The organism is Providencia sp. wls1943, from assembly GCF_009706275.1.
Classification (GTDB): Bacteria; Pseudomonadota; Gammaproteobacteria; order Enterobacterales; family Enterobacteriaceae; genus Providencia; species Providencia zhijiangensis.
Genome location: NZ_WLTU01000017.1, coordinates 345337 through 403007, shown reverse-complemented (window position 1 = coordinate 403007; position 57671 = coordinate 345337). Strand labels below are relative to the sequence as shown.

Here is a 57671-nt window from a genome sequence, read left to right as displayed (position 1 = left end):
ATGACGGGCGAACGAATGATAATGAACTGGCAGAGCGGTTTCGTCGCCATGTGTATCTGCTAGGGAAAGGAAAGGCGGGGCTGTTTACCTGTGAAGCCCCAATCGCGTTACCTGAAGATCGCATTGAACTGAAAAAGGCTCTAGCGGCTTGCGAGCAACTAGGCGTGACTCCCGATGGTAAAATTATTTACCTCTACCAGCGCCAGCAAGAAGAGCGAACGCCGATTCTACGTGAGCTAGGACGATTGCGGGAAATCGCATTTCGTGCGGTAGGAGAAGGTTCCGGTCGACGCCGTGATCTCGATAGTTTCGATGACGATTATTACCATCTTATTTTATGGGATGAAGATGATTTAGAAGTGGTGGGCGCATATCGATTTGTGCCGACGGAGCAGCAGCTAGAGAAAAAAGGGCTAGAAGGGATCTACAGTAATAGCCTGTTTCACTATAACCAAGACATGATGCCGATTTTGGCTCAAGGGATTGAATTAGGACGCAGTTTTATTCAGCCTGCCTATTGGGGAAAACGCGGCTTAGATTATCTTTGGTTAGGTATTGGTGCATATTTAGCGAAGTATCCGCAATATCGTTATCTGTTTGGTCCAGTGTCTATCTCTGGAAGCATGCCTGTTGCCGCGCGTGACTTGCTGATTGCTTTTTATCGCCTCTATTTCTCCTCGGAGCTGGCAATGGCGCAATCCCGTAAGCCTTACCCTGCGTCACTACCACAGGTTTTAGCCCAGTTTGATGGCAATAACTACCAAGAAGATTTAGTGAAGCTAAAAAGCTTACTCAGCAATATTGGCTGCTCTATTCCGACTTTGTATAAACAGTACACTGAACTGTGTGAACCCGGCGGTGTGCAGTTTATTGATTTTGGTACTGACCCTGCGTTTAACGACTGCATCGACGGTTTGGTTTTGGTGGATTTAAGCCGTTTGAAACCACAACGTTATCAGCGCTATATCGCAGTCCATCAAGCTCAATCGACGACTGAATAAAATGATGGGAAGGGTGAGGAAACTCATCCTTTCCTATCTTATTTACTATATTAATAATCCCATCGATGCCATTCACCTTGTCATTATTCCATCATAAATTTGTCATCTCACTGACCCATTCCTTTCGTAGCATCCTCGATAACGATTAAGTCCCAAAGAGGATAACAATGTATGTTAAACGCACTCTCTTCATTGAATGGGAGTCAGGATGCCTTTCAAAAAGCTAACGCAGCGAATACGCAATTAGCCTCGCAGCATCCGATGATTTCTATTCACAAACTCTCTCAAGTTTTTGCTCATCAAACGGTGCTGGATGGGATTGATCTGACTGTCGCAAAAGGCTCTATCTTAGCGCTATTAGGCCCCTCCGGTTGCGGTAAAAGTACCTTATTGAAGCTGTTAGCTGGGTTATTACAACCAAGCTCAGGCGAGATTTTCTTGAATGAAAAGCGGGTAGCAAGTGCCCAGCGACTTGTCCCGCCAGAACAGCGCAATTTAGGTATGGTGTTTCAAGATTATGCACTTTGGCCCCACATGACCGTATTTCAGAACGTGGCTTTTCCTTTACGTATGCGCAAAGTGGCGCGTCAAGAAATAGAGGGCAGAGTAAACCAAGCCTTAGAGCGGGTTGGATTAGCCGGTTTTGCCAAGCGTAAACCTGCCGACCTTTCTGGCGGTCAGCAGCAGCGGGTGGCATTAGCCCGCGCCATTATCGCAGAACCTGAAATTTTATTGTTTGATGAACCCCTTTCTAACCTTGATGTTGCCTTACGTCGTTCTCTGTGTGATGAGATGGCGCAGCTACTTCGCACATTAGAAATTACCGCCGTTTATGTCACTCACGATCCTGCAGAAGCCCACGCATTGGCGCATCAAATCGCTCATATGCAAAACGGCAAAATCGACAGTTTGACCACCTTATGAAGAGAGACTCTGTTATGCAAAAGCTGATGTTATCAAACCATTTTTCCATGAAAGGTATCGCAATGAGTTTAGGATTATCCTGCGCACTATTTTCCGTTTCTTCTCATGCCTTGACCGTCTACACCGCGGGGCCAGGGGCGATGGCAAAACAGCTAGCCGCAGGGTATGAAAAGCAAACAGGTGTGAAAGTGGATGTTTTTCAGGCAACGACCGGTAAAGTGATGGCGCGCTTAGAAGCGGAACAGGCCAACCCGCGTGCGGATGTCTTGATTTCTGCCTCATGGGATACCGCGGTAGACCTTCAGCAAAAAGGCTGGTTACTGGCGTATGAAAGCCCAAATGCTGAAAAAGTGCCTGCGCAATTCAAAACACCATACTATGTGGCGCAAGGGATCTCCGCCTTGGGGATCGTTTGGAACAGCAAAAGCGGCACGCCGAAGCCAACGGATTGGGCCGATCTAGCGCAGCCAGTTTTTAAAGACAAAGTCACCATGCCAGATCCTGCATTGTCAGGGGCATCGTTAGACTTATTGTTGGGATTACAGAATGCGAAACCAGAAGCTGCGTGGACGCTATTCTCTGAATTAAAAGCGAATGGAATGGTGATTTCTGGCCCGAATGCGCAAGCGTTAACGCCTGTGTTGCAAGGGGCAAAAGCGGCTGTATTTGGTGCAGTCGACTATGTGGCTTACGGTAGTATCGCGGAAGGTGAATCTATCGAGGTGATTTTCCCAAGTAGCGGAACAGCCATCGCGCCACGTCCCATGATGATTTTAAATAGCAGTAAACAGCAAAATGAAGCTAAAGCTTTTGTTGATTACGTGCTCTCCCCTGAAGGTCAGAAAATCGTTGCGGATGCCTGGTTGATGCCAGCAAGAACGGACGTTGCAGGTAAGCGCCCTGATTTTTCGACGTTAAGACTGTTGCCAGAGCCGACCACTGACAGTACAGAGCGCAGCAGCGTGTTATCTCGCTTTAGCGGCATTTTCCGCTAACCGGTTTTCTCTTCTTCGCCGCTGGGTGGTATTAGCGACCCAGCAGGAGCTGATTTTCTGATGATGACACGTCGTTTATTGCCATTCTCTATCTTAATCGCCTTGGCGATTTTAGTGATTATTCCTTTGAGTTTTATTGTGTTACAAGCGCTATTTCCGCATTTTGGACAAGGGGATTTCAGCCAGATTTTCCAGCCGATTATCCATCTATTTAATGAGCCGGAACTGGCAAACTTGCTACAAAATACCTTTTTATTGGGTTTAGGCGTGGCGTTGGTGAGTGCCGTGATAGCTATTCCGTTAGGGGCTTTACGTGGTTTATTTAACCTGCCTTTTGCCCGTGTTTGGGACTTACTGTTTTTGATCCCATTTTTAATTCCGCCTTATATCGCAGGGCTTTCATGGATGTTAACCTTGCAACCGAATGGTTATTCTCAGCAACTGTTTGGCATTAGCCCCGGCAGCGCCCTATTTTCCCTTGGGGGAATGGTGGTGATTATGTCATTGAATTTATTTCCCGTTCTTTACTTCGCCGTCTCTCGCAGTATGGCGGCGACTGGCAGCCGGCTAGCGGATGTGGCACAAGTTCATGGGGCATCCGCATGGCAGGCATTTATGCGAGTGACATTGCCTCTCTCTTTGCCTTCGATTGCAGCAGGCTTATTGCTGGTTTTCACTTTGGCGATTGAAGAATTCGGCATTCCTTCGTCGATTGGCTCTCCGAATGGGATTCGGGTTCTGACAACGGATATCGAGCAGCGACTTGCCGATTGGCCGATTGATTTACCGGGAGCGGCATCACTGTCGTTGGTGTTAGCCAGTTTGGCGCTATTGGCTTATACCTTACAGCGTTCGTTAGTGTCTGGGCGCAATGTGGCGACCAATACGGGTAAAGCCGCTGCATTAGTGACTCGCTCATTAGGTATTTGGCGCATTCCTGCAGTGTGTTTGTTTTCTTTCGTGGCGCTTTGTGCGGTTGGCATGCCATTACTGGCTATGTTTGGCACAGCATTTTCCAATACGGTTTCTGGCGGATTGACGCTGGATAACCTAACACTCCGGCATTTTTCTGGGTTGTTAAATAGCCATACGGAAGCCCTCGATGCATTATTGACGAGTGTCTCTCTCGCCACGGCAACCGCGATATTAACGGGGATATTGGGCTTTTTATGTGCATGGCTGGTCGTCGCGCAGCGGATCCGTGGTGCTGCCTTGCTGGATGGGCTCTCGTTACTGCCAATCGCCATTCCGGGCATTGTGGTCGCAGTAGGGCTAATTTTGGCGTGGAATCAACCGTTTTGGCCCATCACGCCTTACCATACTTGGGGTATTTTATTGCTCGCTTATAGTTGCTTATTACTGCCTTATCCCGTGCGTTATTGCAGTGCGGCATTTACGCAAATTGGCGGCAGTTTATCCGATGCGGCACGGGTTCATGGTGCTGGGTTAATGACGTCACTGAGACTGATTTTATTTCCGTTAGTTTTACCGAGTTTAGTGGCGGCGATGATGTTGGTGTTTGCGGTGGCATCGCGAGAGTTGGTTTCTTCGCTGTTACTGGCTCCTGCGGGTATGCAAACCGTGTCGATTTTTGTTTGGCGCCAGTTTGAGCAAGGTTCCATTGGCAGCGGTATGGCGATGGCCTGTCTGGCGGTATTGATAAGTTTAACCTTGATGCTGTGCGCGCAATTTATTCAGCAGCGGTATAGCCGTTAATCAACCATCCCAAGGGTGGTATTCACCTTGGGATGCATGATGTTACAAACTCGATTTAGGAATTGGTGGCGAAAATTGCAGAGCACCCGCGATGCGGTTCCAAGCGTTAATCGCCCCAATCGCTGAGGTTAGAAACGCAATTTCGGATTCAGTAAATTCATTCTGTAGTGCTTGATAAACATCATCAGAAACATGCTGAGCAGCCATTAGCGTTAGTGATTCTGCCCAAGCGAGCGCAGCTTGTTCGCGAGGCGTATAAATACCGGCATCACGCCAAGTTGGCAAGAGATCCAATTTAGCGGCTTCAATCCCCAATTTACGGGCTAAGTTTAAGTGATATTGCAGGCAAAACGCGCAACCGTTGATTTGGGAAACGCGTATTTTCAGTAACTCAGTAAGTGGTTTTTCAAGCCCTGAATTGCTAACGGCTTTTCCCAGTTCTCCCATCGCGGCAACGACGTCAGGGGCGATTTTTTCAAACTGGTTCCAATCACTTCTTCCTATAATTTCAGGTTTCATTATGTGCTCCAAACGGATAATATAAGAACTCTGATAATAATATTCGAATTCTTACATTATGCGCAAGTCAAAAGTTAATACATCGATGATCCCTGAAATAGGGGAAGGCAAACGTGGGGAATCAGGTCATATTGGCTATTTACTGCGACAGGCTCATGCGGCTCATCGTATTCGCATGGAGCAAGTTTTGCAGGATGTGGGAGTAACGCTTCCTCAATTTTCTGTGTTGTTAATGGTTGCAGAATATCCTAAAGCCTCAGGGGCTGATTTAGCGAGGCTATCATTATTAACGCCACAGACCATGAGTGTGATTGTTAAAAATCTCGAAAAGGCGGGAATGATCTCTAAGTTGCCGCACCCTGAGCATGGACGGATCCAAATTATTGAAATAACCCAATTAGGGGAAGCATTATTACGTCAATGCAAAGGGGCTGTTAAGTCCACTGAAAATAGGTTATTAAGTGGAGTGAGTGAATCTGATGAAAAAGTGATCCGAAAATGGCTGGTGGATGTCGCCAAGCAATTTGATATCGACAAAGCTTAATACTCCCTATCTAATACTTCCTATGACGTGAGAGAAAATAATGAAATTCAAATACGCTATTTTGTATGTCGAGAATGTTGAGAAAACCCTCGATTTTTACCAACGAGCTTTTGGTTTTAAAAAATCGTTTCTCCATGAAAGTGGTGATTATGGTGAGCTGGATACTGGCAGTACAACGATTTCATTTTCTTCATTGGCGTTAATGAATCAACTAGGTAAAGGCGCGGTTGCTCCCAATCCACACGCCCCTGTTTTTGAACTTGCTTTTGAGACTGATAATGTACAAAACGCGTTGGCTCAGGCGGTTAAAGCCGGAGCTGAGTTGGTACAAGACGCGCAGGAGATGCCTTGGGGACAAACCATCGGTTATGTTCATGACCTAAATGGCTTTTTGATCGAAATTTGCACGTCAGTACAGGGTTAACTCACTATAAATATCGGAATTAGTCGATATACCGAATCACCTATTTTAGTGAAAATACAGCCAATTACGCTAAAAATAAGGAATAACGATGCAGGGCATGAACCCAGAAGCGCTCGACCATTTCAATGACATTATGCAGGTGGTTAACAAGCTGGCGAAGCTGTTAAATCCAGATTCAATCGAGAATATGGAAACGGATATCTCTTCATTTGAGGAAGAGTTAAAAGAGTCGATCAGTGAAGACGAAGAGGGGTTCGTCGAGCGTATCGAAGAGGGTGAAATTGGCTATTTAATGGCAGATCTTATTGTCAGGTCGAATATGGGAAACAGCTTTTGGATAGACTGGAAAGACAGTGAATCTGCGGTGAGTTTCTTGGAAGACGCTGTTGACGTTGAAGGGTTGGATATTCAGCTAAATTTTGCCGTTAAAGACCCTAAAAACGATTTAAGACCAGACCAAATTTTTGTTCGCGCTAATCAGCAACTACAAGCCCTTGGTTACTATTTATTGGGTCTGACTTCCGGCAATGATGCCTACCATGAGATCTTAATTCCTTCCGGTATTTTCGAACCGTTTATGGACATCATGGAACATTTCGACGTCATGGTTGAGCTGAATGACGAAGAAGTGGATTACAGCGAGTATTAATAGCAAAAAGGGGAATACAATAGGTATTCCCCTTCATATATCAACTCAAACTACCATTCAAAGTTAACTGACGCGTTATACATAGTGGAAGAACCTGTACCCGTTGATGCGGCGACGCCCCCTTTGATAGCGACATTTTCATTAATGCGATACCCCATACCGACAGCGACTGCGGATTCATCTTTATAACCCCCGACACCTGCCGTTAAGTTCATTTTCCCTACGCCATAAGGTTGGAACAAACCGGATAGTGCGGCATTTGCAGCAAAACCTTTGTCGACTTTTTTGTCTAAATCATCAATTTTGGTATTCAGGCGATTTAAACCATTTTCTGTAAATTCGCCCAACTGATTGACTCGTTCATCGGTGTAGGTATTCGCAGATTTTAAGGTTTCGGCATTACCGCGTTTCATTTGCGCTAAATTGACGGCATCGCTGTCATTTTTCGCATCGGCAATACCGGAAAGTTGTTTATCACCAAAATTGATGGATTTGACGCTTTTTGCCTTATCACTGAGATTGATGCTTTCACCATCACGGCTCATTTTCAGCGTTCCGGCATCTCCCATTTCTGAGGATAAACGCGCAATTTCGCTACCTTGTTTATCTAACGTAGCCGTATTTTTCTGAATATCGTTAGTGTTTTTACTGATGGCGCTATCATGCTCAGCCAGTTTTTCCGTATTCGCCTTAATATCCTGTTTACTCTGAGCAATTTCCTTATCGTGCTCGTTTAGACGGTTGGTGTTTTCCTTAATATCTTGGCTATTCTGGTTAAGCATTTTGTCATGCTGCGTCAGTTTATCGGTATTGGCTTGGATATCTTTGGTATTTTGTGTAATCGCCGTATCGTATTGCGCTATTTTGTCGCTATTTTCTTGAATTTTTTGCGTGTTTTGAGCCACATTTTGGTTGGTGGAATGCAATTGGCTACCATTGACCGCTTCTGTAGAGTCCGCTGCTACTCGGCCTGCCGATACGCCGCTTAATGTCCGGTTGTTAAATTCAAATACACGGGCGCTATCAGCTTTGTTGTTCAACACTATTTTCTGGTTGTCTGCACTTAATTGCACCAATCCTAACGAGCCAGAATCAATGTTTTTGGTGATGGTGGTAATCGCGTTTTTATTTTCTGCGATATCCTGAGTATTTTGGCTGATAGCGTTTGTATTCTTGGTAATATTGTCAGTGTTGGTTTTCACTGTTTGATTGGTGGCATGGAGCTGGCTACCATTCACCGCTTCGGTGGAGTCTGCACTTAATTTACCCGCTTTCACACCGTTCAGGGTTTTATTTCCGATATTAAACGCTTTGGCATCTTTGGCTTTGTCACTGAGGATCACTTCTTCACCGTTAGCCGACAACTGAACGAGGCCTAAGGTGCCGGATTCTAAATTGGTGGAAATATCTTTCAGCGCATCACCTTGTTTGGAGATGTCTTGGGTATTTTTATCGATAGCGGTTTTGTTATCGGCAATGTCGGTGGTGTTCTTATCAATCGCGGTTTTGTTATCGGCGATATCGGTCGTGTTCTTGGCGACTAATGCATTAGTTTCATTTAATTGGCTGACATTAACGGCATCGTTATTTTCTGTACCTTTATCAATGCCCGTTAATTTACGATCGCCATTTAAGCCGGTGAAGCTAACTATTTTTCCAAGTTTATCACTGGCCACAGTAATAAGGTTATTGGCACTGTTAATTTTAACAAGACCTATTTCCCATTATTAATCTGGGTTATTTTATTATTTACGGTAGTTATTTGATTGTTAGCATCGGTTTTATTATCACTGATTTGCTTAGTTAAATCTGTTTTTGCTGTATTTAATACATTATTCGTATCAATTAAGTCTTGAGTATTTTTAGCAACATTCGCATTGGTGGTGGATAGTTGTTTAAAGTTAACTGCGTCATTATCTGCACTACCCGCATCAATATTGGTGATCTTACGTTTTATTGTATCGTTACCAAAGGAGACTTCATTAACATTTGAAGGCCACGGAAGAACGACCAATCGCGACACCATTATTTTCAGCAACCGCACTGCGCCCAACGCTGGTACTTAAGTTATTTGCGATGGTTGCAACTCCCACCGCAGTACCGCCTTAGCTGACATAAGTTCCGGCGCCAAATGCCGTGTTACCAAAACCATAAGCGACTGAGTTTGGGCCGAAAACCACGGTTCCGCCTGTGGAGGTCGTTTTTGAATCTGTTGATGAGTTCGCTATAGATGAATCTTTTCCTACAACAATGGTTTCAGATAAATAAAGGTTAGATAAGTTATTCGGATTCCATTTAGCATTAGGGAAATATTTTTTATCAATATCGATGTTATAAACGGCAACCATATTTACGTCGTCATCGACTCTTACTGTTAGTTTATCACTAACCACTGCATTAGCAATTAATGGAAATAGAGCGGATAAAGTAATGACAATATTTTTTATACTGAATATTCTTAAAATATTTTCTTTTTTACTATTGCCTTTATTTTTTGGATTAATCTTATTGTCTGTTGAGTTTTTTAATTTAGAACCGGATTGCGTTATTTCAGGTACGGCAACCCACGACTTTATCGCGTCGTTCCAAATAGTTTTATAAACTTTATTCATAATGACTTCCTATGAAATATAGCATTGCTGCGTGTAGGGTTATTAACCTACGTAAAGTTTACGTAGATATTGAATTTTTATTATTAGGTTTTAATTATACTAATCGCAAAGGTAATTGAATGTCATTAATAAAATAATGAATAGGGATTTTGATTTGGTTTTTTTTATATAATTAAGCTTTAATTAGTTAAGTTTTTTTAAATTTAAATAAGTTGAAAATAATATTAAGTATATTTTCAATATAAAAAAATATAAAAATAAAATTAACGAATGATAAAACTGCAAAAATACGCATATACAGCGTATTGATGCATTTTTTTGATCTTCAAAGTTTTAAACCTGACGCGAGTATTTACGTTAAATCTCTGGGCAGTTTAATCATGTTTTTTTATTTCACTGAGTGGGTTTCATTCGCCATATTTTTTCAACATATTCATTAATGGTTCTATCGGAAGAGAAATAACCTATATTGGCGATATTATTGAGTGTTTTTTGCGTCCATAACGTTGGGTTTTGATATAGCTTATCGACGGCATCTTGGGCTTGAACGTAAGAGTGGTAATCGGCAAGCAATTGGTAATGATCGCCAAAATTAATCAGAGAATCATAAAGCGGGTAATAGCGGTTAGGGTCATCGGGGCTGAAAATGCCCGAAACGAGGGAATTGAGGACATTGTGCAGATCTTCATGATTTTGGTAAATCTTTCGTGGGTCATAGCCTTGTGTGCGAATCGCGTTAACTTGCTCGGCGGTATGCCCAAAGATAAACATATTGTCTTCGCCAACATGTTCGCGAATTTCAATATTAGCACCGTCTAATGTGCCGATGGTCAATGCGCCATTGAGGGCAAATTTCATATTACCTGTTCCAGAAGCTTCAGTTCCTGCAAGGGATATCTGCTCGGATAAGTCGGTGGCGGGAATAATTAACTCCGCTAAGCTCACGCTGTAATTTGGAATAAAAATCACTTTTAAGCGGTTTTTGATTCGGGCGTCATGGTTAATCACGTTAGCGACATCATTGATGAGTCGGATAATCATTTTGGCGTTAACGTAGGATGAGGCGGCTTTTCCTGAAAAAATCACCACGCGCGGAACCCAATTTTTTTCGGGAAGTTGCAAGATACGCTGGTAGCGTCCAATGACTTGCAAGATATTGAGTAATTGGCGTTTATATTCATGAATACGTTTAATTTGTACATCGAACATAGCGTGAGGGTCGACGATGATATTGACGTTTTTAGCGATATAGTCGGCGAGAGCAACTTTGTTTTCTAACTTGCAGGTTTTTAACCGCTCAATAAATAGCGGAAAATCGGTGCGTTGCTGTAGGCGCGAAAGCTCTGTGAGATCTTCCCGCCAACTTTCACCGATGGTTTCATCAATCAAGCTTGCTAGGGGTTTATTGCACAACGCCAGCCAGCGGCGTGGGGTAATACCATTGGTGATATTGCTAAAACGCTCAGGAAATACTTTGGCAAAATCAGCAAAAATTTCTTGCGTCATGAGCTCAGAGTGCAGCTTTGACACGCCATTGATTTGGTAGCTACCCACGACGGCAAGCCATGCCATGCGAACATAGCGTCCATGGGATTCATCAATCAGAGATAGGCGGGTTAAAAGTTCTGGGTTATTGGGGTAACACTGTTTGATCTTAGTGAGAAAGTGGTCGTTTATTTCAAAGATAATTTGTAGATGGCGAGGGAGCAATCGCCCGAGAAGGTCCACAGACCATCGTTCTAATGCTTCACCCATCAGAGTGTGATTGGTGTAGGAAAAGATTCTTTCACTCATTTGCCATGCGGCTTCCCACTCATATTCGTGCTCATCGATAAGCAAGCGCATCAGTTCAGGAATGGCTAAAACAGGATGGGTATCATTCAGATGGATTGCCACTTTATCGGCAAGGTTACTCAACGTGCCATGGACTCGGTAATGGACATCGAGGATATTCTGCAAGGTTGCTGATACAAGAAAATACTCTTGCCCAAGGCGCAAAATTTTCCCCGATTCCGTAGAATCATTGGGGTAGAGCACACGGGAGACATTCTCAGAGAAATTTTTATCTTCAACGGCGGCCGAGTATTCCCCTTGGTTAAATTTGTTGATGTTCATTTCATTCGTGGCATGGGCAGACCATAGGCGTAGGGTGTTGGTGGCGTCGCAGCCATAGCCCATCACGATTTGGTCATAGGCGCGAGCAAGCACTTCTTCAGTTTCCACCCAACGAACGACTTTACCTTCTTGCTGAAGGCGGCCGGCAAAGCGGACTTTGTAGCTAAGGTTATAGCGTGGAAACTCCCATGCATTGCCATATTGTAGCCAGCGATCGGTGGACTCAACTTGTTGACCATCAATAATATTTTGCTGAAACATGCCATATTCGTAGCGAATTCCAAACCCAACGGAAGGAATTTTTAAGGTAGCGAGAGAATCTAGAAAGCAGGCGGCAAGACGCCCTAAACCGCCATTGCCTAAACCGGGATCATCCTCTTCCTCTAAAATAGCACCCAGTTCAAAGCCCATTTTTTTCAAAGCATCAGCCACATCCTCATACATACCTAAATTTAATAAAGTATTGGAGAGGGTGCGCCCAATCAGGAATTCCATAGATAGGTAAGCGACAGCGCGATTGGATTGGGATAAAGATCGGCGAATAGCGCGTAACCAACGGTCAACGGTTAAGTCGCGAATAGCATAAGAGATGGCATTGAGCCAATCATGCTGGGTGGCAATAATGGGGTCTTTACCAATCATAAATTTCAATTTGGTTTGAATGGAGTCGATCAGTGTTTTGATCCGCTGCTCGCGATTTTGGATGGTAAATGGATCATTCATGGTTAGCACCTTCCATCGTTGGGGAATGAAGCGTTGGCTCAATTAAGTTCTGGTAAAGCGCAAGGTATTTTTGGGCGGAAGATTGCCAGCTAAAATTCATCTGCATACCTTGGCGGCGTACGCGTTTCCAGCGAGTCGGTTCATTCCACAGAGCGAAAACGCGACGTACAGCATCATTGAGTTCGGTAGCTTTTCCATGGTGGGAGCGATAACCGTGATAGTCATGAAAGACAAAACCAGTTGCTGTGCGATCTGCTAAATTTTCGAGGGAGCAATCGGTGACGGTATCGGCTAGCCCGCCTGTGTGGCGAACCAGTGGGAGAGCGCCATATTTCAGACCATAAAGTTGGGTTAGCCCACAAGGTTCGTAGCGGCTAGGCACCACAATCACATCAGCGGCAGCAATCAATTTATGGGCATGGGGTTCGTCATAGCCAATAAGGACAGAAACCTGTTTTGGGAATTGGTCGGCAAGTTGCTCAAAGGCCTGCTGTAAATCAGCATCGCCACTGCCTAAGACCGACAATTGTCCGCCTTGGTGCAACAAATCGGGGATCACTTCCAGCAAGAGGTCTAATCCCTTTTGTGTACTGAGGCGGCTGACAACACCGAATAATGGCACTTTATCGGTGACATTAAGTTTGTTTTCTCGCTGGTGGGTCATTTTACTGATGGCTTTGCCGAGCATATTTTGCCGCCCGTAATTATGGGGGATCAACGGGTCAAGCTGCGGATCCCAAACTTGGTAATCCACGCCGTTTAAGATCCCCAAAATATCTTCTTGAGATTGGCGCTGTTTCAATAAACTGGCGAGCCCATACCCGTATTCGGGAGTAGTCACTTCTTTGGCATAAGTGGGGCTAACAAAGGTGATTTTATTGGCGTAGAACAGCCCCGCTTTGAGGTAGGAAATTTGCCCATAAAATTCTAAGCCTTCGGGGGAATAAAATCCGTTAGGCAGCTGCAACTCAGGAAAATGGATTGCCGAAAATAGCCCTTGGTAAGCCAGATTATGGACGGTAAATACGCAAGGAACAGGGTAGTCTTTGGCGGCGAGATAGGCGGCGCATAGTCCCGCATGCCAGTCGTGGGCGTGAATAATGTCGGGTCGCCAAGCGGCATCAAAACCGCAGGCAAGTTCGCAGCTTATCCAGCCTAATAAGGCAAAGCGCAGATAGTTGTCCCTGTATTCTTGTTGATTATTGTCGTGGTAGGGGCTGCCTGTACGCTGATAGAGATGCGGGGCGTCAATTAAATAGAGGCCGACGCCATCATAATGGCCAAAACGCAGAGTGAGGGGGCCTGCAAATGTATTGATATGGTTGCCAACCAAGGTGTGATGAACGGCATCCAGTAGCGCAGGAAAACCGGGTAATACGATACGGACATCCGCCCCTTCAGCGATTTGAGCTTGAGGTAATGCACCGAGCACATCCGCTAATCCGCCTGTTTTTAGCAGTGGAAATAATTCTGAGCCAGCATGAAGTATGCGCATCTGAGTCTCCTTTAAGCGGCAAGGTTATCGAGCATTGTTTGAGTGACAAGGACGACGCCACCTTCCGAGCGGTAGAAATGTTGGGCATCCCATTGTGGATCTTCACCAATCACCAGTTTGTTGGGTAACACACAGCCGCTATCGATAATGCAGCGTTGTAAGCGGCAGGCATATCCAATAGAGACATCGGGGAGGATCACGCAGGCGTTGAGTTGGCTGTGAGCATTCACGCGGACATTTTGGAAAATGACGGAGTTAGTAATTTTGGCATCTTCGACGATGGAGCCTGCATTAATCAATGTGTTGGTAATCTGAGGGGGCTGCTGTGACTCACCTTGAATAAACCGAGCTGGTGCCAATGGGGAGTGACCCGTCCGAATCGACCAATGGGGATCATACATATCCAGTGCGGGCTTCGCTGAAACTAAATCAATATTGGCGTTCCAGTAGGCATCAATGGTGCCTACGTCGCGCCAGTAGGGAGATGCATCCATATTAAAATCAGAATAGACACAGGAGCGGCTAAACGGGTGCGCCCAAGCCTTGCCTTGCTGTACCGCTTTAGGGATTAAGTTTTTACCAAAATCATGCTGTGTATTCTGCTGTTGCTGCTCTTCAGAAAGTAATTGGTAGAGGTATTGGGCATCAAAAACATAAACGCCCATACTGGCTAATGCGACATAAGGCTTCCCCGGCATCGATGGGGGAAATTGAGGCTTTTCAATAAAATTAATGATTTGTTCGTCATCGTTAATGTCCATGATGCCAAATTCAGACGCTTGGCTACAGGGCACTTCAATACAGGCCACCGTGCATTGGCTTCCTTTTTCTACATGGTCGAGCAACATGCGTGAATAATCCATTTTGTAAATATGATCCCCAGCTAACACAATGATGTATTTGGCTTGATATTGGCTAATCACATCGAGATTTTGAAAGATGGCATCGGCAGTACCTTGGTACCAATCTTCGGCATCCTGTTTCTGTTGAGCAGGGAAAATTTCAATAAATTCATTGGTTTTTCCGTTTAGAAATGACCAACTGTGCTGAATATGTTGGATTAAGTGATGAGAATAGTATTGGGTCAGTATACCGACGCGATAAATACCGGAATTAATACAGTTAGATAAGGTGAAATCAATAATTCGAAATTTCCCGCCAAAGTGGAGTGAAGGTTTTGGCTGCTTCTGAGTCAGGTCTTTGAGACGAGAGCCTTTACCACCCGCCAAGATAAGCGCAACCGTATTGCTCGGAAGTTCTTTGGCTAATAGCTGCCTCGAAATAGAATTTGGGTAGGCATAAAAAGGCATTTTCTCTAACATATCAATTCCTTAATGGCACTTTGCGAAAATTCGTGGCGTTGCATGACCACGAAGGTTTTTGGGGGAATAGAGCTAAGCAAGTGGAAATGAAAAGGCGGGACAGGGTGCCAATTCCCCTCGGGAAGCGTGAGCGAATGGGGCTGCTCAGTGAAATTAATCAGTAATAGCCATTGACCAGAAAGTAACACTTGCATGGGGCATGATTGCTGCCACTGTTCAAGGGTTATGGGGGAGCCTTGGGCATTTAGCCACTCAATGGTTTTATTGGGCGGCAGTGAATGCCACCATTGCCCCGATGTCAGTGCAGGGATCTGCTGGCGCAATGCGGCGAGTTGTGCGGTAAATTCCATAAGCGAGTGATCGGCTTCCTGCCAGTTAAGCCAGCTTATCGGGTTATCTTGGCAATAAGCGTTATTATTCCCTTGTTGGCTATGCCCTAATTCATCTCCTGCACGTAGCATCGGAGTGCCTAATGACAAGAACAGCAAACTGAATAAATGACGTTGGCTCTTTTGGCGTTCCTGCGCTATTTTCTCGGGGGCATTTAACCCTTCAAAACCATGATTATGACTGTTGTTGTGGTTGGTACCATCTTGGTTACTTTCACCGTTGGCATGGTTATGCTTGTGATTAAAACTGACTAAATCTCGCAGGGTAAAGCCATCGTGAACGGTGGTGTGGTTAATTGAAACAAAACTAGGACGATCATTCTGTGAAAGGCGGGAGTGTGAAAAACAGTCCCGCGAGCCTGCTAAGCGGCTTGCCAAAGTTCCGATAGGAATATCACGATATAAAACAGCACGACGGCAGTCATTGCGAAATTGGTCATTCCATTCGGCAAAAGGCGGTGGAAATTGCCCTAATTGGTAACCGTTGTTGGCGAGATCCCAAGGTTCGGCAATCAGTTTAAGTTGCCCAATAATGGGGTCTTGGGTGATAGCCTTAAGCAGTGGAGCATGGGAATTAAACTCCGGCGTTCTTCCCAAAATAGTGGCTAAATCAAAGCGAAATCCATCAACATGGCATTCAATTGCCCAAAAATGCAGGCAGTCGAGCACCCATTGGCTTACTGCCGAGTGGGACAATTTCAGTGTATTGCCGCAGCCCGTCCAATCTGCATATTCGCCATTATCGTTTAACCAATAATAAGTGGGGTTATCTAACCCTCTAAACGATAAACAAGGCCCTGAACGGTCTAATTCGGCCGTGTGGTTAAACACAATATCGAGGATAACTTCAATGCCAGCACGATGCAGGGTTTTGACCATATCGCGAAACTCACTGAGTGGCGTAGAACCTGCTTGCCCAGACCAATGTTGAGGCTCAATCGCAAACGGTGCCAGCGTGTTATAGCCCCAATAATTAGTGAGATTTTTAGCCTGTAATCGCGGTTCATCCAGATGAAACTGCACAGGGAGCAGCTCCAGTGCCGTGACACCAAGTCTCGTTAAATGCTGGACTATGCAAGGGTGTGCGAGAGCCGCATAGCTACCACGCAAGGCTGGCGGAATGTCAGGGTGTAGCATGGTAAGCCCCCGAACATGGGCTTCATAAATCACGGTTTTTGACCATGGAGTATGAAGAGGGGCATCTCCTTGCCAGTCATAAGGTTCATGGCTGACGACGGAGTAAGGATGCTGTTTACCACTGAGTTCGCGGCTGTAAGGGTCAATCAGTAAGTAGGCTTCATCAAACAATAATCCTGCTTGCGCTTCCCATTTCCCGCTGGCGCGATAACCATAATGCAGGCCCGCTTTTGCCCCCATTAAATAACCATGCCAAATAGGGTTATCCCCCCGATAGAGCGAGTAACGAGTTTCATTACCGAGTGAGTCCAACACGCACAGGTCAATGTGTTCTGCATGTTCGCTATAGACCGCAAAATTGACGCCGTGTTCGTCCGTGTGGCTGCCAAGGGGGGAAGCGTGACCTTGCCGAAAATTAAAATGTGTCATTCGGTGCCTCCCGTTTCCAAATCCGCCCGTTTCAAATACAGGGTAGCCAAAGGGGGAAGCGTAATATTTAGGGAGTGATTTTTACCGTGAGCCGCTATTTGCTGGGTGGATATTGCCCCCTGATTGCCCACATTACTGCCACGATAATAGTGAGAATCGGTATTGATAATTTCTTGGTAGCAAGCCGATTGGTGAACGCCGATGCGGTAGTTTTCGCGGGGAACGGGGGTGAAGTTGGCGACCACCAGAATTTCATGATTGTTAGCATCGCGCCGTACAAAGGCGAATACTGAATTTTGATGGTCATCAACGACCAACCATTCGAAGCCTCGTGGGGAGTAGTCGAGCTGGTACAGAGGTGGATGCTGCTGATAACAGTGATTTAAATCACGTACAAGGTGCTGTACACCTGTATGCCAGCCATCATATTCAGGGTTCAGTAAATGCCAATCCAGCCCTGTGTCGTGATCCCACTCTCGCCCTTGGGCGAATTCTCCTCCCATAAACAACAGTTTTTTACCCGGATGTCCCCACATAAACCCGTAATAAGCCCGTAAATTGGCGAATTTTTGCCATGTGTCGCCGGACATTTTGCCGAGGAGTGACCCTTTGCCATGCACCACTTCATCATGGGAAAGGGGTAAAACGAAATGCTCGCTGTGGGCGTAAAACATACCAAAGGTCATTTGTTGGTGATGATATTGGCGGTAAATCGGGTCAAGGGACATATAGCGTAGAGTGTCGTGCATCCAACCTAAATCCCATTTGAAATCAAAACCTAAACCGTGGTTTTCAATAGAGCCTGTGACATTGGGAAAGGCGGTTGACTCTTCGGCTATCATTAACGCATGGGGGCAGTTCTGTTGAACAATTTGGTTGGTATAACGTAGAAAATCGAGAGCTTCGAGGTTCTCTTTGCCGCCCCATTTGTTGGGTACCCATTCTCCTTCTTCGCGGCTGTAATCGCGGTAGATCATCGAGCTAACCGCATCGACACGCAGCCCATCGACACCAAAACGCTCTAGCCAATAGAGGGCATTGCCTGCCAAAAAGTTAGCCACTTCATAGCGGCTGTAGTTATAAATCAAAGTATGCCAGTTTTGGTGGACGCCTTCGCGCGGATCCGCATATTCATACAGCGCGGTACCATCAAATTGGATTAACCCATATTCATCATTGGGAAAATGGGCAGGTACCCAATCGAGGATCACTTTAAGGTGATGCTGGTGGGCGGTTTGAATCAAGTAGAGAAAATCCTCAACGCTACCAAAACGGTAGGTTGGGGAATAGAGTCCGATAGGTTGGTAGCCCCAAGAGCCATCAAACGGGTGTTCGCTGATGGGCAACAGCTCCAAATGGGTAAATCCCATTTCCGCCACATAAGGAATAAGTTGCTCCGCCAGTTGTCGGTAGCTGAGCCAGCCATTGTTGTGCGGGTGACGGCGCCAAGAGCCTAAATGCACTTCGTAAATTGAGATTGGCGTGGAAAGTGGCGAACTTGCAGTGGTGGAGTGCGGCGGTGTTTGTTTGTCTGGCAAGGCCGTTATCACTGATTCTACATGGGGAAATAGCACACTTTTCAGTGCGTAAGGGTCGGCTTTGACCCGCATATAGCCTCGGTTATCTTGTAATTCATATTTATACGCTTGCCCAATTTTGGCCTCAGGAATAAACCGTTCCCAAATACCCACCTCATGGCGCAATGTCATTGGGTGAATACGCCCATCCCACTGATTAAATTCGCCAACAACTGAGACCCGTTGAGCATTGGGCGCCCATAAAGAAAAAATCACCCCATCAACACCGTCGAAGTTGACGGGGTGGGCACCAAGACATTCATAGGGACGTAGATGGGTGCCTTCTGCCAGTAGCCAGCCATCTATGTCACGAATGAGAGTGCCAAAGCCATCAGTGTGCTTTTTAATTGCTTGGGTTTCTACGATGGATATTTCCGCAGAATGACGCCCTGAAGTTATTTGAGAAATAACTTCGCGATTATTAGTTGGCAAATAAATAACCTCAAGAAAAGTGAAATGAGCAATTTAAACTTTACTTAAATTATTTAATTTGTATTTGATAGGCTTCACATATTTAGCTTTAAAAGTTTTTAAATTCGTTATTTAACAATGAGTTAATTTGTTTTTGAATAGTATTATTAAGTTATCAATTAATAATACTCAACGTAATTAAATGCTTAATTTAATGATTATCACCCGATTATGATTGATATCGAAATATCGGGTGATTATTTATCTTTAATTACGCCTATTCAGAGTGATTTATTTAATTATTCGCTTTTCTCTACTTCAAAAATTATTGATTGATAAGGCTGTAGGATAATTTGCTGCTTGTCGTTATGGATATTGTCATTATGGGTATTTGCGATATTGCTTAAATGCACTTGGCGATAATTTTGGTGAATAGCCTGCGGTTTATCGCTGAAATTACAGTAAATATCGATGGCGCGTGAGCCTAATGTTCGGCGATAAGCAATAACAGGTTCAGGGGCGCTGATTTCTGAGAATTCGCCTTCAACCAAGATATCGCTAATTGGCGAATGGCGGCGCAGGGTAATTAATTGCTGGTAAAACGCGAAAAGTGAATCGGGTTGCTGCTGTTGGGCGGCGGCATTAACCTCTCGGTAATTGGGATTGACCTTCAACCATGGGGTGCCTGTGGTAAATCCGCCATGATGCTGGTTATTCCATTGAAATGGTGTTCGTGCATTGTCGCGGCTGCGTTGGGTAAAATAGTTCATCATGGTGGTATGAGAGTATCCGTGCGTTTGACCCCATTGGTAGAGTTTAAAGAGATGCAGATCGTGGTGCTCGTTGAGCGTCATTGGGCAGTTCGTCATGCCAATTTCTTGCCCTTGATAAATAAATGGCGTGCCGCGCTGAGTCAGTAAGAACATCGCCAACATTTTTTCGGCGACAGGGGAGATGGCGCCTTTCGGTAAGAATTTGTTCAGAGAGCGCGGTTGGTCATGATTTTCTAAATAAGGCGCGCCCCAACCAACTTGCTGGGTTGTGAGCTGGCTTTTTAGAAAAACAGGTTTCAAACGTTCACCAGTGATTGGAACAATGGAAAACGGGGGCTGCTTGGCAATGTCGAGATCCGCAATACTGAAATCAAACACCATAGAGAATGAGCCGTCCTCACCAATATAATTCGCAAGATCTTGCGGTGGAACATCGATTTCAGCCACCGTCATTGAGTTCGCAGGGTGGAAGGTTTGGCTCGCGAGCTCCTTTAAAAATTCGTGTATTCCCAGTTGGTTCACCACCCAAGGGACTAAAAACGCGGTGCCATCTTCCCGATCGGGAGGGAACTGGTAAGGCGAGAGGGCTTCAGGGGACTTTTTTATATTGCCGATGGCATCAATGCGGAATCCTGCAACCCCTTTAGCTATCCAACGATTGATCATTTGGATAATTTCTTGGCGCAATTGTGGATTTTCCCAATTAAGATCAGGTTGCTCGGGGCCGAAAGAGTTGAAGTACCAGCGATTACTATCGGGAACTCGAGTCCAGACTGGGCAGTCAAAATAGGTACGTAAATTGTTCGGTGGAGTGGGTTTATCCCATTCAATAAATTGGTAATAGTCGGCGTAAGGACTGTTTGGGTCGGCAAGGGCAGCTTCGAACCAAGGGTGCTGGTTTGAGCTGTGATTAAGCACTAAGTCCAGCAGAATTTTAATGCCACGCTGCGAAGCTTGGCTGATTAAAATATCAAGGTCATCATTGCTGCCAAAAACCGGATCCACGCTGTCATAGTTGGCAATGTCATAGCCATTATCTTTCATCGGCGATGCAAAAATTGGACATAGCCAAATCACGTTTACGCCTAAAGATTGGATATAGTCTAGCTTGGCGGTGATACCAGCAAGATCGCCAATACCGTCGCCATTATGGTCATAGAAGCTTTTGGGGTAGATTTGGTATACCACCGCAGATTTCCACCAGGCTTGAGCCATTTGTTTTCTCCCTAATCAAAATAAGATGTGAGTAAGTCGCTTTAAATATAGGCAATGTGTGTTTTTGTGCGATGTATCATTATTTTACGAAATGCAAATGCAAACTAATATCATTAGCGCTATGTTTCATGTAAGATATCCGCCATCTTCGGGTCATGGGTAACGTGACTAACGATAATCACATTGAAAGGTGGAGGAATTTAGATGTTCGCAAAAGCATTAGTTTCAGGGTTTGCCCTATTATCCGTTGTTGCGTTAGCGGGTTGTGATGACGCTCAGCAAACACAAACAGCAGCGCCAACGACCGAGCAGCCAGCAACAGAAAAAGCAGCTGAAAAACAAACAATTGTCGTTGAACATGCTCAAGGCAAAACTGAAATTCCTAGCCATCCACAACGTGCGTTTGTGATGAACATGGAAACCTTAGACATCATCGATGCGCTGGGTATTCCGGTGATTGGTGTTCCACAAACTAACGCCCATTTTCCACAGTTTTTAGAGAAATATAGCACCTCAGAATATGTTAATGGCGGGAGCTTATTTGAGCCGGCTTATGAAACTATCAGCAGTGCAAAACCTGATGTGATTTTAGGTGGTAGCCGTGCTCGCGACGCTTATGACAAATTAAGCGGTATCGCACCAACGATTTCTCTGGATATTGATAACAAACGTTTTATTGATAGCCTGATGGAGCGTACTGCGCTGTTAGGTTCTTTATTTGGTAAAGAAGAACAAGCGAATAAACTCGTTTCTGACTTCAAAAACAAAATTAATGATATCAAAGACAAAACCCCTGAAGCTGGCAAGGCGATGGTGATCTTAGTGAGCGGTGGTAAAATTTCAGCTTACGGTCCAGGTTCCCGTTTTGGCTTTATCTTTGATGTATTAGGTTTCGAACCGGCTTATGTCTTCACTGAAGATACTGGTCGTCACGGTAATATCGTGAACTCAGAACTGTTATTAAAACTGAACCCAGACTGGTTATTTGTTATCGACCGTGATGGCGCGATTGGTGCGAAAGATGCGCAGCCTGCGGCAGACGTGTTAGACAACGCATTAGTTAGAAAAACCTCCGCATGGGAAAAAGGCCAAGTGGCTTATTTAGATTCTTCAGCGGTTTATATCGCTGGTGGTATCCAAACCTATTCCCAATTAATGGATGATGTAAACAAAGCTTTAGAGAAGAAAAAAACGAATTAATCAATGAAAACGCTTTATCTCTCTTTTGGTATCATCGCGTTATTGGTATTAGCGGTATTAAGCTTGTTTATTGGAGCGGGTGACGTGTCACCCGTTTCGCTTTTCACCGATCCCGAGATGCAAGATATCTTTTTCGTGAGCCGTATCCCTCGCACAGCCGCCCTGATCCTTGCAGGAAGCGCCATGAGCGTCGCGGGGCTGATTATGCAGCTACTCACCCAAAACCGTTTTATCGAACCTTCCCTTGCGGGTACCACACAATCAGCGAGCCTTGGGTTACTGTTCGTGATGATCCTGTATCCAACCGCTTCTATCATGACCAAAATGGTGGTGGCGAGCGGATTTGCACTGCTAGGCACAGCGCTGTTTATGCTGATTTTACGCCGGATTATTTTGAAATCCGCCCTGATAGTGCCGCTAGTCGGTATTATGCTTGGGGCCGTGATCAGCGCACTCACCATTTTTACCGCCTACTATTTTGACCTGCTTCAATCCCTAGGTGCTTGGATGAGCGGCGATTTCTCCAGCATTTTACAAGGTCGCTATGAGCTACTTTGGCTGGTGGGTGGTTTAACACTGGCAGCCTGCTTAATTGCTGATAGCTTTACAGTGGCAGGGATGGGGCGTGAGTTCTCCGTTAACGTCGGTTTGAATTACCAGAAAGTGATGACCATCGGGTTATCTATTATCGCCTTAATCAGCGGCGTGGTCGTGGTCGTTGTCGGTGCGTTGCCATTCTTAGGATTGATTGTCCCAAACCTGATTAGCTTGATGATGGGGGACAATATTCGTAAAACTATCCCGTGGATCTGTTTGGCAGGCGGCGGCTTAGTACTGCTGTGTGACATTATTGGTCGCCTAATTCGCTATCCGTTTGAAATTCCTGCGAGTGTGATTTTAGGTGTCGTCGGCGCGGTTATTTTCCTTTATCTCTTGTTAAAGCATCAGCGTTATGGAAAAAGTTAATTCATTAAGTTTGCCAGTGAAAAGAACGTTCACGCCAATCCAGCGCATCGGTTTATTGGCTGGGCTGTCAGTGCTGTCGATCATTTTATACATGACCATTAATTTGGGCAGTAATCTTGCGTATATCCTGCCCCATCGTGGTTATATCGTTCTGACAATGATCATTGTGGCGTTTGGCTCTGGGGTGTCGACGGTTCTGTTTCAAACTATCGCCAATAACAAAATTCTGACGCCATCCATTATGGGGTTAGAGGCATTGTTCATCTTGCTGCAAACTATCTTTGTGTTTTATACCGATAGTTTTCCCGCATCATGGCTGTTGAATATTGGTAAGTTTTTATTGGAATCTTCCCTGCTGGTGATTTTTTCCGTACTGCTGTACCGCTGGCTGTTTATCTCCGTCAAAATGAATATCAACTTAGTGTTGATGGTGGGAATTATCCTCGGAACACTGTTTCGCAGTTTGGCGACCTTGCTGCAAAGATTAATGGATCCGAATGAGTTTTCCATCTTGCAAAGTCGGATGTTCGCGACTTTTACCAAAGGAACGCCGGAGCTGATTCTATTCACGTTGGTGATCACCGTGATTGTGGGCATTCTGCTTTGGCGTATGCGTTACTGCTTTGACGTGCTCGCACTGGGACAAGCCAATGCGGTGAACTTAGGGATTAACTACCGTCAGCAAGTCACCGTCATCTTATTACTGATTTCTGTCTTAGTGGCAATTTCCACGGCGCTGGTGGGCCCGCTAACGTTCCTCGGCTTGATGGTGGCTAACTTGGCTTACTACATCGCAGGAAGCAGCCAGCATCGCTATTTATTGCCTGTTTCTTTCCTACTCGGTGTGATTGCATTAGTGGGCGGACAGTTAGTTCTTGAATATGGATTGAATAAAGCGGGTACCTTGTCTGTAGTACTCGAGTTTGTCGGTGGAATATTCTTTATTTATATGGTGTTAAGAAGGTTTTAGTATGATTGAAATTCATCAGATATCGAAAAGTTATCAAGATACTAAGGTCTTAGATAACGTTACAACCAATATTAAAAATAGCGGTGTCACTTCAATCATCGGTCCAAATGGTGCAGGGAAATCAACGCTGTTGTCGATTATTGGTCGCTTACTATCGGCTGATCACGGTTATGTCAAAGTGAATAACTTGGATGTCTCGACCACACCAAGCGACCAACTCGCTACCTGCTTATCGGTACTTCGCCAAGAAAACCAATTTGCTAGCCGCTTAACGGTGGAAGAGCTGGTTGGTTTCGGGCGTTATCCTTATACCAAAGGGCGCTTAACACTGGATGACAAACAGAAAATCGATGAGTCTCTGGCATTTTTGAACTTAACTGAATTTCGTCATCGTTATCTTGATGAGCTTTCAGGTGGCCAGCGCCAGCGCGCGTATGTGGCGATGGTGCTGTGCCAAGATACCGAATATGTGCTGCTGGATGAACCATTGAATAACTTGGACATGAAGCACGCGGTGATCATGATGAAATTACTGCGCCGTGCGGCGGATGAGCTGGGTAAAACCATCATTCTGGTGATCCACGATATTAACTTTGCTTCTGTGTATTCAGACTATATTGTGGCGCTGAGAAATGGACGTTTGTCTTACCACGGCGAGCCTCAAGAGATCATGAAGTCCGAGATTTTAGAGGAAATTTTTGATACGCCGCTTGAAGTCAAAGAGCTGGATGGGCAACGTATCGCACTGTATTACTAGTGATATCCGCTCCAATAGGCGATATTGGAGCGGTGTTTTATTGTGGCGGAATAGTAATATCTTCGTCGCTGTCTAATTCATCAAGTGGCTGAAGAATTTCCAAGCGTTTGATGCCATCTGCATTTACCACTAAACGCGCTAATTCATTGTAGGCTTTCTTATTCATGATGACGCGGCGGCAAAGGTAAATATGATAAACCTTTTCGCCGATGATGACGGGTTCATCATCATTAACCATCAACTCTTCATAGCTAATATCGAGATATTTCAAAAAGTCTGAAATATTAATCCGCGTAATATCCACAATAGACGATTGAGTCTGCATAAAGGCCGCAGAATGGCTGTGCAAGGTGACATCCTTGCGATAATACAGAATATCTTCCACGCGCTGTACATTGACCAAATTTACCCAGTGGGATTTTTGTCGCATTTCATGAATATCAGGGGATAGGGTGCTTTCTTTCAGAAAGCGGAATGACTCCTTACAAACCCCAACCGGCTCTTTGACCCCTTCCCGATAAATACGCAATTGGCGGTCGGGGATCCAACGTTGAAACAGACGGTATAGCTGTTCTCGTCCAATCTCTTTTAAACGATCTTTAAAGATATAACCAATCACCATCGCTAAGAATAAATTGGCGCTGAGCGCACCGTATTTACCTTGCCACATAAAGGCGATAAATGTGGCGAAAATCATCGAAATTGCAGCTGCAATCCCATAAATGGAGTGCAAAAGTAACGGTAGACCTCGTTTGTGGCGGATCTCTAAGTAGAGGTAGCGATTAATATATTTTTTCAGCAAATTGCGGCGGTAAGTGACCATTTCCGCATCGTTTTCATCATGTGGAAAGCTATCTGGTGCTAGCTTTTTCAAGTAACGCATTTCTTGATACCACAGATGGCGAATTTCATCGCGCAGAGGAAGCTGTTTGTCTTTTAATAAATCCTGTAAGTAAAACAGGGTGTAATGGGACATAAACTCATCGCAATAGGCGAAAGCGTTGGATTGAATCACACTCTCAATAGGGGCAGCATAGGCGCTGAGTTCTCGATAGCGTTTGAGCCCATGCTCAATGTCTGCCAACATCCCTGTTATATACTCTTCAGTTTGCCGTTGAGCGTTTTGGGCGACCATCTTCAGGGTTAGCCGCACGCTGCGCTTAAAGGTGAGTGCAAAACGTTTTAGATGGTTTTCATATTCATCTAATGTTGGTGGTAATTCAGGATCTAGCCGTTCCAACCAACTTTTTAATTCATCGACTAGCCCACCTTCTGCAGGAATAGAAGTGAGCTGCACAGTAGGCGCTCGCAGCCGAATATAGTTTTTCAAGCTGCGCTGAAGATTTGAAGGGGTGTAGAGATCCGGGTTAACTTGCATCGATGCAGGAAGAAAAAAGAAGGTTTCAACTTGGTAGCGGATCTCTTTTGATTTCCGAGGAAAAAAGACTTGCTGTTTGATTTCAAACTGCTTTTTACCGTGGATCTTGAGAGATTCTTTAATCATAGCCTTCCTACCGGTGTTTCAGCGTATTCAAATATGAGGTGAATACAATGCAAGTATTTATCAAGGAAGAACAATAGTAATGTGGATGGCAATAAAAGAGAAGGGCGGCAAATAGCAGGAAAACAAAACGGCCGCTAATGTTTACTTCCAAGCCAAAGCGGAAATAAATAGTCGGCCGTTTTAGGCGTTCGTTGTCAGTTAAAAATTATTTTTTAGCTGCTGGGCGAACCGCTGTTACTTCAATTTCCACTCTCCAAGCTGGGTTAGCCAGTTTAGCGACTTGGAAGGTAGAACGAGCTGGCAGATTGGTCACTTTTTCAGTTTCATAGAACTTGTTGTAGCCAGCCATGAAGCCAGCGAAGTCCATAGTGCCTTTAGTTTCATCACCACCAACTAAGAAAACTTGCATTTTAACAACGTCATTCATAGTCAGACCCATTTCACCCAGAGTCGCTTGAATTTGTTTCAGAACGTTGATTGTTTGTACTTCAGTGTTACCGTAAGACTCTAAAACGCCTTCTGGAGCATCTTTAGAGATTTTAGAAGGAACTTTCCCGCTCAGGAAGATGAGGCTGTTGTTCGCGCTGATTTCTACTGATTCAGCGATTGGGAAACCTTTAACTGGAACACGTTTCACATCGTCTGCTGCGTTTGCAGTTGCTACACCTAAAACTAAAGGTAAGGAAAGCAGTAAAGTTTTGTAGCGCATAATAACTCCTTTATATATGAAAGTAGGAACCTATTAAGACCGTAAGGTGCTCGATAGGTTCCATCTAATTGTGTTTCGCTTTAATTAGTTAAAACGAGACAGTTTATAAGGCGTTGGATCGATAAATGTCTTCTCGTCCATTAACAATTCAGCAGTTAATCGACCAGCCGCCGGGCTTTCAGTCATACCCCAACCAGTCGCGGTATTGATAACCAGACCTGGGTACTGTTCAACTTTAGAAATAATTGGAATCTCGTCATCAGTTGGAGAAACGGTACCGCCCCAACGTTCAACAACTTTAGATTCTTTAAATACTGGGAATTCTTTTCTCAGACGCTCAAGAACACCATCTAAGTGGTCGTTGTTTGGTGTGTTAGTTGCTGTACGGAACTCTTCGAATGGCGTTTTCTCGTCTAAGTTCCAAGAAGTTGCCATAGTGAATGAGTTGAACAGGTCTTTACCGATAGAGAATTCTAATGGTAATTCACCGCCACTTAATACGTGCAGGAAGCGTGGTCCTAACAGGAAGCTGTCTTTCACGATAGAGCTGGTGAAGATACGTGGTGCAACCGCGTAAGTACCGTCGGCTTGTTCACGGAAGTGGATACCGTTTGGCAGGTGAACGTTACCTTTTGGTGCGCCTGGAACGCCAGTAATACGCTGTTGAGACAGGTAAACGTTCAGAGTAGGGACATCAACACCTAAGTTACCCATGAACAGACGTGACCAAATACCACCCGTCAGAACGACTTGAGAGGTTTTGATTGCACCTTTTTCAGTCACAACGTCAGAAATTTTACCGCCAGCGGTTTCTAAACCACGCACTGCGCAATTCAGGTAGATTGGAATACCAATTGATTTTGCGTAGTTAGCCATTGCTGGGGTAACAGTTTCTGGGTCAAGGCTACCAGAATCCTCTTCAAAACCACCAATTTTCCATGGAGTTTGAGCATCCACCAGACGATTAGCCAGTTCTTGACCTTCGATCATACGGGTTCTCAGCGGGGTATCGAAACCTGGGTTTTCAGACGCAGATTTGATCCACGCTCTTGCAACTTCCAGATCTTCTTCGCTTGAAGGAACTTCAACACGGCCTTGAACGCGGTAGCTAGTATCAGCACCGATTTTTTCGTTCATGCCGAGCCATTGAATTTTTCCGTAGTGGTGTAATGGGAAAATAGCTGGGGAGGTTTTATAGCTGATGATCTGGCTGTATGCGCGACCAGATTGCTCGCCGCCAACAACGCCTTTTTCACAGATAACAACGTTTAAGCCGCGCTCTTTCAGGTTAATCGCAGTCATGATGCCTTGCAGACCAGCACCGATAACGACCGCATCAGCAGATGCGGGTAATTTACCTTCGGTACCCGCGACTGCAGGTACGCGTGATGGCGTCGCTTCAAAACGACCTTCTCTGCGGATCATAGGGACAACAGCTGCGCCCCCAGCAATAACACCAGCAGCACCAACCCCTAATAATAGTTTTCTTCTCGAGATTTTCATCTATAACCTCAATAACAATCTTGTTTTTTATATAGTAAATAATTTCAAATTGAGATGATGATCTTATCATATATTTTTAAATTGTTAAGTATCGAAAGTATTTGTTAATAAAATTGAGTGAAAAGTTTGAGCGGGTTATTTGATCTGGTCAGTGTTGTTGGGGGTTTGTCGCAATTTGGATTATTTTATCAATAGCAGAAATTGATAATTTTAATTGTTAATGTCAGAAAAAGTGTACAGGTGTAAATATCTAAATTTCAGATAAGGTAAATATTTTAGTGGTTAAATTGAAGGAAGGCTAAATAATTAATATCAGTTGATTATGCTGAATTTAGATTAAGTTTGATTTCGTTTTTTATCTTAAAAAAATAAAGATCAAGTTAAATTTTTAGCTATTTTATAATCACTTGATGGATTTACATTCAATTAATTTCCGTTTAGTCGTACCGTATATTTACTGAGGGTGTTATAGATGATTATTTTCTGTTCTATGCAGTTTTTTATTTGTATCAACATGAAAAATATGATTTTTTATTTTTACTGTGATTTTCTTAACATAATAGGTTAATTATTTATTTGGTGATTTTTTTGCTTCCAACCCTTAATCTAAATACATCCCACACTCTTCTTGAGAGTATTCGGTTGTTAATGGCTCATATTTAAATGCAGTTATTAACATCACTAAATGTAATGCTTTTATTTATGCTGATTTTTTGCATTTTCATTTTTCACATTAAGAGCAAATTTATTTTTTATCTTGCTGATAATTTGTTCAAATTAATTAATTTGGAAAAATTTCATTTATTTTAGTATTTAACATTTGATTGGTTTTTAAGCTAAAAAGGGATGGTTAATGAAATGTTAAATTAGTAAATGAAATTTTGAGTCACGAAAAAATATATATAAGAGGACGTGTCATTAGAGGGGGATGGTAGGTAAAAATACCTCCTTCCATCGTAATGTGACGAATTTTAGGAGGTATTTTTGACGTTATTGGCTCAATGCATCTGCTACCGCTTTAAAGCGGGCAAACTTATCCCGTAACTGTAAGTGAGCCGCTTGGTTTGGCTGATACGCAGTGATTTTTGGTGTGCTGGATGCAATCGCGGTATCAAATCCGGAATAATACCCAGAGCCGACTGCGGCGCACAGCGCAGCGGCTTGGCAGCCTGACTGCTGAACATCTACCACTTCAAGAGGCAAATTACTGGCATCACAGAACATCTGCATCCACAACGCTGAATTGGTGGGGCCACCGGTAAAGCGGATAGCTTGAGTGCAGTCATCGATGCCCACAATACGGTCTTGATGCAGCAAATGAGAAAATACAATTCCCTGATAAATGGCGTAGGCAATATCCCCTTCAGTATGATGGGAGCTTAACCCGAGTAGCCCGCCATGCAGGTTACTGTGGTAGTTAGAACCATATAACCAAGGGAAAAATAGAATATCGTTTTGCCGTGTTGCCCCTTCGGCAACACAAGCATTGAGTACTTTGTAATCTTGCAAGCGTTGGTCGAAAAAGTGTCGTGTGAACCAAGCGAGGTTACTGGCTGAGGTTGGGCTGCCTTCATGAACAAAATAGGTGCCCGGAATACAGTATTTTCCCCACACATAAGGGTAATCGGCAGGCATGATTTTATCAAAAACACGCGTGGAGATAGTCCAGGTTCCAGCGACGGCACTGAGCTTATCTTTTTGGCTGACCCCCGATGATAACGCTGCTCCCACCACATCGAAGAACCCGCCAAATACTGGTGTACCTTCTTTAAGACCGCACTCTTTTGCGGCATGAGTCGTGACGCAGCCCGCTGACTGTGCGGAGTTAATCACGGGGGCGAGTTTGTCGTTAGCCTCTTCAATACCAAACAATTCACAGAGTTTAGGATCATAGCTGGACGTGGTTGGGTTATAGAGTTGGCTGCCAGAAATATTGGTCTCTTCGCAAGTGAGCTGGTCAGTTAATCGATAACGAATATAGTCGTGAACCATCAAAACATAGCGACCATCGCGATAGCTGTCTGGCTCATATTGTTTTAACCAATTTAGCAGGGCAACGGGGTGGGATGCCCAAAGTTGCTGCAAGCTCAGGGGATAGGCTTGTTCTGCGGTACCATTTTGGTGCCATTGGGTGACAATCGCTTGTGCGCGGGAATCCGAAGAAACAATGCCGTTTCTGACAGGTTTTCCGTGTTTATCCAGTAAATATAGCCCTTTGCCGTGAGAGGAAAAGCTGACCCCCGCGATTTGTGATGCAGACAGCTGGCTTTTGGCGATGGCTTCACGGATCACGCTGCAGGTGACTTGCCACAGGGTTTCCATATTACGTTCGCTAAACCCAGCTTGCGGGCTTTCAGTGGGAAAAGGGTGCTCAGCAACCACTAGCTCTTGGCCATCAGGGCTGTAGATCCCAGCTTTGATCACGGTGCCCCCAAGGTCGACACCCATGAAAAATGTGCTCATTGTCGGCTCCTTAGTTTTCCCAACCCGCTTGCTGCATTTTATCTTCAATCCAATGGCGAGCCTTGATGATTTCAATCAGCGGTTCATCGGCTTTTTCTGTCCACATTTCAATTAAGAAAGTACCGCGATAATTTAGCTGCTTAAGCTGCTTGAATAGTGCCACGAAATCCACACAACCTTCGCCAAATGGCACATCACGGAATTGACCTTTGCAACTGTCTGTTACGGCGTAGGTATCTTTCAGATGCAGGGCAACAATATTTTCGATGCCTTTGGTTAACTCGGCAGCCACATCACTACCCCAAGCGGTTAAGTTACCGACATCAGGATAAACTTGGAACCACGGTGAGCGAATTTTATCGGCAAGAGCCTGCCATTTAGTGATCGAATTCATAAATGGCGTATCCATGATTTCGACGGCGCACATCACCTGAGATGCGGCGGCAATTTCAGCGACCCATTTCATGCCTTCTTCAAAGCGGGCAATGGTGCCTTCATCTTGCTCTTCGTAATACACATCATAGCCAGCCAATTGAATGGTACGAATACCCAGATCTTGAGCCAATTTGATGGCTTTTGTCATGAGTTCACGGGCTTTTTGACGGGTATCTTCATCATGGCTACCAAATGGAAAACGGCGGTGACCTGATAGGCACATCGTTGGAATGCGTACCTGGGTTTTTTGGATGGCTGTTACTAACTCTAAGCGTTGTTCCAAACTCCAATCTAAACGGGCTAAACGCTCGTCCGTTTCATCAACCGACATCTCGACAAAATCAAATCCCGCCGCCTTTGCAATAGCTAATTTTTCGCTCCAGCTACTGTGCTTTGGAAGGGCTTTTTCATAGATACCAATCGGGTTTTTTCGTGAAATAGTCATCTTTAATTCCCTGTAAGTTAATTTTGTACGGATGCTTTATTGAGGCGTTGATTGCGTGTCATTGCACGCTTAGCGCTCCACTTTTCTTTAAAGAATTTGAAGGCCAGAGCAAGGATCAACGTAATTCCCCAAACCGCGAGGTTGAAGTGGAGACTGACGCCCAACAAGCTAAGTCCAGTTGCGATGACTTGCAGAACCAGCAAGGCGCAGAAGACGCGGCTGACTTTACCGACACCGCCGAATGGGTTTGTGCCTCCCAATACGATGGCTAAAATGGTCAGTAGTAAGTAAGAATCCCCGTATCCCATGCGTGCTGAGTTAAAACGCGCCATCATGATCAGCCCTGCCAACACACACAGCAGACTGGAAATGGTGTAAATCGCGATCATCACACGGTCGGTACGCACGCCGCTAAACCATGTCGCATTGATGTTGCTGCCGCTCATATAGATATTTTTGCCAAGGCGGGTGCGACCTAAAAACAGTGCCAAAATAATTGCGGTCACAATAAAGATAATCATGGCAATTGGCATACCGAAAACGGTGTCAGAGCCAATGGCGCGAACCACTGGCGGCATCCCACTGAGCGCGGCGCCTTTGGTGAGGTAAACGCCAATACCGCTGATAATGGTCATGGAACCGAGGGTAACTAGAATCGGGTGAGCACCAATATGGGAAATCATCAGCCCCGTTAAGCAGCCAATAATAACGGCGATAACAGTGGCACCGATTAACGCAAAGACCAACCACATTAGCTGCGTGCCCGTTCCGGCATCAACAGGTAAGTAATTGATAAATACCCAAGCCATAAATAGGCCGGTTAAGTTAGCGGTACTGATGATGGCGAGGTTTAATCCGCCACTTAACATCGGAACAAACATGGCGAAGGTCAGAAGACCCAGCTCCGGTAACTGAAACGTAATACTTAAAAAGGTATTTTGGGTAAAAAAGTGCCCTGGCATGGCGATACTGAAAGCCGCAATGGCGACCAAAAAGATTGAAAGCAGTCCGATAACAGAGCCATCAATTTTAAAAAAATCTTGTTTTTTCATGGTGATATTCCTGTTAAACAAAGCCTACGTCCGTTTCTTTACGCTTTTTGTAGTGAGTAATACAAATCGCGATAAGAATGACCATACCGATGACGATATTGACGAAGTAGTTGGAAACCCCGATTAAGTTCAGACCGTTTTTCAAGATACCGATAAGGAAAACGCCCATCAGTGTGCCGATAACGCTACCGCGCCCACCGGATAAGCTGGCACCACCTAAGACTGCAGCCGCGAGAACATCGAGCTCACCACCAACTAGAGCGCTAGGCACCACTTCACTCATTCGATAGGTCTGCAACATACCGCCGATTGCCGCCATGGCACCGAGATAGCCGTAAGCGAACAGGTAGATAGCCCAAACACGAATACCAATACGTGAAGCCGATTCTTGGCTGCCTGGTGTAATTCGGTTATTTAAAATAAAAACAAATTGCTTAATTTACTCACTTAGTTACGCTGCGACTATCATCGATATAAATACTCTTTATCACACTGAATACTATTTATCACATTCAATAATGTTTAACTTTGGAAATACTTGTTTGAAATTTTTATCATTAAGTTTATTGGTAATTAACACGTTAATATCATTTAAGGTACAAACTTGGCTAAAAGCATATTGGTCTAATTTATTATTATCCGCTAATAACACACAATTCTCAGACACCTGAATCATAATATTTTTTAATTTGGCATTAACTTCACTGCCATCTCGAACGCCAGTTTCAATATTGAATCCTTGGCATGATAAAAATAACGTTTTAATTTGAAAGCTACGGATGATACTTTCAGAAATGGGACCATGAAAATCATCATGGCGTTCTGAATATTCTCCACCAATGCCAATGACGCGAACGCGATCTCGGCATGCTAATGCTTGAATGATTTTGACGGAGTTGGTGACCACCGTAATATCGATATCGGGTATTTGTCTCGCCAGAAACCAGCATGTGCTGCTGTTATCCATCATGATGCAGTCACCCGGCTGAATAAATTTCAACGCCGCTTTGGCGATTTTCATTTTTGCATCTGGGTTCTCTTCCGTTCTTTTACGAAAGGATTCTGCACCATCCACCATTTGACTGAGTTTGACCGAAGAGGGCATCACATTCAGTACTGGGTTTTCATCGTGCTCAGTGGCAACCGCACCGCCAAAGCTGCGGATTAAACGTTTTTCACGTTCTAATACCGTTAAATCTCGGCGAATAGTTTCTTGAGAAACGTGACAAAGCTGGGCTAAATCGCGCACTAACGCTGAGCCATGTTGAGAAACATGGGAGCAAATTAATCTGTGGCGTTCAGCTTGTAGCATCTTAAAACTCCTATTCCGTCCACGAATCTACGTTGTCCGCGATAAATATTATGTCCACGATAAACATTCTTTCCACGATAAATAGTCTGCCAGTGATGGATTTTTTTTGTCGTGACTCGACTCATGTAATAACGGATAGAAACAAACAAAGCTATTTATAGAGTTATTCGTCACGTTTATATGAAATATATATTTATGTTTTCATTTTTATCGTTAATTAGATCACTAAATATGGCGGTATATAGTCAGAAACCAGACGTATCATTAATCAACTTAATCATATTCGGGCATATTTATCGGCGTTATTTTTGTTTTATTTTGACTGATTATGACCGAATTCATCTGATTTATGTTGATTTGTTAATGGTTTGTAAAGTGTCAGGCTTTTTTATTCAGCTAAATCTGTTTACCTTAATAATCAGAACAACGTCTATTCATCGACAGTAAATAGAGAATAAAAGAGAGCCTTGTCGTTGATATGACTCGCTATTTTCATTTCGTATTCACGCCATCTTTTTACACCTAGGGAGGTCATCATGCTGGAAACATTAAAACAGCAAGTATTTGAGGCGAATCTTGAATTACCAAAACATAAGCTAGTGACGTTTACGTGGGGTAACGTAAGTGGAGTAGACCGAGACGCCGGTTTGATGGTGATTAAACCTTCCGGGGTGGATTATGAAACCATGAAAGCGGATGACATGGTGGTCGTTTCATTAACCACCGGTGAAGTCGTCGAAGGAAAATATAAGCCTTCTTCAGACACTGACACCCACTTAGCGTTATATCAAGCCTTTCCCGAGATTGGGGGTATCGTACATACCCATTCGCGCCATGCCACCATTTGGGCACAAGCTGGCTTACCGCTAAGCGCATTAGGCACCACACATGCCGACTATTTTTATGGTGAAATACCTTGTACCCGTAAAATGACAGAAGGTGAGATTGCCGGTGAATATGAGAGAGAAACTGGGCATGTGATTATTGAGACATTTAAGCAGCTCGGAATTTCTGCAAAGGATATTCCTGCGGTATTAGTTCATAGCCACGGCCCTTTCGCTTGGGGTAAAGACGCTCATAATGCGGTACACAATGCAGTAGTGCTGGAAGAGATTGCGTATATGAATTTATTCACGCGCCAGTTGACGCCACAAATTGACGATATGCAGCAAGAATTGCTGGATAAACATTATTTACGTAAACATGGGAAAAATGCGTATTACGGACAAAAGTAGAGTTTATTTCTTTTTAAATACGCTATTTTAAGACTATTCATTTTGTTGTTAGTAAGTTGATAAATTTATTTTTCATTTAATTGAAAGGTTTTAACTCGCTCAGTATCCATTGAATGCCATACACAATTATCCATAACAAATTACCTATAACAAATTATCTATAACAAATTATCTATAACAAATTATCTATAACAACAGCCACGGAAATATTATCGTGGCTTTGCCATGCAAAAATATTTTTATCAGGGTATAGGGTTAAATTGTAAGTCGGTTTAAACTGGCGCGGTGTATTGGTGATACTGAGTGGAAAGGACATGTCTAATCGAGTACTTTTTCTATTTTTGACCTTTTTCGTTAATCTTTTTTCTGTTTCACATGCTGCGGATATAAAAAATAATAATTTAATTATCAGTGGTTCAAAAGCGATCAATCTTGATAATTGGGAGCTGGTGGATGTACCTCCTAAATTGATTCAGACAAAAGCACCAGAAAACATCTTTGCCATTGTAGGCGGTCAAATGCGTATTGTTGGAGAGATCAATCCAGACAATGGTTTTTACGCCTATAGTCCAAATGGTGACTATAATGCCTTACAGTTTGGTAATGATTTCGCTTATGTTAAAAGCACTCAGATATCCAAAAAGAAGCCTCGAAATCTCCCTGAAGATGACCGTTTAAATGATCTTAAAAACCCAGTCTATGACTATTTGATTACAAGCCAAAAAACGCCTGTATTCAGTGCAACTGATGAAGATTCGCGGCAAATCGCCTCTTTATGGGAAAATTTACGCTATCCAGTGTTGGCTCGGATGATCAAAACGGATGAAGATGGGGACAAAACTTCATGGTTAACCATTCGCCTCGGGGATCGTCTGGGCTATGTTCGCTTAGATGATGTGGCGATTGATAAAGGCATTCCTATTTTTACTTATCACCATATTCTCGATGACGGTGAAAATAAAAACTTTCGTCATACTTCGACGACAACCTCGGTTGATGCTTTTCGTGAGCAAATGAATTACCTCAAAGAGATGGGGTATCAAACATTATCACTCGAAGATGTGGAAGGTTATTTAAATAAGAGTGCGAATTTACCAGGGCGTGCTGTGGTACTCACGTTTGATGACGGACTAAAATCCGTTTATCGCTATGCATTGCCTATTTTAAGAGATAACCAGCAACAGGCGACGCTGTTTGTCATCTCTTCGCGTATCAAAACTCAGCCACAAAAATGGGATCCGGATTCTCTGCAATTTATGAGTAAGCAGGAAATTAAAGAGAGCCAAGATGTTTTCAACATTCAATCTCATACGCATTTTTTACATCGCTTAGATAACCGTAATAACCCGATTATCTTTAGCCGTAAAGAGCATACCATCATGCTGGATTTTAAACGTTCAATGAAAGTGTTGGCGAAATTCGAAAGAGACCAGCGTTATTTGGCTTACCCATTTGGCGCTTATAACCAAACGGCGATTGATGCGGCAAAAGAAGCGGGCTTACATATTGCGGTGTCCACCATCCAAGGAAAAGTGAAGCTCGGTGATAATCCATACGCATTAAAACGCCTGTATGCCTACAGTACTGACCCGATTAGCAAATTTGCGTTGATGGTCGGCAATAGCGAGCAGGATGTAGTGAATAAGAACGTTGTTGTTGATAAATAAAAAGTTGATAAATAAAAAGTTGATAAATAAAAAGTTGATAAATAGAAAACTGAACATAGCGGTAGATAAATAAATCAGGGTGAGTCAAATAAAAATGGCTCACCCTGTTTTTCTATTTATTTAACGCATTTCTTGCAGGTGTCATTCTGCACAATATCAAAGAAGTTATTGCCTTTATCATCCACCAGAATAAAGGCTGGCAACCCTTCCACTTCCATTTTCCAGACCGCTTCCATACCTAACTCTGGGTATTCGAGGCAATTTAAGCTTTTCACGAATTCTTGCGCCAAAATCGCCGCGGAGCCGCCAATGCTACCAAGGTAAAAACCGCCATGTTTTTTACAGGCGTCAGTCACGGCTTGGGTACGGTTACCTTTTGCCAGCATTAACATGCTTCCGCCATGAGATTGGAACAGATCAACATATGGATCCATACGGTTACCCGTTGTTGGGCCCAAAGAACCCGATACCATATCTTCAGGTTTTTTCGCAGGGCCTGCGTAATAGACCATATGATCTTTAAAGTACTGTGGTAGCTCTTCACCATTATCTAAGCGCTCTTTGAGCTTGGTATGGGCGATATCGCGAGCGATGATCAGTGGACCACTGAGGGATACACGGGTCGATACAGGGTGTTTACTCAACTCGGCCAAAATATCTTTCATTGGGCGGTTGAGGTCGATATGAACCACGGTTCCTTCTGCCTGATGTCGCATCGATTCAGGGATATATTGCGCTGGGTTATGCTCCATTTTCTCCAGCCACAGGCCGTCTTTGGTGATCTTTGCTTTGATATTGCGGTCGGCAGAGCAAGAGATAGCTAAACCGATCGGGCAAGAAGCTCCATGGCGAGGCAAGCGAATAACACGCACATCATGGGCAAAGTATTTACCGCCAAATTGCGCACCAAAGCCGAGATGGCGTGACGCTTCTAATAACTCATTTTCTAGCTCAATATCACGGAATGCACGGCCATACTCATTACCTGTCGTTGGCAGGTTATCATAGTATTTTGCCGAAGCCAGTTTGGCTGTTTTCAGCGTGGTTTCTGCGGAAGTACCGCCGATAACGAATGCGATATGATACGGTGGGCAAGCAGTTGTCCCTAAGTTTCTCATTTTCTCAACTAAGAAGTTTTTCAACTTAGCTGGGGTCAGCGTTGCTTTAGTTTCTTGATAAAGGGCGGATTTATTTGCAGAGCCGCCGCCTTTGTTAACAAACAAGAAATGGTATTCATCACCTGTGGTGGCAAAAATATCAAATTGCGCGGGCAAGTTGGTGCCAGTATTGACTTCATTGAACATATCCAGCGGGGCATTTTGCGAAAAACGCAGGTTTTCGTGTTGGAAAACGTTATAAATGCCTCGAGAGAGGTATTCTTCGTCATCACAGCCAGTCCAAACTTGTTGGCCTTTTTTCCCGACGACGGCAACGGTTCCCGTATCCTGACAGTTTGGCAGAACACCTTTTGCAGAAATCTCGGCGTTACGCAGTAATTGCAGTGCGACATACTTGTCGTTTTCACTGGCCTCTGGATCGTGCAAAATCGCGGCGACTTGTTTTTGGTGGGCTGGTCTTAAAAAGAACTGGGATTCATAAATTGCATGTTCAGCAAGAAAGGTTAAAGCCTCTGGCTCAATTTTTAGCATTTGCTTCCCAGCAAATTGCTCTACAGAAACATATTTATCAGAGACTTGGTAATATTCGGTTTTATCCTCAGATAACGGATAAGGTTCTTGGTAAAAAAACTCTTTATTAGCCATTTTGCTCACTCACATATTAATTTTAACGGAAAATATAAGAAATAAATTATTTATAGGCTTTTTGTTCTAAATGCCGCTTGTTTTGTCAGGCGGGATAATCGTTTATAGGGATAATAGTCTGAATGTAATTAGAATAATTACCCATTATATTCAAAGGGATGTAAAAGAAAATATGACTTTGGTTAAACTTTGCCAAGAAACTAATATTCAAATTCAAAGTATGAAGCTAATCACATAAATTAATTATGGGTATTGGGTTTAACTATTTGTTATTCATGTTATCGAGGGGCAGTTAATTTAGATTTTATGCATTCAATTTTTCCATAAATGCTCTAATAGATTAGCGGATTAATTAATCATTTATGGTTGGTTAGCATTCTGGAGATAATAAATAAAAGACAGAGTGAAAATAAAAGGAAAATGGGTTTTTATTATTACTTGAGCAAGTTATCTTAATCGATAGTTTAGTTTGATTTTTTATTTAACATATTGAATTTAATGTTCTTTTAATGTTTCTTTTATTTCTGGTTCTATAATGAAAAATGATAGATAAGCACAAAGCTATGAAAAATATGGCTATGTCACTTATTTTTATCATAAATCACTTTTATTTGTTTTAAATTCATAGTGAAAGGCAAACAAAGTGTTGAAAATGGCTTTCAATTTTCATTAACAGTGTTTATTATGCTGGCCTTATTGTTTTATTAAAAATGGCGCTACTGGTTTTGGGCTTTGCTGGGGTTCTCCTGGGGGCTTAACAGTCTTTAACGGTGGCGGTTCTATCTGCATTATTCCTAGGGATAGAGTGTATTATAAATGACTGAGACAACTTCTCTCACACCACTCGTCGAATTAAAATCTTTAAATAAAGGTTTTGATGGCAAACAAATTATTTCTGAGCTTGACCTCACTATCCAAAATGGAGAGTTTCTCACCATTTTAGGGCCTTCTGGTTGCGGTAAAACGACGGTTTTACGTCTGATTGCTGGATTAGAAGATGTGGATGACGGTCAAATTATTCTTGATGGTCAGGACATTACAGATATTCCTGCGGAACAACGTTTCGTGAATACTGTTTTCCAAAGCTATGCATTATTCCCACACATGACCGTATTTGAAAATGTAGCATTTGGTTTGCGCATGCAAAAAACACCCAAAGCGGACATTCAAAAACGGGTGGAGCAAGCCTTGCACATGGTGCAATTGGCGGATTTTGCAGAGCGTATGCCGAACCAGCTTTCGGGTGGTCAACAACAACGTGTGGCAATTGCGCGTGCGGTTGTCAATCGTCCCAAGGTTCTGTTATTGGATGAGTCTTTATCTGCGCTGGATTATAAGCTGCGTAAACAGATGCAAAATGAGCTGAAAGCCTTACAGCGCAAGCTAGGGATTACGTTTATTTTTGTGACTCATGACCAAGAAGAAGCACTGGCCATGTCTGACCGTATCATTGTGATGCGTGAAGGGAAAATTGAGCAAGATGGAACGCCGCGTGAAATTTACGAAGAGCCGAAAAACCTGTTTGTTGCTCAATTTATCGGTGAAATCAATATTTTTGATGCAAAAGTGTTGCATCGTATTGATGAACAACGTATTCGTGCCAACGTTGAAGGGCATGAATGTGATATTTTCACCGATTTACCGGTCACAGAAGGTCAGCATTTAAACGTCTTATTGCGTCCTGAAGATTTACGCGTTGAAGAAGTCAATGACGCCGATAATCACCCAGGGCTGATTGGTTACGTGCGAGAACGTAACTATAAAGGTATGACGTTAGACTCAGTGGTTGAGATGGAAGATGGCAAAATTATTATGGTCAGCGAGTTCTTTAACGAAGATGACCCTGATGTCGACCACTCCCTTAACCAAAAAGTTGCTGTGACTTGGGTTGAAAGCTGGGAGGTAGTTCTGGATGATCATTCGTAAGCATAAAATCTTGCAGAATGTGATTATCACGGGCGTCGTCGCTTGGCTGTTACTCTTCGTCTTTCTGCCAAACTTAATGATCATTGGCACCAGTTTCTTCACGCGCAGTGATACGAATCTGGTGGATCTGGTGTTTACTTGGGACAACTACATCCGTCTGTCAGACCCGATGTATGCCCAAGTGATGCTGCATTCGTTGAATATGGCGTTAATCGCCACTTTCTTCTGCCTTGTGATCGGCTACCCCTTTGCATTTATTTTGGCGAAGTTGCCTAAGCGCATCCAACCGCTGATGCTATTTCTGCTGATTGTGCCATTTTGGACCAACTCATTGATCCGTATTTATGGCTTAAAAGTGTTCTTAAGTACCAAAGGGTATTTGAATGACTTTTTGCTGTGGATTGGCATTATCGATAAGCCGCTGAAATTGATGTATACCCCAGAAGCGGTGGTATTGGGCTTAATCTATATCTTATTGCCATTTATGGTGATGCCGCTCTATTCCAGTATTGAAAAGCTGGATAAATCCTACTTAGAAGCGGCGCGGGACTTGGGCGCCAATAAATGCCAAACTTTTGTGAAGATTATTATTCCACTGACCATGCCGGGAATTATTGCGGGCTGCTTATTAGTGTTGCTGCCAGCAATGGGGCTGTTCTACGTGGCGGATTTAATGGGCGGGGCGAAAAACCTGCTGATTGGTAACGTCATTAAGAGCCAGTTCTTGAATATTCGCGATTGGCCGTTTGGGGCTGCAACCAGTATTTTTCTCACGGTGATGATGGGGCTGCTGCTGTATGTGTACTACCGAGCTGCTAAGCTTTTGAATAAAAAGGCGTATGAAGAATGATAGGACGTATTTTGCGTGGTGGTTTTATGACCACCATCTACGCGTATCTTTATATTCCAATCATTATCTTGATTGTGAACTCATTCAATGAATCGCGTTTTGGTATTCAGTGGCAAGGTTTTTCGACCAAATGGTATGAGTTACTGAGCAATAATGACAGCCTGCTTGAAGCTGCAGGGCATTCATTGACCATGGCGGTACTTTCAGCGACGTTTGCGACAATTGTCGGCACATTAACCGCCGTTGCTCTCTTTCGTTATCGCTTTAGAGGCAAGCCATTTGTCGGTGGAATGCTGTTTGTGGTGATGATGTCCCCCGATATTGTCATGGCGATTTCATTGCTAGTCCTGTTTATGATCCTTGGCGTCTCATTAGGTTTCTGGTCGCTGTTATTTTCACATATCACCTTCTGCCTGCCTTTTGTGGTGGTGACAGTCTACGCGAGACTGAAAGATTTTGATGTGAAAATGTTGGAAGCGGCGCGGGATCTCGGGGCGGGGGAATTTACCATTTTACGGAAAATCATTCTGCCATTAGCGCTGCCTGCGATTGTCGCAGGGTGGCTGCTGAGTTTTACCTTATCAATGGATGATGTGGTGGTTTCTTCCTTTGTGACGGGACCAAGCTATGAAATTTTACCATTGAAAATCTACTCAATGGTAAAAGTAGGGGTCTCCCCAGAAGTGAATGCACTGGCAACGGTCTTGTTGCTGATGTCGCTGGTTTTGGTCTGTTTAAGCCAGTGGGTTATGCGCGATAAACACGGTAAAAATGCCGTCGCGAAGTCATCAAAACGTTAAGTTGTACTTGGTGGGTGTCATTTGGGCACCCCATCTTTCCATGCCATCAGGCGAGAGGGTAGGCTTTAACTGGGCCTATGAAGATAGATAAAAAGCACTTTGTTGAGGGAAAATCAGTGATGAAAAAATGGTCCTATCTGCTAGCCGCAGGTTTAATGGCTGCAAGCATTGGCACGGCAACTGCCGCTGACGATAACAAAAACGTACTGTATTTCTATAACTGGACAGAATATGTTCCCCCCGGTTTATTAGAGCAATTTACTAAAGAGACTGGGATCAAGGTGATTTACTCCACCTATGAATCCAATGAAAGCATGTACACTAAATTGAAAACCTATAAAGAAGGGGCTTACGATTTAGTGGTGCCATCGACTTATTTTATCGACAAAATGAGCAAAGAGGGCATGCTGCAAAAGATTGATAAGACAAAACTGCCTAACTTTAAAAACCTCGATCCAAACCTTATCCATAAAGAATTCGACCCTAATAACGACTATTCAGTGCCTTATATTTGGGGCGCAACAGGGATTGGAATTAATGGTGACGCGGTTGATCCTAAGTCCGTCACTTCATGGGCAGATTTTTGGAAGCCGGAATACAAAAACAGCTTACTGATGATGGATGATGCCCGAGAAGTGTTCCAAGTGGCGCTAACAAAGCTGGGTTATTCTGGTAACACCACGGATCCAAAGCAGATTGAAGAAGCCTATAACGAACTGCAAAAATTGCGTCCAAATATTCTGGCCTTTAACTCAGACAACCCTGCAACCCCGTATATTGAAGGCGAAGTGGATGTCGGTATGCTGTGGAACGGCTCGGCATTTGTGGCAAGACAAGCGGGCTTACCGATTGAAGTTGTATGGCCAAAAGAGGGCGGTATTTTCTGGATGGACAGCTTAGCTATCCCTGCCAATGCGAAGAACGTGGAAGGGGCGCACAAGCTTATTGATTTCTTATTACGCCCAGAAATTGCGGCGCAAGTGGCGGAGTCTATCGGTTATCCGACACCAAACTTAGAAGCGAAAAAATTATTACCCGCTGAGATTGCGAATGACCCATCTCTATACCCATCAGAAGAGGTATTGAAAAAAGGGGAATGGCAAAGCGATGTGGGGAATACCAATATTCTGTATGAAGAATATTTCCAAAAGCTGAAAGCAGGGCGTTAATATCGATTCTATTTGACGATTATTATATAAGGCATCACCTTGGTGATGCCTTTTTTACATACAAAATCAGTGATTAACGCGCGCGATTATGGATAACAAATTTGGCAAAGCTATCTGCCCAAGGCTGCAAGAAATCCTTACTTTTTGGGGAAATAGTGTCTTGCTCATCCACCATGCCGTCATACCATTTTAAATAACACTCAGGTTGATTCATCGTCGGCATATTGAGGAACGCGAGGCTATTGCGTAAATGTTGTTGGGCAATCGCCGTACTAATATTACCAATCGAAACCCCTAATACGCCCGCAGGAATACCATCCCATGAGTTATCTCCCCAAGGACGTGAACCTTGGTCAATCGCATTTTTTAATACACCTGGCATTGAGCGGTTATATTCCGGTGTTGCGAAGATAATACCGTCTGACGCTTTGATTTGGCTCTTAAAATTAGCGACTACCGCGGGAACATTTTGGTCGGCTTCTTGGTTATAGAGAGGTAAATCAGCAATGCTGATAAATTTGAAGGTAAAATTCGATGGGAATAATTTAGTGATGGCTTTAGCGACTTTGAGATTATAAGAGTCAGCACGTAAACTACCCACAACCACACCAATATTATACTGATTGGACATAATAAAAACCTCTTCTTATGTTGTGAAAATACAACGAATTCGCATATTTTCTTTGGAATAGGAATGTCTTTAATAATTTAGCATAATAAAATTCATTAAAAATAAATTAAGTTAAATTTAATTTTTTCCAATTGTAAATTGCAGGAAATTCATTGCGTTATTTGTTTATATTTTCAAATTAACTTTGTGATTTAGGGGGGCTAAAAAAGAATACTGTGACGTCAATTACACTATTCGTATTTAATTCCTCTCAATATTCTCTTCATTGATACGAGTCAAAATAGAACATACCGACTGGTCGGTATTATTCATCTCCATGAACACACTCGCGCATCCAAGAAAAAAAGATCCAATCAAACGACAAGAAGAGTTGCTAAAGGCAGCTAGGATAATCGCTGGTCGGGAAGGTATTGCGGCGCTTTCGCTGAATGCTGTTGCCAGAGAAGCGGGGGTGAGCAAAGGGGGACTAATGCACCATTTCCCCAGTAAACAAGAACTTATTCATGCATTGTTTATCCAGCTATTAGACATCATGGACGTGCGTATTGCCGCCATTATGGCGAATGATTCTGATCCTTATGGGCGATTTTCTCGCGCCTATTTGCACTACGTTGGCGAGCTTAAAGACTCCGATGAAAGTTTTCAGCTCGCACTTTTATCATTGGCTATGCCCACAGAGCCTGTTTTGCGTAAATGCTGGCGTGATTGGATGTTGGGGCATCTAGCCCAAGGTGATGCATTTGATAATGGCTATTTGGGGGCTTTAGTGCGCTATGCCGCTGATGGACTGTGGTTATCTGCGTTAACGGAAGGTCCTACATTATCGAGCCAAGAGCGTAATGCCATCATTCAGCGATTAACACAAATTTCGTTTGAAAAAATGGGTTAGTTTTCCAAGGGAAAATACGTCTAAACATACAATGAGGCGATAATGAAATATAAAATCAATGCCTTCATTATTTATGATGCTGTTGATGGCACTTTATCTTTAAAAAAAGATGAGGTGGATACTCAGTTGTCTATTACGGCCAATGCACTCTTATTCTATTTGATTCAAAAAAAAGGCGTAGTTTCTCGTGATGAAGTACTTAAGGCGGTTTGGGATGATAATGGTTTGGTTTCATCAAACAGTAATTTAAATCAGTATCTCAGCCTGCTAAGGAAAACATTTCGACAATACGGTATTGAAAATATTATTGTCACCGTTGCACGTGGGCGTTTAGAGTTTAATTCTGAGATTTTATTGGAATTACTCGATGAAGAGACGCTCAATACCACTCGCTTATTAAACAGTTTAAGTGAGATACAAAAAGCCGAAGTGGTTCTAGCACCTTCTTTAGAGACTAAACCTACCGAATCTCCTTCTGAAAAATTACCGCATTCATTACCAAAACAGAAACGTGAAATTTGCTGGTATCTCGCGAGTGCGGCTTTTTTATGTTGCTCCATTTTATTGGCAGCGATGAGCTATTTCTCATCTCAGCCCTCCGCACCAATGGTTTTGCCAACGCTAGAACATACCAGCTGCGATGTGTTATCTAATGAAAAAATGATTAACGCTTTTGTGGCTGATAACTATGTCCAAAACTTTGATAAAGTTAGGAAAAACTTAAATTTGGCGTGTAATGATAAAGAGCGTTTTGTCTTCTTTTATGGGGATAAATTACAAAAAAATGGTTTGGGACGCGTCTTTCTCGCCCATTGCGCTGCTAATGAATCCAACCCATTTAGTTATTGTGATAATTATTTTTATTATTCTTGGAAGCCACAATGAAAATATCGGGAAAGCTATTATGTCTCGTGAGTGCGCTGATCTTTGCGTGTGTTGTGATTTATACACAGTCAGTTGTATTGACCAATAAAAATTCCGGTCAAATGGCGTGTTCAACCAAGGGGATTATGCGTTTTGAGAATATGAAAGATGAAAACGTTAACGGTAATATTCACTTTAATTTTGGGGCGAAAGGCGAAGGCTCTATTGTTGTCGAAGGATATACCACCTCCAGCGCCGGATGGCTTTATTTACAACGATATGTCAAATTCAAATACACCAGCAAACGTATTTCGCCAACGGAACAGCACTATAATATTAGCCAGTGGGAAGCCAGTGCTTCCTCGATTGATGAATCCCCTAATGTGATTTTTGATTATTTTATGCGGGAAATGTCAGATAGTCATGACGGCTTATTTATCAATGCCCAAAAACTCAATGATAAAGCGCTACTCTTGAGTTCAATTAATTCCCCTTTGTTTATCTGTACGCCTAAATAAGCGCGTGGGCTTGATTGATAGTCCATACTGCTTGGGGGCTTATCCACACATTCATTCCTATTGGTTTACTGGGCAACGTTAACTAACACGTTGATATGATTTTACTGCCTGGCAATCAGTGCTATCACGCGGAGTGCCTCGTAAAACACAGTAATTCCCTTTCTACTTATATTCTTATCTTCCCATTTCTCATTAGCTTATGGCTCGGGCGTGAGGCAAGCCACACTTATTATTGACCAAATTACCTTCTCGCATCAGCTCAATCACATCTTGTTAACCATTCCTCCAATAAACCCGTTATCCGCATTTATGGTTTTTTCTTCCACCAGATAGATACGTGAATTTTCCAGTTTATCAGCATAGAGATGTGAATTGACTGTCTGCTAAGTATAAATTCTGGGTTTTTATTCTAATTATCTTCACTTCATGGATTTATATTTTGTTTTATTTTTTGGGGATTATAGTGATTTTGAAGCCAAAAGCTGCGTTCAATTAATCACCACGCAGACTCAATTGGCATAAATGTTTACTCACAGTTAAGAGGCATCAACGTTCTGGAACATGGCTCTTAGGTGCTGCGGGTAGAGAAAAACGTAACGGCTTCCTTGGAGGAAACAACAATGGGTGATGCATTAGGACTTATTGAAACAAAAGGTTTGGTGGCTTGTATTGAAGCAGCTGATGCAATGTGCAAAGCCGCTAACGTCGAGCTAATCGGCTATGAAAACGTGGGTTCTGGTCTCGTGACTGCCATGGTGAAAGGTGATGTTGGCGCAGTAAAAGCGGCAGTAGATTCCGGTGTTGAATCTGCTCAGCGTGTTGGTGAAGTGGTGACATCGTTAGTCATCGCCCGTCCACATAACGATATCAACAAAATCGTGATTAAACATAAAGCATAGCGTTTTCGGGGGGAAATATGGGTGATGCATTAGGTCTTATTGAAACACAAGGACTCGTTGCTTGTATCGAAGCAGCTGATGCGATGTGTAAAGCCGCTAACGTGGTGCTGATTGGCTATGAAAATGTGGGTTCTGGGTTAGTCACCGCCATGGTGAAAGGGGATGTTGGTGCTGTTAAAGCGGCGGTTGATTCTGGCGTTGAATCAGCATCTCGTATTGGCACCGTCGTGACCTCTCTGGTTATCGCTCGTCCACACAGCGACATCCAGAAAATTGTCTCTCAGTATAAAGTCGCAGAATAAATAGGAAATTTACTTATGAAAGAAGCTCTTGGCTTAATTGAAACTAAAGGTTTAGTGGCGTGTATCGAAGCTGCTGATGCCATGTGCAAAGCCGCTAACGTCGAGCTAATCGGCTATGAAAATGTGGGCTCTGGACTCGTCACCGCCATGGTAAAAGGCGATGTGGGTGCTGTTAATGCTGCGGTTGAATCCGGTGTCGAAGCTGCGAAGCGTGTTGGCACCGTGGTGACTTCTCGTGTGATAGCAAGACCACACAATGATATTGGCAAAATCGCGCAGCAGCATAAAGCGTAATCATTAGAAGTATTAGATAAAACAACAAATTAGTAAGTTTAATCTTTTGACTCCGGTACGGGGGAAGACATGGTTGCATTAGATAAAGATCTGCAATCCAGACAACTGGCTAGAGAGCTGGTTAGAAATGCGAAACAAGCACAAAAAATCTTTGCGACTTTTTCGCAGGAGAAAATCGACAGTATTGTTAAACACGTTGCGACAGAATCTGCTCGTCATGCAGAAGAGTTAGCAAAAATGGCGAATGAAGAGACGGGTTTTGGGAAGTGGCAAGACAAAGTCCTGAAAAATACGTTCGCTTCAGTGCGTGTGTATGAACATATTAAAGATCTGAAAACAGTTGGCATCATTAATGATGACAAAATCAATAAAGTTATGGATGTGGGTGTTCCGTTAGGGGTGATCACGGCGCTGGTGCCTTCGACTAACCCAACCTCAACCATTATCTATAAAACATTGATTGCCTTGAAAGCCGGTAACGCAATCGTCTTTTCCCCCCATCCAAACGCGAAAGCATGTAGTTTTAGAACGCTTGAGATCGTAAAAAAAGCGGCACTTGAAGCGGGTGCGCCAGCAGGTATCGTCGATGGTGTGACTATGCTAACGCTGGAAGCGACAAAAGAATTAATGCACAGCAAAGATGTTTCTCTCATTCTGGCAACGGGGGGAGAAGGCATGGTACGCGCCGCTTATGCATCTGGCACACCAACAATCAGTGGTGGCCCGGGTAACGGTCCTGCTTTCATTGAACGTAGTGCAGATATCAAAAAAGCAGTCAGTGACATCATTACCAGCAAAACGTTTGATAACGGTGTGATTTGCGCATCAGAGCAATCCATCATTGTTGAACGCTGTATTTACAACGATGTACACCGCGAGTTATTAGCTCAAGGCGCTTACTTCATGAATGAAGATGAAGCGAAACGCATGGCTTCCATGCTACTGAGAGCGAATGGCACGATTAACCCTGAAGTCGTAGGAAAAGACGCGATTACGTTGAGCCAACGTGCGGGCTTTAGTGTTCCAGCTAACACTCGAGTGTTAATTGCGTTGCAAGATACGGTCTCACCGAAAAACCCGTATTCACGGGAAAAACTGTGCCCAATCTTAGGTATGTATGTTGAGGAAGATTGGCGTTCTGCATGTCACCGCGTTGTTGATTTACTGACTAACGAAGGCTTAGGACACACGCTGGTGATCCACACTCAAAATGAAGATGTTATTCGCCAATTTTCTCTCGAAAAACCGGTTAACCGTATTTTGATTAATACGCCAGCCGCACTAGGTGGAATTGGTGCAACCACCAATATTACGCCAGCACTGACATTAGGATGTGGAGCGATTGGAGGTGGTTCTAGTTCTGACAACGTCGGTCCGATGAACTTGCTCAATATCCGTAAAGTCGGTTATGGCGTGCGTTCCATTGATGATTTGAGACAACCCGCACCAGTGAGTGTTCCGGCTTACTCAACATCGCCAATTGCATCGACTGGGCATGGAAATCAAGCGTCTGTCAGCATTCTCGATGATGACCGTTTCCGTCAGACTCAACCAGTAAAAGCTCAAAGTAATAGCGCTGCGGATAACCGATTTGCTAATGCAGTGAGTCATGCTGATGTTGCTGAAGCGGTCGCCACTCATGGGGATATCACGGAAGAGAATGTCGAGCAGATTATTAAGGCCGTTCTCGGACGCCTAAATAAGTAATTTATTGAGATAAGGCGGGTAAATCATGATTTTGGCAAAGGTAATAGGGCATGTTGTCGCAACGCAGAAATGCCAAGAGCTTAGTGGCAGTAATTTACTGATGATCACGGCGCTTGGCGATGATCTCAAACCGTTGAAGGACAAAACGTATGTTGCGGTGGACAGTGTAGGCGCAGGTATTAATGACCTTGTTCTGGCGGAAGAGTACTTCGCATTGAATAAGGACAAATACAAAGCGATGTCCGTGGTTGCCATTGTTGAAAAAGTGTATCGAGACGGTAGGGAGTAAATAACGCATGAACCAGTTTTTGATTAAACCAAGGGTGCAATTCGGTGCGAATGCTTTGGATTATTTATCTCAGGTTAACGCCCAGCACGCGTTTATCGTAACCGACAAAGCGATGGTGAAATTTGGGTTAGCCGACGAGGTGATTCACCGATTATCTCAACAGGGAATTTCATTTTCTCTGTATGACGATGTAGTACCGGATCCAGAAATCTCGTCCATCGTAAAAGGCATGAAAATCATGGATAGCCAATATCCAGATTTAGTGATTGCACTGGGCGGTGGTTCGGTGATTGATGCGGCAAAAGCGGTTATTTATTCCCTATGGCATACCCGCCAAGACAGCCATAGAGCTAAACCTCATTTTGTGGCTATTCCGACAACTAGCGGAACAGGCTCTGAAGTCACGTCTTTTTCAGTGATCAAATCTCACTCTGAGAAATTGGTGCTGGTTGATGAATTTATGTTGCCCGATGTGGCGATTTTAGACCCTGTTTTAGTGAAGTCAGTCCCTGCCGCTATCACGGCAGATACGGGAATGGATGTGCTATGTCATGCCCTAGAAGCTTATGTTTCACGCAGTGCCTCTGACTTTTCAGATGCACTTGCCGAGAAAGCGGTTCAGTTGGTGTTTGCTCACTTAATTGATTGCTATCGCGACGGCAGTAACTTAGTGGCTCGTGAAAAAATGCATAACGCATCGTGTATTGCTGGAATGGCATTTACCAACGCATCTCTGGGGATCACGCATAGCTTAGCGCACGCACTTGGCGGCGTGTTCCACATTCCACATGGTCGTGCCAATGCGCTATTGATGGCTCAAGTGGTGGCATTTAACGCGGGGCTGGAAGGGTGTTGTGAAACCAACGCGGCGAAGCGTTATGCCGATTTAGCCAGAAAACTTAATTTACCCGCATCAAATATACGTGAAGGCGTTGAGAGCTTAATTATGGCAATCAACGTATTGAAAGATGAAATGAATATGCCGAAAGGCATTCACGCTACAGGCGTCAATGAAACTGATTTTAATGCCCGTTTAGGGGAAATGGTTGGACAAGCGTTGCGCGATAGTTGCACTCCAACTAATCCACGGGACGTAAATGAAAAGCAGCTAGAAGCACTGTACAGACAGTCTTTTTAATAGTTAACGCTTTTTATGTGATGAATAACGAACTAGAAAGAACATCAGGAGAGGCTAACATGGCCAAATATGCTTTGACCCCACGTGTAAAAACACTGGCTGAACGTTTAAGTGCTCGCAATTGCTCAATCATTACCGAACGTGCCAACATTCTTGAAACTGTCAGAAATCAATTAACAGGGGCACCTCAAGCGATTAAACCCGCTCAGCGTTTTTATGAGTTTATTCGTAGTTTCCCCACTTTTATTGCACAAGATGAATTGATCATTGGTAGCCAATCTTCAACACCTCGCGGTGCAATTTTCCATACGGAAGATGAAGTACACAGCCAGAGTATTTATGAATTTTTAGCGGGCGATAGCGCAATTGCCGCACCGGATTATTTAGTGGTACTCAATGTCGGATTTGCGGAAATTAAAAATCAGCTAGAAAACCGCGTCAGAAATATTGGCAGTGCCGTTAGCCGTAATAGTATTGATGAGGCAAATAACTGCCGTGCAGCAATTTATGCCTGTGATGCAGCCATCCATTTTGCAAATGCTTTAGCCGTACGAGCAGAGAATCTTGCGGCCACAGAAGCTAACCCATATCGTCGTGCCGAATTACAAGAAAGCGCGGAAGTATTACGCCAAGTGCCTGCGAAACCAGCACAAACCTTTAAAGAAGCTTGCCAAGCGTTCTACCTATTACAACTGATTTTGCATTTAGAAAATGGCAGCTATGCCGTGAACCCAATGGGCTTCGACAAAGCCGTTTATCCATTCTATCAGCGCGACATTGAGCAAGGTCGATTAACTCAACAACAGGCTTACGAGATTGTTGAAAGCTTATGGTTAAAACTGGCTGAGCTGTCAGAAGTCCGTGCAACACGCGCCATTGATGGCTATCCAATGTTTGATGCACTGAAAGGCGGTGTCTATCTTAATGATCCGCAAGTTTGCATCAACGAACTTTCCGCGATGATGCTTTCTGCTCATGAAAATATCAGCGCAATTAATGCTGGATTAAAGGTCCGTTTATATTGTGGTCAAGCAAGCAGGCAGCCTCAATATTCTGCGGCTTCAGCGAGTTATGTCGCACCAACGGCTCAACAAGATAATGAATTCAAAGTGATGGAAGGGTTAACGCCACGCTTACAGCGTTTGCGTAACCGTTATCTAGAAGCGCGCCCAAGCGTGTCTATCTATCGCGCATTAGCCTTTACGGAAGTCGTGAAAAATAACCCAGGTTTACCGCCGATTTTATTACGTGCAAAAGCATTCCGTCGTGCGTGTGAAACCGCGCCTATCTTGATCCAGCCTGAAGAGCTGATTGTCGGTCACCCATGTGGTAAAGCGCGCGCAGGTGCATTTTCACCTGATATCGCATGGCGCTGGGTGGTGGATGAGCTCGATACAATGAGCACTCGCCCACAAGATCCATTTGTGATCGCTGAAGAAGATAAAAAAGTGATTCGTGAAGAAATCGCACCATTCTGGGAAGGTCGTTCTCTGGATGAAATTTGTGAAGCGCAATATCGTGAAGCTGGGGTTTGGGAATTCAGCGGCGAAACTTTTGTGAGTGACTTGTCCTATCACCAAATCAATGGCGGCGGCGATACTTGCCCAGGTTATGACGTATTGCTTTTCACTAAAGGCATGAATGGCATTAAAGCGGATGCTCAGGCAAGACTGGCTGAGTTAAGCATGCAAAATCCAGAGGACATCGACCGCATCTATTTTTATAAAGCCTCAATTGAAACCTGTGAAGGTGTGGTGGCTTATGCGCATCGTATCGCTGAACATGCTCGTGAACTGGCTTCTCAAGAGACAGATCAGAAACGTCGTGAAGAGTTACTGACAATTGCTCAAGTGAACGAAAATGTACCCGCGAACCCACCAAAAACATTGCAAGAAGCGCTGCAAAGTATTTGGACTGTGGAATCCTTGTTTGAAATTGAAGAAAACCAAACAGGATTATCATTAGGTCGTTTAGACCAATACTGTTTCCCAATGTATGAAAGCGATATTCAATCGGGTCGTTTAACCCAAGACCAAGCATTGGAAATGATGCAGGCATTTATCATCAAATGTGCGGAATTAATGTGGATGTCCAGTGAGCTGGGTGCTAAATATTTCGCTGGATATCAGCCGTTTATCAACTTAACTGTGGGGGGGCAAAAACGCTCGGGTGGTGATGCGTGTAACGATTTAACGTACTTAATTATGGATGCAGTTCGTTTCGTGAAAGTTTATCAGCCATCATTAGCATGCCGTATTCATAACCAATCTCCACAAAAATATATGGAAAAAATCGTGGATGTGGTGAAAGCCGGTATGGGCTTCCCTGCCTGCCACTTTGATGATTCCCATATCAAAATGATGCTGCGTAAAGGCTTTGATTTCGAAGATGCTCGCGACTATTGCTTAATGGGTTGCGTGGAACCACAAAAATCAGGTCGAATTTATCAGTGGACATCAACGGGTTACACCCAGTGGCCAATCGCCATTGAGTTTGTTCTGAACCGTGGTCGGATGGTGCTGTTCGATAGCCATCAAGGTTTAGATACCGGGGATCTGCGTAACCTGAAAACGTTCGAAGATTTCGACAATGCCGTGAAAGCGCAAATTGCCCATATTGTTCGTTTGTCGGCGATTGGTACGGTCATCAGTCAGCGTGTTCACCGTGATGTCGCGCCAAAACCATTGATGTCTTTACTGGTGGAAGGCTGTATGGAGAAAGGGAAAGATGTTGCGGCGGGTGGTGCAATGATTAACCACGGCCCAGGGCTGATTTTCTCTGGTCTAGCAACTTACGTTGACTCAATGGCGGCTATTCGCAAAGTGGTTTATGAAGAGGGCCGCTATACCTTAGAGCAAGTGCGCGATGGCCTGCTTGCCAACTTTGAAGGTTATGAAGAGTTACGTCGTGATTGCCTAAATGCACCTAAGTTCGGTAATGATGACAACTATGTCGACCAATATGCTTTAGACATTACTGAATGGACTGAACGCGAGTGCCGCAAATACGACATGCTGTATTCCACATTGAGTCACGGCACATTATCCATTTCTAACAACACACCGATTGGCGAGTTAACTGCCGCGACTGCGAATGGTCGTTTGGCGTGGATGCCGCTGTCAGATGGGATTAGCCCAACTCAAGGGGCGGATAAACAGGGCCCAACGGCAATTATTAAATCTATCAGTAAGATGAACGTGGAAACGATGAATATCGGTATGGTGCATAACTTTAAGTTCTTAAAAGGCTTATTGGATACACCAGAAGGTCGCAATGGGTTAATCACGTTGTTAAGAACGGCATCCATTTTGGGTAACGGTCAAATGCAGTTCAGCTACGTTGATAACGAAATGCTGAAAAAAGCACAGCAAGAACCTGAGAAATACCGTGACTTAATCGTGCGTGTTGCTGGCTACAGTGCTTACTTCGTTGAGTTATGTAAAGAGGTTCAGGACGAAATCATCAGCCGTACCGTGATTGAGAAATTCTAAACCAAATCTGGGTGGGGATAGGCGGCTATTCCCACCATACATAATAAAAACAATAAGTTTGAAACTGTTTTGGAGATGCAATGATGAACACAGCGGCAGAAATCAGAGGGCGGATATTTAATATCCAGAAGTACTCAATTTATGACGGTGATGGCATTCGAACCCTGATCTTTCTTAAAGGATGCAATATTCGTTGCCCTTGGTGCGCTAACCCTGAAGGGCTAAGTAGCCAGTTCCAAGTGATGTTTTCCCACGATAAATGCGTTGGGTGTGGGAAGTGTGTGGATGTTTGCCCTGCGGGGATCCATTACATGACCACCAATGAACAAGGTGAAGCTGTCCACCGCGTGAATCGTAGTATTGACTGCATCGGTTGCCGTAAATGTGAGGAAGTGTGCATTTCTGATGCGCTAGACATTATGGGAAAAGATGTCACGGTCTCTGAAATGATGGAGATCATCATGCAAGACTACGATTTTTATATTTCCTCTGGCGGTGGTGTCACGATTGGTGGCGGTGAAATGAGTTTACAGACAGATTTTGCCGTTGAGCTTTTGCGTGAATGCAAAAAAATGATGATCAATACAGCGGTTGAAACGCAAGGTACGACATCATTAGCGAATTATGAAAAGTTAGCCGAAGTTGTCGACCTATTCCTGTTTGATGTTAAGCATATCGATAGCGTTGAGCACAAAAATCTGTTTGGTATTGGTAATGAAAATGTGCGTCGCAACCTCGAAAGATTAATGGAGTTAGGGGCAAATGTGGTGATGCGTATGCCTTTAGTTCGCGGATATAACGATTCTTTTGATGCAATAACAGGTGCAATTGAATACGCCATAGAATTGTCGAAACGCGGCAATTTAAGTCGAATTGATATTCTGCCTTATCACCAGCTTGGTCGGGGAAAATACGACAAGCTCGACATGATTTATCCCATCAAGAAAGACCCAACCTACAGCGCGGAAGAGTTAGATCAATTAGAGGCTTTCTTTAAAAAATTCGATTTCGATATTCGACTGGTTCGTCACTAAGTAGGAGAGAAAAATGAAAAGTTTAGGCGTCATTGAGACTTACGGGCTGACATCAGCAATACAAGCGGCGGATGCTGCATGCAAAGCGGCGAGTGTCGAGATTGTTGGCTACCGTAAAATCGGTTCTGGCTTAGTTTCTGTTTGTTTTCAGGGAGAAATTAGTGCAGTAAGAACCGCCGTTGACCATGGTGCATCGGTTATCAGCCATCAAGACCTATTAAAAGGCACATTAGTCATTGCCCGCCCAGAAGAGCGAGTGATCACCCAGCTGCTATCCACTAAGCATAAAGCGAGTGAAGAAGAAAACAGTGTTGAAAAACCGACCGTTGAGGCACCTGTGGTGATGGCTGTCGAGACTGCCACTGTGGAGCCAAAAACTGATGTGCGTAAAGGGAAAAAATCATGATAAACCAGCAGTTGATGGGAAAGATTTTGTCTCGTTTAGCTATGTCAAATCCAACCTCAATGATTGATAGCCCCATTGCTATCCCTGTGGGCGTTTCGAACCGCCATGTCCACCTTTCACAAGAAGATGTTACTGCACTTTTTGGTGAAGGTTATCAACTGACGCCATTTAAAGATTTGAAGCAACCTGGTCAATTTGCGGCAAAAGAGTGTGTGATGGTGGTTGGGCCTAAAGGGTCGATCAGTAAAGTGCGAGTGTTAGGACCCACAAGACCAACAACCCAGTTGGAAGTCTCGAAAGCAGATTGTTTTGCATTAGGTATTAAAGCGCCAGTACGTGAATCTGGAGATTTAAATCAATCGGGGAGTGCGTTGTTAATTGGTCCCGCAGGGCATGTTAATCTTTGTGAGCAAGTCATTTGCGCTCAGCGCCATATTCACATGAATTTAATAGATGCTAGGTCGCTAAATGTTTCCAATGGGCAGCGCGTATGTGTTCGCACGGAAGGTGAGCGTAGCCTCGTATTTGATGAAGTCGTTGTTCGAGTGGATGCAAGGTTTTCTCTGGAGTTTCATATTGATACAGATGAAGCGAATGCGGCAGGGTTACGTAACAGTGACAGCGTGTTTGTTGTCAGCTAAGGACTAAATGAGCGGTGGCAATATGAACGAAAAAATGATTGAGCAGATAGTATTACAGGTACTGCAACAGCTGAAACGGCGAGTATTGGTGTTATTGTCCCCAAGCCAAGATTATCAACAGGCGGTTTATCAGCGTTTATTGCAGTTACCTTCAATGTCTTTTTCTTTCTATGCCACCAAGGAGATGCTAACGCAATCGACGATAAATCAATGGAAAGAAATTGGGCAATGTTTTGATATTCATACCTTTAATATGGAAAAACTCGCAGGATTTCACGGGGTTTTTCTCCCTTTTATAGGAACCAAGGTACTGAATGAAGTCGTGAATGGGTTGGCAACCAACGAAGAGAGCGAAATTATCATCCAAACACTCTCTCGAAATATTCCTATCATGGCATTGAAATATCATTGCTGCCCTGAGAGTGATTTGAACCAAATATTAGGTTTGAATAAAAATGAACATTATAACCGCCTTATTAAAGAGAATATGAATAAGGCTATCTCATTAGGTATTCAATTCGATACATTTAATAATATTGAAAATAAAATGCTCATTAAACATGATGAGATATCGAGTGAAAATAAAATAAACCAGAATCGCTATATTACTTTGAGAGAAGTAATGAATGACCCAAAGGAATATTCCCTAAATAAAAATAAATTAACAGATTCGGCAATGGATTATTTAAAGTCTCTAAAAAAATAAATTTTATTTCAATTTAATATTTTAAACGTCTATCTATGTAGGAGTATTATCTATGTCCTCTAAAGCAAAATCATGGCTTTGGATGCTAGCGGTTATTATTTCTGAAACCTCAGCAACATCCACATTGAAAATGTTCGATAATAGTGAAGGAACAACTAAATCATTA

At 43.6% G+C, this 57671-nt stretch carries 50 protein-coding genes and 2 pseudogenes (2 of these 52 only partly in view); 32 read left to right on the top strand and 20 right to left on the bottom strand.

All coding sequences use genetic code 11. The features are described 5' to 3' along the window. From GKR48_RS09350 to GKR48_RS09335, 4 genes are all read left to right on the top strand, one after another. Positions 1-1001, top strand: partial view of a lysophospholipid acyltransferase family protein gene (locus tag GKR48_RS09350; protein WP_154627886.1) — the 3' portion only. Its footprint begins 718 nt before the window's first position; only the last 1001 of its 1719 coding nucleotides appear in the window; its start codon lies off the left edge, out of view; it ends in the stop codon at positions 999-1001. 171 nt (positions 1002-1172) lie between these two features. After that, the gene (locus GKR48_RS09345) at positions 1173-1925 is read left to right on the top strand and encodes an ABC transporter ATP-binding protein (RefSeq protein WP_154627885.1); all 753 of its coding nucleotides are present in this window, start codon (positions 1173-1175) and stop codon (positions 1923-1925) included. Between the two features lie 47 nt (positions 1926-1972). Next, entirely contained in the window at positions 1973-2920 is a 948-nt protein-coding gene (locus GKR48_RS09340) for an ABC transporter substrate-binding protein (RefSeq protein ID WP_442959366.1), read from the top strand. Positions 2921-2983: 63 nt separating this feature from the next. Next, entirely contained in the window at positions 2984-4636 is a 1653-nt protein-coding gene (locus GKR48_RS09335) for an ABC transporter permease (RefSeq protein WP_154627908.1), read from the top strand. A 42-nt stretch (positions 4637-4678) separates the two neighbouring features. On the opposite strand, the gene GKR48_RS09330 is transcribed toward GKR48_RS09335, so the two are convergent. Beyond that, entirely contained in the window at positions 4679-5155 is a 477-nt protein-coding gene (locus tag GKR48_RS09330; RefSeq protein ID WP_154627884.1) for a carboxymuconolactone decarboxylase family protein, read from the bottom strand. Positions 5156-5213: 58 nt separating this feature from the next. On the opposite strand from GKR48_RS09330, the gene GKR48_RS09325 reads away from it, so the two are divergent. The 3 genes from GKR48_RS09325 to GKR48_RS09315 all read left to right on the top strand — a co-directional run bounded on the left by GKR48_RS09325 (position 5214) and on the right by GKR48_RS09315 (position 6772). Beyond that, positions 5214-5699: a MarR family winged helix-turn-helix transcriptional regulator gene (locus GKR48_RS09325; RefSeq protein WP_154627883.1), complete on the top strand. Its 486-nt coding sequence runs from the start codon at positions 5214-5216 to the stop codon at positions 5697-5699. Positions 5700-5739: 40 nt separating this feature from the next. Then, positions 5740-6123: a VOC family protein gene (locus tag GKR48_RS09320; protein ID WP_154627882.1), complete on the top strand. Its 384-nt coding sequence runs from the start codon at positions 5740-5742 to the stop codon at positions 6121-6123. 88 nt (positions 6124-6211) lie between these two features. Next, positions 6212-6772 carry a DUF6630 family protein gene (locus GKR48_RS09315; RefSeq protein WP_154627881.1) on the top strand — a complete coding sequence of 187 codons (561 nt, stop codon included), beginning with the start codon at positions 6212-6214 and terminating at the stop codon, positions 6770-6772. Between the two features lie 50 nt (positions 6773-6822). On the opposite strand, the gene GKR48_RS18155 is transcribed toward GKR48_RS09315, so the two are convergent. The 9 genes and pseudogenes from GKR48_RS18155 to GKR48_RS09270 form a co-directional block, all read right to left on the bottom strand. Then, positions 6823-8448, bottom strand: coding sequence for a YadA-like family protein (locus GKR48_RS18155; RefSeq protein ID WP_154627880.1), 1626 nt, complete (start codon positions 8446-8448; stop codon positions 6823-6825). 38 nt (positions 8449-8486) lie between these two features. Then, complete coding sequence (locus tag GKR48_RS09305; protein WP_195848235.1) at positions 8487-8786, bottom strand: hypothetical protein; 300 nt, start codon at positions 8784-8786, stop codon at positions 8487-8489. A gap of 91 nt (positions 8787-8877) precedes the next feature. Continuing rightward, positions 8878-9384, bottom strand: coding sequence for an ESPR domain-containing protein (locus GKR48_RS09300; RefSeq protein ID WP_154627878.1), 507 nt, complete (start codon positions 9382-9384; stop codon positions 8878-8880). A 393-nt stretch (positions 9385-9777) separates the two neighbouring features. Then, on the bottom strand, positions 9778-12222 hold the full coding sequence (glgP, locus tag GKR48_RS09295; protein ID WP_154627877.1) for a glycogen/starch/alpha-glucan family phosphorylase: 2445 nt from the start codon (positions 12220-12222) through the stop codon (positions 9778-9780). Then, positions 12215-13717 (bottom strand): glycogen synthase GlgA, encoded by a 1503-nt coding sequence (glgA, locus tag GKR48_RS09290; protein WP_154627876.1) that lies wholly within the window; start codon positions 13715-13717, stop codon positions 12215-12217. The genes glgP and glgA overlap by 8 nt, the downstream gene beginning before the upstream one ends. Before the next feature lie 11 nt (positions 13718-13728). Further along, complete coding sequence (glgC, locus tag GKR48_RS09285; protein WP_154627875.1) at positions 13729-15039, bottom strand: glucose-1-phosphate adenylyltransferase; 1311 nt, start codon at positions 15037-15039, stop codon at positions 13729-13731. Further along, entirely contained in the window at positions 15033-16994 is a 1962-nt protein-coding gene (gene glgX, locus GKR48_RS09280; protein ID WP_154627874.1) for a glycogen debranching protein GlgX, read from the bottom strand. Before glgX ends, glgC begins: the two co-directional genes overlap by 7 nt. After that, positions 16991-18967, bottom strand: a pseudogene (gene glgB / locus GKR48_RS09275) (1,4-alpha-glucan branching protein GlgB); the annotation flags it as partial. The gene glgX and the pseudogene glgB, both read right to left, overlap by 4 nt. Before the next feature lie 314 nt (positions 18968-19281). Next, a complete protein-coding gene (locus tag GKR48_RS09270; protein ID WP_154627872.1) occupies positions 19282-20970 on the bottom strand; it encodes a glycoside hydrolase family 13 protein in 1689 nt (562 codons plus the stop codon). A gap of 204 nt (positions 20971-21174) precedes the next feature. Here GKR48_RS09270 and GKR48_RS09265 point away from each other — a divergent pair, with 204 nt between their 5' ends. The 4 genes from GKR48_RS09265 to GKR48_RS09250 are packed head-to-tail and all read left to right on the top strand — an operon-like array spanning position 21175 to position 24863. Continuing rightward, a complete protein-coding gene (locus tag GKR48_RS09265; RefSeq protein ID WP_154627871.1) occupies positions 21175-22170 on the top strand; it encodes a siderophore ABC transporter substrate-binding protein in 996 nt (331 codons plus the stop codon). 3 nt (positions 22171-22173) lie between these two features. Next, positions 22174-23136, top strand: coding sequence for an ABC transporter permease (locus GKR48_RS09260; protein WP_154627870.1), 963 nt, complete (start codon positions 22174-22176; stop codon positions 23134-23136). Beyond that, positions 23123-24106: an iron chelate uptake ABC transporter family permease subunit gene (locus tag GKR48_RS09255; protein ID WP_154627869.1), complete on the top strand. Its 984-nt coding sequence runs from the start codon at positions 23123-23125 to the stop codon at positions 24104-24106. Before GKR48_RS09260 ends, GKR48_RS09255 begins: the two co-directional genes overlap by 14 nt. 1 nt (position 24107) lies before the next feature. Further along, positions 24108-24863, top strand: a complete 756-nt coding sequence (locus GKR48_RS09250) for an iron ABC transporter ATP-binding protein (RefSeq protein ID WP_154627868.1) — start codon at positions 24108-24110, stop codon at positions 24861-24863. Positions 24864-24900: 37 nt separating this feature from the next. On the opposite strand, the gene GKR48_RS09245 is transcribed toward GKR48_RS09250, so the two are convergent. The 8 genes and pseudogenes from GKR48_RS09245 to GKR48_RS09210 all read right to left on the bottom strand — a co-directional run bounded on the left by GKR48_RS09245 (position 24901) and on the right by GKR48_RS09210 (position 34286). After that, entirely contained in the window at positions 24901-26367 is a 1467-nt protein-coding gene (locus GKR48_RS09245; RefSeq protein WP_154627867.1) for a hypothetical protein, read from the bottom strand. Positions 26368-26572: 205 nt separating this feature from the next. Continuing rightward, complete coding sequence (locus GKR48_RS09240; protein WP_036949217.1) at positions 26573-27076, bottom strand: RidA family protein; 504 nt, start codon at positions 27074-27076, stop codon at positions 26573-26575. 84 nt (positions 27077-27160) lie between these two features. Further along, positions 27161-28579, bottom strand: a complete 1419-nt coding sequence (locus GKR48_RS09235; protein ID WP_154627866.1) for an NAD(P)/FAD-dependent oxidoreductase — start codon at positions 28577-28579, stop codon at positions 27161-27163. Positions 28580-29569: 990 nt separating this feature from the next. Beyond that, complete coding sequence (locus GKR48_RS09230) at positions 29570-31042, bottom strand: FGGY-family carbohydrate kinase (RefSeq protein WP_154627865.1); 1473 nt, start codon at positions 31040-31042, stop codon at positions 29570-29572. A gap of 10 nt (positions 31043-31052) precedes the next feature. Then, the gene (locus GKR48_RS09225; RefSeq protein ID WP_154603180.1) at positions 31053-31922 is read right to left on the bottom strand and encodes an L-ribulose-5-phosphate 3-epimerase; all 870 of its coding nucleotides are present in this window, start codon (positions 31920-31922) and stop codon (positions 31053-31055) included. A 17-nt stretch (positions 31923-31939) separates the two neighbouring features. Beyond that, a complete protein-coding gene (locus GKR48_RS09220) occupies positions 31940-32974 on the bottom strand; it encodes an ABC transporter permease (protein WP_036949222.1) in 1035 nt (344 codons plus the stop codon). A 13-nt stretch (positions 32975-32987) separates the two neighbouring features. Next, positions 32988-33371: pseudogene (locus GKR48_RS09215) on the bottom strand (ABC transporter permease); the annotation flags it as partial. A 102-nt stretch (positions 33372-33473) separates the two neighbouring features. Then, on the bottom strand, positions 33474-34286 hold the full coding sequence (locus GKR48_RS09210) for a DeoR/GlpR family DNA-binding transcription regulator (protein ID WP_154627864.1): 813 nt from the start codon (positions 34284-34286) through the stop codon (positions 33474-33476). Positions 34287-34822: 536 nt separating this feature from the next. On the opposite strand from GKR48_RS09210, the gene araD reads away from it, so the two are divergent. Together araD and GKR48_RS09200 are read left to right on the top strand one after the other, a co-directional pair. Next, positions 34823-35521, top strand: a complete 699-nt coding sequence (gene araD / locus GKR48_RS09205; protein WP_154627863.1) for an L-ribulose-5-phosphate 4-epimerase — start codon at positions 34823-34825, stop codon at positions 35519-35521. A 314-nt stretch (positions 35522-35835) separates the two neighbouring features. Next, positions 35836-37188, top strand: a complete 1353-nt coding sequence (locus tag GKR48_RS09200; protein ID WP_154627862.1) for a polysaccharide deacetylase family protein — start codon at positions 35836-35838, stop codon at positions 37186-37188. A gap of 116 nt (positions 37189-37304) precedes the next feature. Here the strand turns inward: GKR48_RS09200 and GKR48_RS09195 are convergent, their stop codons facing one another. Further along, positions 37305-38951, bottom strand: coding sequence for a fumarate hydratase (locus GKR48_RS09195; protein WP_154627861.1), 1647 nt, complete (start codon positions 38949-38951; stop codon positions 37305-37307). An 816-nt stretch (positions 38952-39767) separates the two neighbouring features. On the opposite strand from GKR48_RS09195, the gene potA reads away from it, so the two are divergent. The 4 genes from potA to potD all read left to right on the top strand — a co-directional run bounded on the left by potA (position 39768) and on the right by potD (position 43696). Further along, a complete protein-coding gene (gene potA / locus GKR48_RS09190; RefSeq protein WP_154627860.1) occupies positions 39768-40877 on the top strand; it encodes a spermidine/putrescine ABC transporter ATP-binding protein PotA in 1110 nt (369 codons plus the stop codon). Continuing rightward, the gene (potB, locus tag GKR48_RS09185) at positions 40864-41727 is read left to right on the top strand and encodes a spermidine/putrescine ABC transporter permease PotB (protein ID WP_036949234.1); all 864 of its coding nucleotides are present in this window, start codon (positions 40864-40866) and stop codon (positions 41725-41727) included. Before potA ends, potB begins: the two co-directional genes overlap by 14 nt. Beyond that, on the top strand, positions 41724-42527 hold the full coding sequence (potC, locus tag GKR48_RS09180) for a spermidine/putrescine ABC transporter permease PotC (protein ID WP_154627859.1): 804 nt from the start codon (positions 41724-41726) through the stop codon (positions 42525-42527). Before potB ends, potC begins: the two co-directional genes overlap by 4 nt. 119 nt (positions 42528-42646) lie before the next feature. After that, positions 42647-43696: a spermidine/putrescine ABC transporter substrate-binding protein PotD gene (gene potD / locus GKR48_RS09175; protein WP_154627858.1), complete on the top strand. Its 1050-nt coding sequence runs from the start codon at positions 42647-42649 to the stop codon at positions 43694-43696. A 73-nt stretch (positions 43697-43769) separates the two neighbouring features. Here the strand turns inward: potD and GKR48_RS09170 are convergent, their stop codons facing one another. Next, positions 43770-44327, bottom strand: a complete 558-nt coding sequence (locus GKR48_RS09170; protein WP_154627857.1) for an NADPH-dependent FMN reductase — start codon at positions 44325-44327, stop codon at positions 43770-43772. Positions 44328-44643: 316 nt separating this feature from the next. Here GKR48_RS09170 and GKR48_RS09165 point away from each other — a divergent pair, with 316 nt between their 5' ends. The 15 genes from GKR48_RS09165 to GKR48_RS09095 all read left to right on the top strand — a co-directional run. Then, positions 44644-45216, top strand: a complete 573-nt coding sequence (locus GKR48_RS09165) for a TetR/AcrR family transcriptional regulator (RefSeq protein ID WP_154627856.1) — start codon at positions 44644-44646, stop codon at positions 45214-45216. Positions 45217-45258: 42 nt separating this feature from the next. Then, positions 45259-46101 carry a transcriptional regulator gene (locus tag GKR48_RS09160; RefSeq protein ID WP_154627855.1) on the top strand — a complete coding sequence of 281 codons (843 nt, stop codon included), beginning with the start codon at positions 45259-45261 and terminating at the stop codon, positions 46099-46101. Beyond that, the gene (locus tag GKR48_RS09155; protein WP_154627854.1) at positions 46098-46598 is read left to right on the top strand and encodes a FidL-like protein; all 501 of its coding nucleotides are present in this window, start codon (positions 46098-46100) and stop codon (positions 46596-46598) included. Before GKR48_RS09160 ends, GKR48_RS09155 begins: the two co-directional genes overlap by 4 nt. 620 nt (positions 46599-47218) lie before the next feature. Continuing rightward, entirely contained in the window at positions 47219-47497 is a 279-nt protein-coding gene (locus GKR48_RS09150; RefSeq protein WP_004249182.1) for a BMC domain-containing protein, read from the top strand. Between the two features lie 17 nt (positions 47498-47514). Then, on the top strand, positions 47515-47799 hold the full coding sequence (locus GKR48_RS09145; protein ID WP_006658500.1) for a BMC domain-containing protein: 285 nt from the start codon (positions 47515-47517) through the stop codon (positions 47797-47799). 15 nt (positions 47800-47814) lie between these two features. Next, a complete protein-coding gene (locus tag GKR48_RS09140) occupies positions 47815-48093 on the top strand; it encodes a BMC domain-containing protein (RefSeq protein ID WP_006658501.1) in 279 nt (92 codons plus the stop codon). Positions 48094-48162: 69 nt separating this feature from the next. After that, positions 48163-49800, top strand: a complete 1638-nt coding sequence (locus GKR48_RS09135; RefSeq protein ID WP_154627853.1) for an acetaldehyde dehydrogenase (acetylating) — start codon at positions 48163-48165, stop codon at positions 49798-49800. A 25-nt stretch (positions 49801-49825) separates the two neighbouring features. Continuing rightward, positions 49826-50089, top strand: a complete 264-nt coding sequence (locus tag GKR48_RS09130; protein ID WP_036949246.1) for a EutN/CcmL family microcompartment protein — start codon at positions 49826-49828, stop codon at positions 50087-50089. 7 nt (positions 50090-50096) lie between these two features. Next, positions 50097-51227: a 1-propanol dehydrogenase PduQ gene (locus tag GKR48_RS09125; RefSeq protein ID WP_036949247.1), complete on the top strand. Its 1131-nt coding sequence runs from the start codon at positions 50097-50099 to the stop codon at positions 51225-51227. Between the two features lie 59 nt (positions 51228-51286). Then, entirely contained in the window at positions 51287-54718 is a 3432-nt protein-coding gene (gene cutC, locus GKR48_RS09120) for a choline trimethylamine-lyase (RefSeq protein ID WP_154627852.1), read from the top strand. Positions 54719-54801: 83 nt separating this feature from the next. Beyond that, complete coding sequence (gene cutD / locus GKR48_RS09115; RefSeq protein ID WP_154627907.1) at positions 54802-55752, top strand: choline TMA-lyase-activating enzyme; 951 nt, start codon at positions 54802-54804, stop codon at positions 55750-55752. A 13-nt stretch (positions 55753-55765) separates the two neighbouring features. Beyond that, positions 55766-56158: a BMC domain-containing protein gene (locus GKR48_RS09110; RefSeq protein WP_154627851.1), complete on the top strand. Its 393-nt coding sequence runs from the start codon at positions 55766-55768 to the stop codon at positions 56156-56158. Beyond that, on the top strand, positions 56155-56799 hold the full coding sequence (gene pduL / locus GKR48_RS09105; protein ID WP_154627850.1) for a phosphate propanoyltransferase: 645 nt from the start codon (positions 56155-56157) through the stop codon (positions 56797-56799). The genes GKR48_RS09110 and pduL overlap by 4 nt, the downstream gene beginning before the upstream one ends. Before the next feature lie 22 nt (positions 56800-56821). Continuing rightward, on the top strand, positions 56822-57505 hold the full coding sequence (locus GKR48_RS09100; protein ID WP_154627848.1) for a hypothetical protein: 684 nt from the start codon (positions 56822-56824) through the stop codon (positions 57503-57505). 52 nt (positions 57506-57557) lie between these two features. Next, positions 57558-57671: the start of a DMT family transporter gene (locus tag GKR48_RS09095; RefSeq protein ID WP_154627847.1), read on the top strand. It continues 300 nt past the right edge of the window; the window shows 114 of its 414 coding nt (coding positions 1-114); the start codon lies at positions 57558-57560; its stop codon lies off the right edge, out of view.

Bases quoted from the DNA above. Each gene is read 5' to 3' on its own strand.
- pduL (WP_154627850.1), top strand. From the start codon at position 56,155: ATGATAAACCAGCAGTTGATGGGAAAGATTTTGTCTCGTTTAGCTATG.
- GKR48_RS09340 (WP_442959366.1), top strand. From the start codon at position 1,973: ATGAAAGGTATCGCAATGAGTTTAGGATTATCCTGCGCACTATTTTCC.
- GKR48_RS09255 (WP_154627869.1), top strand. From the start codon at position 23,123: ATGGAAAAAGTTAATTCATTAAGTTTGCCAGTGAAAAGAACGTTCACG.
- GKR48_RS09210 (WP_154627864.1), bottom strand. From the start codon at position 34,286: ATGCTACAAGCTGAACGCCACAGATTAATTTGCTCCCATGTTTCTCAA.
- GKR48_RS09135 (WP_154627853.1), top strand. From the start codon at position 48,163: ATGGTTGCATTAGATAAAGATCTGCAATCCAGACAACTGGCTAGAGAG.
- GKR48_RS09170 (WP_154627857.1), bottom strand. From the start codon at position 44,327: ATGTCCAATCAGTATAATATTGGTGTGGTTGTGGGTAGTTTACGTGCT.
- GKR48_RS09160 (WP_154627855.1), top strand. From the start codon at position 45,259: ATGAAATATAAAATCAATGCCTTCATTATTTATGATGCTGTTGATGGC.
- GKR48_RS09345 (WP_154627885.1), top strand. From the start codon at position 1,173: ATGTTAAACGCACTCTCTTCATTGAATGGGAGTCAGGATGCCTTTCAA.
- potC (WP_154627859.1), top strand. From the start codon at position 41,724: ATGATAGGACGTATTTTGCGTGGTGGTTTTATGACCACCATCTACGCG.
- glgP (WP_154627877.1), bottom strand. From the start codon at position 12,222: ATGAATGATCCATTTACCATCCAAAATCGCGAGCAGCGGATCAAAACA.
- GKR48_RS09145 (WP_006658500.1), top strand. From the start codon at position 47,515: ATGGGTGATGCATTAGGTCTTATTGAAACACAAGGACTCGTTGCTTGT.
- potA (WP_154627860.1), top strand. From the start codon at position 39,768: ATGACTGAGACAACTTCTCTCACACCACTCGTCGAATTAAAATCTTTA.
- GKR48_RS09330 (WP_154627884.1), bottom strand. From the start codon at position 5,155: ATGAAACCTGAAATTATAGGAAGAAGTGATTGGAACCAGTTTGAAAAA.
- GKR48_RS09335 (WP_154627908.1), top strand. From the start codon at position 2,984: ATGACACGTCGTTTATTGCCATTCTCTATCTTAATCGCCTTGGCGATT.
- GKR48_RS09325 (WP_154627883.1), top strand. From the start codon at position 5,214: ATGCGCAAGTCAAAAGTTAATACATCGATGATCCCTGAAATAGGGGAA.
- potD (WP_154627858.1), top strand. From the start codon at position 42,647: ATGAAAAAATGGTCCTATCTGCTAGCCGCAGGTTTAATGGCTGCAAGC.
- GKR48_RS09235 (WP_154627866.1), bottom strand. From the start codon at position 28,579: ATGAAAATCTCGAGAAGAAAACTATTATTAGGGGTTGGTGCTGCTGGT.
- GKR48_RS09230 (WP_154627865.1), bottom strand. From the start codon at position 31,042: ATGAGCACATTTTTCATGGGTGTCGACCTTGGGGGCACCGTGATCAAA.
- GKR48_RS09140 (WP_006658501.1), top strand. From the start codon at position 47,815: ATGAAAGAAGCTCTTGGCTTAATTGAAACTAAAGGTTTAGTGGCGTGT.
- GKR48_RS09110 (WP_154627851.1), top strand. From the start codon at position 55,766: ATGAAAAGTTTAGGCGTCATTGAGACTTACGGGCTGACATCAGCAATA.
- GKR48_RS09155 (WP_154627854.1), top strand. From the start codon at position 46,098: ATGAAAATATCGGGAAAGCTATTATGTCTCGTGAGTGCGCTGATCTTT.
- GKR48_RS09300 (WP_154627878.1), bottom strand. From the start codon at position 9,384: ATGAATAAAGTTTATAAAACTATTTGGAACGACGCGATAAAGTCGTGG.
- GKR48_RS09220 (WP_036949222.1), bottom strand. From the start codon at position 32,974: ATGAAAAAACAAGATTTTTTTAAAATTGATGGCTCTGTTATCGGACTG.
- glgA (WP_154627876.1), bottom strand. From the start codon at position 13,717: ATGCGCATACTTCATGCTGGCTCAGAATTATTTCCACTGCTAAAAACA.
- GKR48_RS09130 (WP_036949246.1), top strand. From the start codon at position 49,826: ATGATTTTGGCAAAGGTAATAGGGCATGTTGTCGCAACGCAGAAATGC.
- GKR48_RS09150 (WP_004249182.1), top strand. From the start codon at position 47,219: ATGGGTGATGCATTAGGACTTATTGAAACAAAAGGTTTGGTGGCTTGT.
- GKR48_RS09225 (WP_154603180.1), bottom strand. From the start codon at position 31,922: ATGACTATTTCACGAAAAAACCCGATTGGTATCTATGAAAAAGCCCTT.
- glgC (WP_154627875.1), bottom strand. From the start codon at position 15,039: ATGTTAGAGAAAATGCCTTTTTATGCCTACCCAAATTCTATTTCGAGG.
- GKR48_RS09315 (WP_154627881.1), top strand. From the start codon at position 6,212: ATGCAGGGCATGAACCCAGAAGCGCTCGACCATTTCAATGACATTATG.
- cutC (WP_154627852.1), top strand. From the start codon at position 51,287: ATGGCCAAATATGCTTTGACCCCACGTGTAAAAACACTGGCTGAACGT.
- GKR48_RS09265 (WP_154627871.1), top strand. From the start codon at position 21,175: ATGTTCGCAAAAGCATTAGTTTCAGGGTTTGCCCTATTATCCGTTGTT.
- araD (WP_154627863.1), top strand. From the start codon at position 34,823: ATGCTGGAAACATTAAAACAGCAAGTATTTGAGGCGAATCTTGAATTA.
- GKR48_RS09270 (WP_154627872.1), bottom strand. From the start codon at position 20,970: ATGGCTCAAGCCTGGTGGAAATCTGCGGTGGTATACCAAATCTACCCC.
- GKR48_RS09240 (WP_036949217.1), bottom strand. From the start codon at position 27,076: ATGCGCTACAAAACTTTACTGCTTTCCTTACCTTTAGTTTTAGGTGTA.
- cutD (WP_154627907.1), top strand. From the start codon at position 54,802: ATGAACACAGCGGCAGAAATCAGAGGGCGGATATTTAATATCCAGAAG.
- potB (WP_036949234.1), top strand. From the start codon at position 40,864: ATGATCATTCGTAAGCATAAAATCTTGCAGAATGTGATTATCACGGGC.
- GKR48_RS09100 (WP_154627848.1), top strand. From the start codon at position 56,822: ATGAACGAAAAAATGATTGAGCAGATAGTATTACAGGTACTGCAACAG.
- GKR48_RS09320 (WP_154627882.1), top strand. From the start codon at position 5,740: ATGAAATTCAAATACGCTATTTTGTATGTCGAGAATGTTGAGAAAACC.
- GKR48_RS09245 (WP_154627867.1), bottom strand. From the start codon at position 26,367: ATGATTAAAGAATCTCTCAAGATCCACGGTAAAAAGCAGTTTGAAATC.
- glgX (WP_154627874.1), bottom strand. From the start codon at position 16,994: ATGACACATTTTAATTTTCGGCAAGGTCACGCTTCCCCCCTTGGCAGC.
- GKR48_RS09165 (WP_154627856.1), top strand. From the start codon at position 44,644: ATGAACACACTCGCGCATCCAAGAAAAAAAGATCCAATCAAACGACAA.
- GKR48_RS09250 (WP_154627868.1), top strand. From the start codon at position 24,108: ATGATTGAAATTCATCAGATATCGAAAAGTTATCAAGATACTAAGGTC.
- GKR48_RS09195 (WP_154627861.1), bottom strand. From the start codon at position 38,951: ATGGCTAATAAAGAGTTTTTTTACCAAGAACCTTATCCGTTATCTGAG.
- GKR48_RS09200 (WP_154627862.1), top strand. From the start codon at position 35,836: ATGTCTAATCGAGTACTTTTTCTATTTTTGACCTTTTTCGTTAATCTT.
- GKR48_RS09260 (WP_154627870.1), top strand. From the start codon at position 22,174: ATGAAAACGCTTTATCTCTCTTTTGGTATCATCGCGTTATTGGTATTA.
- GKR48_RS09125 (WP_036949247.1), top strand. From the start codon at position 50,097: ATGAACCAGTTTTTGATTAAACCAAGGGTGCAATTCGGTGCGAATGCT.